Source organism: uncultured Parabacteroides sp., assembly GCF_905196875.1.
GTDB lineage: Bacteria > Bacteroidota > Bacteroidia > Bacteroidales > Tannerellaceae > Parabacteroides.
On record NZ_CAJJWO010000025.1, the window covers coordinates 1 to 57,671 of the forward strand.

Annotated in this window: 36 protein-coding genes (1 of these 36 running past the window's edge); 6 read left to right on the forward strand and 30 right to left on the reverse strand. The window is 41.7% G+C overall.

The features are described from left to right. The first annotated feature begins 14 nt into the window (after positions 1-14). Positions 15-143: a helix-turn-helix domain-containing protein gene (locus QZ076_RS21990; RefSeq protein ID WP_365325338.1), complete on the forward strand. Its 129-nt coding sequence runs from the start codon at positions 15-17 to the stop codon at positions 141-143. Between the two features lie 61 nt (positions 144-204). Here the strand turns inward: QZ076_RS21990 and QZ076_RS10335 are convergent, their stop codons facing one another. Both QZ076_RS10335 and QZ076_RS10340 read right to left on the reverse strand, forming a co-directional pair. Next, entirely contained in the window at positions 205-990 is a 786-nt protein-coding gene (locus QZ076_RS10335; RefSeq protein ID WP_293713105.1) for a porin family protein, read from the reverse strand. 13 nt (positions 991-1,003) lie between these two features. Then, positions 1,004-2,098, reverse strand: coding sequence for a PCMD domain-containing protein (locus tag QZ076_RS10340; RefSeq protein ID WP_293713107.1), 1,095 nt, complete (start codon positions 2,096-2,098; stop codon positions 1,004-1,006). 192 nt (positions 2,099-2,290) lie between these two features. On the opposite strand from QZ076_RS10340, the gene QZ076_RS10345 reads away from it, so the two are divergent. After that, a complete protein-coding gene (locus QZ076_RS10345) occupies positions 2,291-3,604 on the forward strand; it encodes a Gfo/Idh/MocA family oxidoreductase (RefSeq protein ID WP_293713109.1) in 1,314 nt (437 codons plus the stop codon). Between the two features lie 100 nt (positions 3,605-3,704). Here the strand turns inward: QZ076_RS10345 and QZ076_RS10350 are convergent, their stop codons facing one another. Continuing rightward, entirely contained in the window at positions 3,705-5,225 is a 1,521-nt protein-coding gene (locus tag QZ076_RS10350) for a DUF4301 family protein (protein ID WP_293713111.1), read from the reverse strand. A gap of 174 nt (positions 5,226-5,399) precedes the next feature. Between QZ076_RS10350 and QZ076_RS10355 the strand changes: the two genes are divergently transcribed. Further along, positions 5,400-7,613 (forward strand): RelA/SpoT family protein, encoded by a 2,214-nt coding sequence (locus tag QZ076_RS10355; protein ID WP_293713113.1) that lies wholly within the window; start codon positions 5,400-5,402, stop codon positions 7,611-7,613. 228 nt (positions 7,614-7,841) lie between these two features. Here the strand turns inward: QZ076_RS10355 and QZ076_RS10360 are convergent, their stop codons facing one another. Further along, positions 7,842-8,684: a mechanosensitive ion channel domain-containing protein gene (locus QZ076_RS10360; protein WP_293713115.1), complete on the reverse strand. Its 843-nt coding sequence runs from the start codon at positions 8,682-8,684 to the stop codon at positions 7,842-7,844. Between the two features lie 161 nt (positions 8,685-8,845). Here QZ076_RS10360 and QZ076_RS10365 point away from each other — a divergent pair, with 161 nt between their 5' ends. Next, positions 8,846-9,667: a tetratricopeptide repeat protein gene (locus tag QZ076_RS10365; RefSeq protein WP_293713117.1), complete on the forward strand. Its 822-nt coding sequence runs from the start codon at positions 8,846-8,848 to the stop codon at positions 9,665-9,667. A gap of 69 nt (positions 9,668-9,736) precedes the next feature. On the opposite strand, the gene QZ076_RS10370 is transcribed toward QZ076_RS10365, so the two are convergent. The 4 genes from QZ076_RS10370 to QZ076_RS10385 all read right to left on the reverse strand — a co-directional run bounded on the left by QZ076_RS10370 (position 9,737) and on the right by QZ076_RS10385 (position 19,204). Beyond that, on the reverse strand, positions 9,737-13,018 hold the full coding sequence (locus QZ076_RS10370; protein WP_293713119.1) for a glycoside hydrolase family 38 C-terminal domain-containing protein: 3,282 nt from the start codon (positions 13,016-13,018) through the stop codon (positions 9,737-9,739). 11 nt (positions 13,019-13,029) lie between these two features. Then, entirely contained in the window at positions 13,030-14,697 is a 1,668-nt protein-coding gene (locus QZ076_RS10375; RefSeq protein WP_293713122.1) for a RagB/SusD family nutrient uptake outer membrane protein, read from the reverse strand. Between the two features lie 23 nt (positions 14,698-14,720). Continuing rightward, positions 14,721-18,041 carry a TonB-dependent receptor gene (locus QZ076_RS10380; protein WP_293713124.1) on the reverse strand — a complete coding sequence of 1,107 codons (3,321 nt, stop codon included), beginning with the start codon at positions 18,039-18,041 and terminating at the stop codon, positions 14,721-14,723. Between the two features lie 167 nt (positions 18,042-18,208). After that, positions 18,209-19,204 (reverse strand): FecR family protein, encoded by a 996-nt coding sequence (locus QZ076_RS10385; protein ID WP_293713126.1) that lies wholly within the window; start codon positions 19,202-19,204, stop codon positions 18,209-18,211. A 117-nt stretch (positions 19,205-19,321) separates the two neighbouring features. Here QZ076_RS10385 and QZ076_RS10390 point away from each other — a divergent pair, with 117 nt between their 5' ends. Then, complete coding sequence (locus tag QZ076_RS10390) at positions 19,322-19,960, forward strand: RNA polymerase sigma-70 factor (protein WP_293713128.1); 639 nt, start codon at positions 19,322-19,324, stop codon at positions 19,958-19,960. 246 nt (positions 19,961-20,206) lie between these two features. Here the strand turns inward: QZ076_RS10390 and leuB are convergent, their stop codons facing one another. The 22 genes from leuB to QZ076_RS10500 all read right to left on the reverse strand — a co-directional run bounded on the left by leuB (position 20,207) and on the right by QZ076_RS10500 (position 57,081). Beyond that, positions 20,207-21,277: a 3-isopropylmalate dehydrogenase gene (gene leuB / locus QZ076_RS10395; RefSeq protein ID WP_293713130.1), complete on the reverse strand. Its 1,071-nt coding sequence runs from the start codon at positions 21,275-21,277 to the stop codon at positions 20,207-20,209. A 97-nt stretch (positions 21,278-21,374) separates the two neighbouring features. Continuing rightward, the gene (locus QZ076_RS10400) at positions 21,375-21,821 is read right to left on the reverse strand and encodes a methylglyoxal synthase (RefSeq protein WP_075556292.1); all 447 of its coding nucleotides are present in this window, start codon (positions 21,819-21,821) and stop codon (positions 21,375-21,377) included. An 18-nt stretch (positions 21,822-21,839) separates the two neighbouring features. Continuing rightward, a complete protein-coding gene (locus QZ076_RS10405) occupies positions 21,840-23,351 on the reverse strand; it encodes an alpha-isopropylmalate synthase regulatory domain-containing protein (RefSeq protein WP_293713134.1) in 1,512 nt (503 codons plus the stop codon). Between the two features lies 1 nt (position 23,352). After that, the gene (gene leuD / locus QZ076_RS10410; RefSeq protein WP_293713136.1) at positions 23,353-23,943 is read right to left on the reverse strand and encodes a 3-isopropylmalate dehydratase small subunit; all 591 of its coding nucleotides are present in this window, start codon (positions 23,941-23,943) and stop codon (positions 23,353-23,355) included. 33 nt (positions 23,944-23,976) lie between these two features. Further along, positions 23,977-25,374 (reverse strand): 3-isopropylmalate dehydratase large subunit, encoded by a 1,398-nt coding sequence (gene leuC, locus QZ076_RS10415; RefSeq protein WP_293713138.1) that lies wholly within the window; start codon positions 25,372-25,374, stop codon positions 23,977-23,979. Positions 25,375-25,392: 18 nt separating this feature from the next. Further along, positions 25,393-26,889 (reverse strand): 2-isopropylmalate synthase, encoded by a 1,497-nt coding sequence (locus QZ076_RS10420; protein WP_293713140.1) that lies wholly within the window; start codon positions 26,887-26,889, stop codon positions 25,393-25,395. A gap of 357 nt (positions 26,890-27,246) precedes the next feature. Continuing rightward, on the reverse strand, positions 27,247-28,410 hold the full coding sequence (locus QZ076_RS10425) for a metallophosphoesterase family protein (protein WP_293713142.1): 1,164 nt from the start codon (positions 28,408-28,410) through the stop codon (positions 27,247-27,249). Between the two features lie 147 nt (positions 28,411-28,557). Next, positions 28,558-30,213, reverse strand: a complete 1,656-nt coding sequence (locus tag QZ076_RS10430) for a RagB/SusD family nutrient uptake outer membrane protein (protein WP_293713144.1) — start codon at positions 30,211-30,213, stop codon at positions 28,558-28,560. A 15-nt stretch (positions 30,214-30,228) separates the two neighbouring features. After that, positions 30,229-33,558, reverse strand: a complete 3,330-nt coding sequence (locus tag QZ076_RS10435) for a TonB-dependent receptor (protein ID WP_293713146.1) — start codon at positions 33,556-33,558, stop codon at positions 30,229-30,231. A 517-nt stretch (positions 33,559-34,075) separates the two neighbouring features. After that, positions 34,076-35,668: a RagB/SusD family nutrient uptake outer membrane protein gene (locus tag QZ076_RS10440; protein WP_293713148.1), complete on the reverse strand. Its 1,593-nt coding sequence runs from the start codon at positions 35,666-35,668 to the stop codon at positions 34,076-34,078. Between the two features lie 17 nt (positions 35,669-35,685). Continuing rightward, a complete protein-coding gene (locus QZ076_RS10445) occupies positions 35,686-38,970 on the reverse strand; it encodes a TonB-dependent receptor (RefSeq protein WP_293713150.1) in 3,285 nt (1,094 codons plus the stop codon). A gap of 721 nt (positions 38,971-39,691) precedes the next feature. After that, entirely contained in the window at positions 39,692-40,738 is a 1,047-nt protein-coding gene (ilvC, locus tag QZ076_RS10450) for a ketol-acid reductoisomerase (RefSeq protein WP_122357104.1), read from the reverse strand. 37 nt (positions 40,739-40,775) lie between these two features. Continuing rightward, the gene (locus tag QZ076_RS10455; protein WP_293713152.1) at positions 40,776-41,507 is read right to left on the reverse strand and encodes an acyl-ACP thioesterase domain-containing protein; all 732 of its coding nucleotides are present in this window, start codon (positions 41,505-41,507) and stop codon (positions 40,776-40,778) included. A 50-nt stretch (positions 41,508-41,557) separates the two neighbouring features. Continuing rightward, entirely contained in the window at positions 41,558-42,112 is a 555-nt protein-coding gene (gene ilvN, locus QZ076_RS10460; RefSeq protein WP_293713154.1) for an acetolactate synthase small subunit, read from the reverse strand. Between the two features lie 12 nt (positions 42,113-42,124). Further along, positions 42,125-43,825, reverse strand: coding sequence for a biosynthetic-type acetolactate synthase large subunit (ilvB, locus tag QZ076_RS10465; protein ID WP_293713156.1), 1,701 nt, complete (start codon positions 43,823-43,825; stop codon positions 42,125-42,127). 111 nt (positions 43,826-43,936) lie between these two features. Further along, a complete protein-coding gene (gene ilvD / locus QZ076_RS10470; protein ID WP_293713190.1) occupies positions 43,937-45,769 on the reverse strand; it encodes a dihydroxy-acid dehydratase in 1,833 nt (610 codons plus the stop codon). 719 nt (positions 45,770-46,488) lie between these two features. Continuing rightward, positions 46,489-47,961 carry an alpha-L-fucosidase gene (locus QZ076_RS10475; protein WP_293713158.1) on the reverse strand — a complete coding sequence of 491 codons (1,473 nt, stop codon included), beginning with the start codon at positions 47,959-47,961 and terminating at the stop codon, positions 46,489-46,491. Positions 47,962-47,969: 8 nt separating this feature from the next. Beyond that, positions 47,970-50,333 (reverse strand): right-handed parallel beta-helix repeat-containing protein, encoded by a 2,364-nt coding sequence (locus tag QZ076_RS10480; protein WP_293713160.1) that lies wholly within the window; start codon positions 50,331-50,333, stop codon positions 47,970-47,972. A gap of 113 nt (positions 50,334-50,446) precedes the next feature. Then, entirely contained in the window at positions 50,447-51,889 is a 1,443-nt protein-coding gene (locus QZ076_RS10485) for a RagB/SusD family nutrient uptake outer membrane protein (RefSeq protein WP_293713163.1), read from the reverse strand. A gap of 5 nt (positions 51,890-51,894) precedes the next feature. Beyond that, complete coding sequence (locus tag QZ076_RS10490; RefSeq protein ID WP_293713165.1) at positions 51,895-55,197, reverse strand: TonB-dependent receptor; 3,303 nt, start codon at positions 55,195-55,197, stop codon at positions 51,895-51,897. Between the two features lie 159 nt (positions 55,198-55,356). Next, positions 55,357-56,352 carry a FecR family protein gene (locus QZ076_RS10495; protein WP_293713167.1) on the reverse strand — a complete coding sequence of 332 codons (996 nt, stop codon included), beginning with the start codon at positions 56,350-56,352 and terminating at the stop codon, positions 55,357-55,359. A 171-nt stretch (positions 56,353-56,523) separates the two neighbouring features. Beyond that, on the reverse strand, positions 56,524-57,081 hold the full coding sequence (locus tag QZ076_RS10500; protein ID WP_293713169.1) for an RNA polymerase sigma-70 factor: 558 nt from the start codon (positions 57,079-57,081) through the stop codon (positions 56,524-56,526). Positions 57,082-57,203: 122 nt separating this feature from the next. On the opposite strand from QZ076_RS10500, the gene QZ076_RS10505 reads away from it, so the two are divergent. Next, a protein-coding gene (locus QZ076_RS10505) for a PatB family C-S lyase (protein WP_293713170.1) crosses the window boundary here: on the forward strand, positions 57,204-57,671 show its start. The gene runs 708 nt beyond the window's last position; the window shows 468 of its 1,176 coding nt (coding positions 1-468); the start codon lies at positions 57,204-57,206; its stop codon lies beyond the right edge, outside the window.

Here is a 57,671-nt window from a genome sequence, read left to right on the forward strand (position 1 = left end):
TGATCAGTTCCACCATGAACATCACGGAAATATCCGAAGCCGTCGGTTTCGAATATCCCCGTCATTTTAGTACCATGTTTAAACAGATCAAAGGAATGCCGCCATCCCAATACAGGCAGGATGCGAAGAAAGACAATGAGTAAATAAAAAGCGGAGAAGCTTCATTTGAAACTCTCCGCTTATATTATGAATCAGCAACTTCTTTTAAAACGCGTACCCGAAACCTACATTCAGATAAATCGGATACATGGCGAAAGTGATCGTATCGAAGTCTTTCTTAAAGATATCATTCAACCCCCAGGTCAGATCGGCATACACATTCAGGTGTTTGAAAGCTTTCCATTCACCACCGAGCTGCATACCCCACTGGAAGCGGCGCAGGTCTTTCGAGAAATCGTAAGGAGCACTTTTACCCTCCTCAAAGTTTACTTTGTTGCCAGTCGGATCATTCTCACGCAGGTAACCATCATACACGCTTCCGGTGAAGTCACCTTCCAGGCGGTAAGATACGTACGGACCGAGGTTCAGTTTCCAACGGGGAGAGACACGCCAGGCAGCCAATACAGGAACAGTCAGGTAGGAATTGTTGACTTTGGTCTTTACCTGTCCCGTCCAATAGCCTTTCATCAGCTCGCCGCCATCACCGATAATCTCCATCTTATAATTCTTCACACGTGCATCCGTTTTCATCCCCTTCGTTTCAAGACGCAAGGCAACCATAACACCCCAGGTACGGGCAGGGTCGAGCCATTTCGTTACATTCCCTTCGATAGCAACCTGCAAAGTCGGGTTATAACTGTCGATAGAGCGTATCTCTTCAGGCAACGGAATAGGAGCTGTACCACCGATACTCAAACCGGCTTTTACTTCATACTCCAGACCGATCAACGATGACTTGATGATCCCCTGATTCCGGTCTTTCTGAGCCGAAAGAGTGACAGACACTAATAATAACAGACTCAGAATACTTATAAATCGATTGTTTCTCATATTTCTATCAGGTTTATTCTTCCACAGAATGGATCAATTCAACTTCATCTATATATAATGTACTACCTACCGCACCGTTAAACAAATTACCTTCTATACTTGAAGAAAAGACAATGGCAACGTTATACTGTCCGGCTTCCAGCTTCGCTTTATCTACCGTCTTGCCCGGAAGGGTTTTGAAAGGAAGATAGAACTGCGTCCATTCGTCCGTTTCCTTAGCATCTTCGATACGTGCGATCGATACCAGGTTCGGATGCGTGAAATTATTTGTTCCATCGAGCGTCCTCACTGTTTCACTGGTTTCATAGAAGATAGCATATATATCGAACATATCTTTCTTTCCCTGTACGATCTTACCTGACTCGGAAAATTCCGTTCCCGCTTTATATTTATAATATCCTGTTAAGTAAGTCGGCACATGTTCGAACGGCATACCGAATTTAGTCGCCTTCAAAGCATCCGTAATAGCACTAAGCATATCGAATGTACCCATGAATAAGTTTCCGGCAGCAATCGGCATTCCTACATCCGCCCCAAACTTTCCAGTCGAACGAGTCACCAGCATGGCACATTTTCCTTTATAACCGTCATTCGACGACATCGTAGGATAATTTTCACGTGGGGCACTCATATCCGTAAAGGCAAAGCCGGGGTTACCGCTGGCCCAATCCATGATGCTACCGCCGTTACCGTCAGATTCATAGAATATATCATAACCGGCATTACCGCCATGTTTCACATCTTCAAAATGATATTCCGTACCGATACCCGTAACGATATAAATTACTTCATAACGCTTTTTCCATTTCCCGTCCTCGGAAGTAACGGTATAGAACTGGGGGGAATTAAAGTCGAGTGTCGTACCACTGGCCGGGGAAATTGTTGCACCCGGTGTCAGTGTAAACTCAGGAGCCTGCTTCGACAAGTCGGTATTGGCTTTAACCATCAAGGTTATCTTATCGTTGTCAATAATCGGTTCGCGTCGTAATATATCAGCCGGAACCGTGCAAACCACGATATCGGCTTCCGCATTAGGAGCTTCGTCCTGTATACAGGACATCCCCATAACACATAATAAAAGACAAGTTAATAAGCGTGTCAGCTTCATTTTGTTTCATTTTTGGTGGATACTCTTTACATCGCTCTTCGCCGAGAGCAAGTGCAAATTTACTTCGCTTTTTCGGATTTGTACACTACATTATATATTTATTACATATTTTATTGGGGTAAACCAGGCTTTATTCCTACTTTTGACGTCTAGCTAACAAGAGTGTATCTTTACTATTAATTCATATAGACCATGACAACACGCAGAGATTTTATCCGGCAGGCAGCAATCCTGGGAGCCGGACTTTCTATGAATCCTTTCTTTATTAAAGCCGGTGGTAACCCGGTGGGTGCCAACGACAAAATCCGTGTCGGCCTGATCGGTTGCAAAGGGATGGGCTTTTCAGATTTGCAGGCCTTCCTCCGTAATCCGGAAGTAGAATGTATCGCACTAGCCGATATTGATAAAAAAGTGTTAAACGACAGGGCAGCCGAGACGCAAAAGCTGACCGGAAAGAAGGTAAAACACCTCTACAAAGACTGGCGGAAGCTGATCGACAACAAAGATGTAGACGTCGTTATCGTCGGTACGCCCGACCATTGGCACTGCCTTCAGATGGTAGCCGCCTGTGAAGCCGGTAAAGACGTTTATTGCGAGAAACCGCTGGGTAACAGCATCGAAGAATGTAACATTATGGTACGTGCCGCCGAAAAATACAACCGTGTCGTGCAGGTCGGCCAATGGCAACGCAGCGATCCTCACTGGCAGGATGCAATGGCTTTCGTGCATAGTGGACAGCTGGGTAAGATACGTACCGTAAGAGTTTTCTCTTACCAGGGATGGTGCCCGTCGATCCCCGTTGTGGCCGACGAACCCGTTCCGGCAGGTGTCGATTACGACATGTGGCTCGGTCCGGCACCTCAGCGTCCGTTCAACCGTAACCGTTTCCATTTCACTTTCCGCTGGTTCTGGGATTATGCCGGGGGACTGATGACAGACTGGGGCGTTCACCTATTGGATTATGCACTTTACGGCATGAATGTAACGGCTCCGAACTCCATCATGGCTTCGGGCGGCAAATTCGGTTATCCGGATGATGCCTGCGAAACTCCCGACCTGCTCCAAACAATTTATACGTTCGACGACTTCACCGTGATGTGGGATCATGCCATTGGTATAGACGACGGCGCTTACGGACGCAACCACGGACTCGGCTTCGTAGGCGAAAACGGCACACTGGTTATCGACCGCGGCGGCTGGGAAGTGATCCCCGAAAAAGTAAACGGCAAAGCCCGCATGGAAGCCGTAGCCCTGAAGAAAGCCTATGGCGAAGGCGGTCTGAACCTGCATGTAAAGAACCATCTGGAATGCATCAAGTCACGCAACCGTAACTGTAATGCAAGTATCGAGATCGGTGCCCATATCGCTAAATTCTCCCAACTGGGTAACATCGCCTATCGTACCGGAAAGAAACTTTCGTGGGACGGAACGAGCTTCCATGATGCAGAAGCGGATAAATATTTATGTAAGGAATACCGCGCTCCGTGGGAATTACCGAAGATATAATATTGAAAACAACAGATAATCAAAAGATAACAAAAAGGCGGGCCCTCACGAGTCCGCCTTTCTTCTATTAAACCTTATTCTTATTATGGCATCGACCCAATTACTGATGCTCGGGACGTAATAAGTCGTTCACTGTCTTTACCGGGTTGAATGTTTCGATAGGGACTTCTACGAAGATCGTGTTCCAGTCGCTCATTGCGCCGTTCCACAGGCCGGGCAATTCCAACGCTTTCAGATCGCGTCCGTCTTTACTCTTGTAAGAGATAAAGCCGGTATTCTTATCTACATATTCCGGTAAATTATATTTTTCACCTTTATGGTTCTTAAGGGCACATACCAGGTCAACGGGGTTAAAGTGGGTACCTTGTTCGAACATAGCTTTCTTGGCCGGGTCTTTCAGGTCGATCTGGGAACTTTCCAATATCTGCAAAGATACTGTGCCGTCGGGATTGACTGCCAGGAACGGACCACCGCCCGGTTCGCCCACATTCTTCACCATACCGCAAACGCGCAACGGACGCAGCAACTTACCTTTAATATAAAGGATCAGTTCAGCATCTTCCAGCAATTTCATTTCCGGGTTCTTCACACAGAGATCGTTCTGAAGGAACTGGATCATTTCTTCTACCTGGTCGTGTGTGTATTTGCCGGTTTCGATCAGGTCGAGATAGTTGAAGATGCGTTCCTGCAATGTAACCAGTACACCGGCAATTACTTTCTTGAAGATTACGGTCGAACATTTGAAACTGTCGGGAACCACATTGTCGATGTTCTTTACGAATACGACATCAGCATCTATATCGTTCAGGTTTTCGATCAGTGCACCGTGGCCACCGGGACGGAACAACAGTTTGTCGTTCTTGTCGCGGAAAGGATTATTTTCCATATCGGCAGCAACCGTGTCGGTACTCGGTTTCTGTACGCTGAAAGAGATATCGTATGCAACGGAGAATTTTTCTTCGTATTCGTGTTTCTTTTCATTCACCAGTTTCTCGAACAAGGCTTTATGTTCGGGAGATACGGTGAAATGGATATTTACTTCGCCGGCATTGTTCTTAGCATACATGGCACCTTCGGCCAGATGTTCTTCCATAGAAGTGCGTACCTTGTCGGCCGTCTTATGGAACAGAAGTAAACCTTTGGGTAATTGTCCGTAGTTCAATCCCTTTTCATCCAACAGGTTTGATACTACAGCTTTATAATTACCGGATGCGATCAGGGCGGGAATATCTTTTCCGTCGTTAGCCAGACAAGCGGCATTCAATTCATCATAGAAAGCGAAACGGGTGATTTCATTGAAGAACTTCTTTTCAAAGTCAGTCGTCGGCACGTCATAGGCAGCAGACAGGAACTCGTAGAGGTTCTTAAACATACGGCTGGCAGCACCCGACGCCGGAACGAACTTAAGGATCCGTTTATTTTTAGCCAGGTAAGCATCCCAAGCATCCATATAGGTGGCCTGAGCTTCCTGCGAAACAACCATTATTCCTTTTTCTACCGAAGCCGAAGCGGCAATCTCAAGGTAAGGAAAGCCTTTTACGAAACAAGCTAACTGTTCTTCAATCTGCTGTTCGCTGATCCCTTTATCCGCCAGCTGTTTTAAATCGTTTGCGTTTAACATAGCATATCTTTTTAAATTAGTATTCTTATCCATTTCGGCCCCTTCCGGGCCTATGCTTCTCGCAAATGTATAAAAATACCATTAGAATAGCATTGATATTCGGAGAAAAAAGATACTTTTACAGTATGTTTTACGGCCTGTCCTCAAATGGGCAGTAAAAAAAGAGACGCAACTATGGATATACAACCGTTCTTTACTGAGGAGGAGAGAAAAGATTTCTTCTCGAAATACAGACAATTAGTACGTAGCCTTTATTCGTTTTTACAGAAAGAGGATATACGAAAAATGAAAGAGTTGATGCAGCGTGTTGTCGCCCTCGACTGTTACGGAAGAGACAAGAACGGCATCAACGGCTTGATTCGCAATATAAATACCGCCCTGATCGCAACAACGGAGATCGGCCTGAAACGGACATCCGTTATCGCACTCCTGCTCTATCGGCCTGTACTGAAAAAAGTCGTGACGCTGGAGGAAGTCGAGAAAACATTCGATGAGGACGTGACGCTGATCATCCGCCGGCTATTGAAAACATCCGACCTGTATGCACGCAATACGGCTGTCAACTCCGAGAACTTCCATCACCTGCTCTTCTCTTTTGCAGAAGATGTCAGGGTGATCCTGATCATGATTGCCGACCGCCTTTGCCTGATGCGCCTGGGTAAACAGCTGAAAGAAGACGACCGTTTGCGGTTGGCTACCGAAGCATCGTATCTGTATGCCCCGCTGGCCCACCGTCTGGGATTGTACAAAATCAAAAGCGAACTGGAAGACCTGTCGCTGAAATATACCGACCCGAAGCAGTTCGACTTCATCAAGAAAAAGCTGAACGAGACGAAACGTTCGCGCGATATCTATATTGCCGAGTTTATCGCTCCTATCAAGAAGAAGTTGCAGGAAATAGGTCTGAAGTTCGATATCAAAGGACGTACGAAGTCAATCCATTCCATCAACAACAAGTTGAAAAAGCAAAAGATTGAATTTGAAGGGATTTATGATTTGTTCGCTATCCGTGTCGTACTGGATACTCCTTTGGAAAAGGAGCGTTCGGACTGCTGGCAGGTCTACTCGATCATAACTGATATGTACCAGCCTAACCCGAACCGTATGAAAGACTGGATTTCCATCCCGAAGACGAATGGATACGAAAGTCTTCATATCACGGTAATGGGGCCACAGAATAAATGGGTGGAAGTGCAGATTCGTACCCGCCGTATGGACGAGATCGCCGAGCGGGGACTAGCTGCCCACTGGAAATATAAAGGGGTAAAAGCCGAAAGCGGACTGGACGAGTTCCTCAACACTGTCCGTGCAGCCCTTGAAGAGAAAGAGAACAATCCGCTCGATCTGATGCAGGACTTCAAGATGGACCTGTACAAAGACGAGATATATGTCTTCACTCCTACCGGCGAACTGATCAAACTGGCCAAAGGGGCTACTGTGCTCGACTTTGCCTTTGCCATCCACTCGAAGCTGGGTAGTAAATGCGTGTCGGCCAAAGTTAACGAGAAGAACGTACCTATTAAATATGTACTTCATAACGGCGACACGGTGTCGATCGTCACCTCCCCTACGCAGTCGCCGAAACGCGACTGGCTGAATATCGTCGTCACCTCCAAAGCCCGGGTAAAGATCAAGCAGGCACTGAGGGAAGAGACAGCCAAAGCGGTCGACTTTGCCAAGGAAATGCTGCAACGCCGTTTCAAAAACCGGAAGATCGAGATGGACGAACCTTACCTGATGCGTTACATTAAGAAAAAAGGCTTTAAGACCGTCACCGACTTCTATATTGAAATAGCAGAAGAACGGCTGGATGCCAACAATGTGATTGACGAATATCAGGAATATGTACGGAAGGAAACTGAAGCGAACGAACGCTCGGAAGTGCGTAGTGCCGAAGAGTATATCAAGACCACCGAAGTAGAAGAGATATCCACGAACAAGGATGTGCTTGTGATCGATAAGAACCTGACGGGCATAGAATACAAACTAGCCAAATGTTGTAATCCGATCTATGGGGATGATGTTTTCGGATTTGTTTCCACACAGGGTATCAAGATACACCGCCTGGATTGTCCGAATGCACAGGAGATGTTCAGCCGTTTCGGTTATCGTATCATCCGGGCCAAATGGAGTGGAAAAGGAGATAATGGCTACATCGTCACATTGCGGGTGATCGGGCGTGACGACATCACGATCGTAACAAACATTACCTCTGTGATAGGGAAAGAAAACAATGTTACGCTCCGTTCGCTGAATATCGACTCGGTAGACGGTATCTTCCAGGGGAACTTCGCCGTACTGGTAAGGGACACCCATTCGCTGAATATGCTGGTCAAAAAGATAAAAGCCGTCAAAGGAGTTAAAACGGTAGACCGCCTGAACTCATAAGAAAAAAGGCTCGTCCACAAATGGCGAGCCTTTTTCATCTTTTTATAATCAATAAATTAATACTAAAGTAATAAAATAAAGTTCTATATATTTTTATACAAATCCATACTCTTCAATAAATTTTCTGAAAGACAAAGATAAATCTTTTTGTTCTACTTTTTTAAGAATATATCCTCACCGAACCAAATCCAGCGATTATTGAACAAAAAGATTTATTTTAAGGACAAGTTAGTCTTTTGCCTGATGTACGGTAAGTTGCGGGAACGGGAAACCGATACCTTCAGCATTAAATGTTTCATAAATAGCCTTATTGGTATCAAAATAAACACCCCAGTAATCGGAACTTTTCACCCAGGTACGCACTACGATATTTACGCTACTGCCGGCCAGTGCACTCAAAGCGATGAAGGGAGCCGGTTCATTCATTATACGTGTATCCTTTGCCAATACAGACTCGATCACACTTTTAACATGATTAAAATCGCTACCGTAATCTACTCCGAAAGTCCACTCTACGCGGCGGGTTGGTTCATTACCGATGTTGGTAACGACACCGCTGCTCAACGAACCGTTAGGGATAAATATATTTTTATTGTCTGCCGTAAGGAGGATCGTATGGAAAATCTGAATTTCCCTTACTGTACCTCCGACACCTTGCGACTCGATATAATCGCCTACCTTATAAGGCTTGAAAAGTAATATGATCAATCCTCCGGCAAAGTTCGACAGGTTTCCGCTGAGTGCCATACCGATGGCTACACCGGCAGAGGCCAACAGCGCAGCGAACGAAGTTGTCTGTACACCCAGTGCACCGACCACCGAGATGATCAATAGCACCATCAAGGTTACATTGACAAGACTTCCGACAAAGGTCTTCACCGACGGATCGAAATCACGCTTGGTTAGAATACGACGAACGAGTTTGTTTATCATCCGGATAATAAACCGTCCTACAATAAATACGATTACAGCTTTGATTATTGTCCACCCTAAATGACTACCCTGCTCTATCAGGGAATTAATAAAACCTTCCAATCTCGGATTGGACGCCAACACATCTAATAATATCATAAATCTATCATTTTTAATTAAACACTTTTATCTTATAACAATCAAAGTCCCCAAAAGTCTTATAAAATGTGGCAAAGGTATAAAGTTTTTTTAATCCGGCGCCCGAACAATATATTTACGTAGCTTTGCATCCATTCCAAATAACAGATAAAAACAACAGAATGAGACTACTTCCGATATTCATTGTCTTCCTATTGATGGCAGCAAGCAGTTACGCTCAATCTTATGAAGAGTTGATTGAAAAGAGTTACGATTTCCTCGACAAGAAAGATCTGGTATCTGCCGAAGAAAGTCTGCGCTCGGCCATGCGCAAAGAACCTGGTAACCCGATGAACTACGCATTATTAACCAATTTGGGAAGCATACAACGCCGGCAGGGAAAACTAGAAGAGGCCCTGCTCTCCTATACGGCCGCACTAAGCGGACGCCCCAATAACCCGACAATCCTCGAAAACCGTGCTTCGTTATACTCCGAAATGGGTGAAACGGAAAAGGCTTTGAACGATTACAACGCCCTCCTCATCGAAGAACCGACAAACGAAGAGGCTCTTTACTGCCGGGGATTGATCTATATACAAAAGAAGAATTATATCTGGGCCGAACAGGATTTCGACAAGATCATGGAGATCAACGAGAAGTCGGTACGTGCCCGTCTGGGACATGCCATCCTTGAAAAGATGCGTGGCAATTATGATGAAAGCGAAAAGATATTCAACTACCTGATCAGCCAGATGCCCCGCGACTGGCTTTTGTATGAAGGACGTGCAGATGTTTATTTTATGATGGGAAAGAATGCACGGGCCATGGCTGATATCAGCAAAGTTTTTTCTGAAAGCACACCTGGTGCTTCCTTATATGTATTAAGAGGTAAAGTTAAACTGGCCCAATACGAAAAGGAGTCTGCCGCCAACGACTTTCAAAAAGCACTCGAAATGGGATACGACCAAACAGTCATCGAAGAATTGATGAAGATGACAAAATGATAGAAAAGAAAGGGGCTTGTCCAAAAAGTCGGACAAGCCCTTGGAATCTAAATAAGATATTTTAGATATTTATTTGAGAACAAATCCAGCAGGAGAATAAGCCTTCAAATTAAATGTTAGTTTTCCTGCTACAATTGGGATAGGATTACCCACTGTCATTCCCCTTAAATCAATAGGAATAGCCTCTACAAACTTTGAATTTTCAGGCATTGTAATTGTTAAATTTTCAGATTTACCAATTGTTTCCCACAGCTGTAATATATCCTGCCCTTCTGAATCACGTGTGAATGAGATGACTTTTACCCCCAGGCGGGAGAATTGCATTCCAATTCCGATATCTTGCAAAAGTCCGGAACCATTATCGGCATATCCCGTTAAAACCGGAGATAGAGCTTCTGTTGCAGGTATAATCAAGCTCTCTGGCTGTAAATTATCTGTTGCCCATACACGAACTTTAGAACTCAGACTTCCTTGTATCCAATATGGGAAATTAATAGTCCAGATGTTATTATACATATTGATCAACGCTGTGGGTTTGTCAGGAACATAATTATCATCAATCATACAAAGACCTTTATCACCAAAACTCACAATGCCATGATCTAACGGACAAATACCAACTCCTACACCTGTTTTATCTGCAATAAGAGTTCCTGTATTAACATATCCAAAAGTACGATTACTACCACTTACAAAATCCTTAAAAGGATCCACCATTGCTCCTAAGCGTCCTACTCTATACTGCGGAGTTTCAGCTTTTACTGGTAGATAAACCGAACCTGCTTCCGGCCAGTAATCCGGTTTTTTATCGTCCAGCCGTACTTCAATCTCAAACCATGGAAAATCGTTTGGCAATGTAATAGCTACTGTTACTCTCGATCGAATAATACCCTGTGGAGAAGCTTGCAAGGTAACCTCCATACCAACTGGAGTTTCTCGAAAATTCATTTTCTCATATTCCGGTACCGCATGTTGATAAGCCGGTGATGAAGGAAGGTCAGCACGAGTGTTCCATCCCCAATCCCCACTGCCATTTGAACCATAAACTGAATTTAAATGACTCACTGCAATGTGATAATTATAATTCTGAACGCTGTCAAAACGCTGATAATAATATTGTCCAAATGCATAGTCTGCACTTGAATCTATTAATTCACGACCATCTTCCTTATTGATAACAGAAATGATCCCCCCCCGTTTACGATCTACCTCAATCTTAAGAAATCTGTTTTCTATTATTTTATTTTCTAGATCAGAAGAACTTTCAACATTGAATTTATTTTCATCCAATTTATATGTTTTATAACCGCATGGTGGGATATTTTTTGCGACTATTTGCTTACCTCCAGAATTGGGTACTTCAACAATTGCATCTCGTTTATAAGGAAGAGGATTATAAACAACAATATGTTTCCCTTTCGTGCTAACAGCAAGAGCTAATTCTTCCATAGCATTAGTCACAAGTGAATCTGTTATTTTTGCAGCCTCCCTTATATAATTAAAATGATCATCCCAAGTTTTTGTCAGCCAAATACATCTTTCATCTTTTTTTATATAATCTTCGAAATTTTCAAGTGCATACACATTTTTGCCAGATAAGTTTTTTGCCCCTCCAAACGTATGTTCACCATACATTAAACTCTGTTCGTGGGCATGAAACAATTCATTTCGAATATCAAGGTTAGACATTCCCCACTCTTGAGTATGTGAATTTAATATTTCCATTGATACTATTTCTTCACGTACCTTATGTGCAATCGATTCGGCTACCGGCATTGTGGCTAGCCCATGTATCCAACGATCTGGCATATCTGCACGTATAACAGGAATAGTTGCTCCATTCTTCTCTTCTTTAAAAATAGCATCAGCAAAGTCATCCATTTTGCCAAAACGTACTCTTACTCCGGGTAAGTTACGGGCAGCTTCGTCCAATACATTTTGAATATCTTTTATTTGAGGTGGTCCGGCATTATCGGATGTAACCAGCATGGCCAGCCAATGTTTATAGGGCCAATCTACCGGAGGATATAAACCATGCCCAAATTCTGTGTCAGAACCATATCCTTGTGAATGCATTGTAAGCAAACGGCTACTATCAGGACCTTCCCAGTAGTATAATAAAGGTAAATCTGGCCGTTCTTTCGTTGGATTTACTCCGATTTGTAGAAAATCCATTCCGGCGTTCTTGAAGATCGTTGGCCATATCCAAGAATGACTAGGCACATCTGTTAATTTTCCCGAACGCGACAATGGAATTCCTATTTCTCGACTGAGCTTTTTGTTAAAAGAGAGGCCAAATACCAGATCTTGTAAACTCAAACTTTCTGTATGGAGTGTTACAGGTAATCCATGAACAACAATACTTCCATTTTTAATTGCATCTATAATTCTTTTCTTCCTATCCGGCTCTTGTCCTTCCCATAACATCTGAGAAGCGACCCAGGATGGTATTGTCCAGCTGAAACGTTTTTCAGCTGGCATTTTATAAGATTCATCTATGATATCAAGAGCTTTATCAATCATACTGGTTCGATAGATATCTACGATTTCCGGCGCAGGATGTGTGAAGCCTATATCAAAATGTGTTTTATACACGACTATCATTTCTTCTAATTGAGAGCCTGCAGGTATAGCGTCTCCGGCATGAGCTAAAGATGTATCCGTATGTACATCTAATTCTGCATACCAAGTATTTGTCCACTCTGGATGTATATTAGGTTTGCAGGTCGGTTTCACATCCCAGACTATCCATCTGAAATTACCTAGAACCCCATTATTCTTAGCCTTAATATTTACACCATATTGTCCAATCCAATCTTCGTCCGGCAGAGGACGAGTATCTACCTCTGCAATTTTTATCCATTCGGATGTTGTCAGGTTATTTGGATTTGGACTATTAAGAGAACTGCCGTAAACCGTATAAACCTGTGGTCCGCCTTCTCCTTTGAATTCTTCACACCAGGTTGTACCTCCTACTGGTCCTTGAGCAGAATAACTATTGATCATCTTCACTGGAATAATATTTCCTAAGTCCATGACTATCCGTCCTCCTTTTGGATTTTGATTTGTAAAACAAAAGAAATCTCTAACCAGTCTACATTCCTGAGCTAATACCCCATTATGTAATCCTTTTAAGGACAAACAAGATGGTAATGCCTTATTTCCGGCCAATGTTATTGTCGAATGTGAAGCGGCATCACTTTTGGATGGGCAAACAATTTTTGAAAATTGCCATCCGGTGCGAATATGTTCCGTTTCTACAACTTGAGCGACTCCCCAAAAAGTATTAAAAAAGAATACAATCAGGAGAGATATTTTCAATTGTTCCTTCTTTATGAATTTATTCTTCATATGCATACTTTTTACCAATCCTTATTCTGAGTGATCCGCCCTTTATTCAAGTCTATTTCTGACTGAGGAATAGGCCACCAATAGTCTCTGGCGGTTAATGATTCACGTTCTGCAGGTATATATTTTTTCCAGATGGGAGTAGTTCCGGAAAAATCACGATATTCTATTCCTTCAATAGGTTTGTTCATTACATCAAGCAGAATTTTCCAACGACGGATATCAAAAAGTCGAAGTCCTTCTTGGGCCAATTCAATACGTCGTTCATTTCGGACCATATTCAGCAAATTATTATTATAGTTAGTCTTTAATACTTCGTCTATATCATTTGTATTTCCGGCACGGTCACGCAAAATTTTTAATAAGGATTTTACTTCTGATTCATTTCCACCTGTTTCTACTAAAGCTTCTGCCCTTAATAAATAAGCTTCTGCAAAACGAAATACGATATATGAATTATATGTAAACCATGTGTCCGGTTCCGAATTATATTTTTTATAAGTGAATCCAGTAGTAGTTTTATTCCATTCTCCTCCACCAGGTTCTCCCAATACATCACCATACGAAACTTCATATTCCTGAAGCACGCCATAATCCTTGGATGGATCAAAATAAATTTTGCCATCTTTTTCCACCGTATTATCCGGAATTGTATTATAATATTTATCACGAAGAAGCATTCCGGGAGCATAGATCGTAGAATAGAAACGAGGATCTTTACCGACATAAGGCATTGTTGGATTTTTAGGGATTATATACTCATATGCATCAACTAATGCTTTAACTGGAGTTGTCACACAATATCCACCAATCGAATTATTATACCAATCTCCCCATCTATGTCTGGCGTCCGGAGAATAACTCTTTACTAATATAACCTCCTCGATATTTTCATTACCTAATTTAAACAGACTATCATAATCACCCAGTTTAGGAGCTGATTTTAATAATTCGGCAGTTTCAGCCAATGTTATTTTAAAATACGATTTATCATTCAAATATCCGGCAGCATAAGCCGCAGCCCTAGCCCGCAATAATCGGGCTGCAGCTTGTCCTATTTTTGATTTATTTTCAGATTTTTCAGGTAGTCCAATAATTGCTTCCTCCAGTTCCTTCAAAATAAAATCAAAAACAATTTTTGGATCTTCTATTTGTGGAATATTTTCACTTTCGAGAACTGTTGCCGGATTTATTTCATAAAACATGATCCGTCCAAATAAACAAACTTGGTCCAGATAGAAAAAAGCTCTTAATGTACGTGCTTCTCCCAGTATCTTATTTCTTGTTATATCACTCGCTTCATCTGGCCATTTATAAGTATCAATATTATTTATTATATTATTAGCCCTTTGAATTGCAACATAATTTTGTGACCATTTATTAGCCGGGAAAGGGGAAGTGGAATTTGCGATGCCTCTTCCCAGTTGGTAACCTGCATTCCAGCTATGTGTCACCAAAGCATCATCTGTCGTTGCATCTAACCATTGGTAGCAGCTACCGGTATTAATCCGTGTATAAACTCCATTCAATGCCTTTTCAAAATCTTCGGGAGATGCAAAAAAACCATCTGCAGTTATTATCCCTTTAGGTTCAAGATCAATATTGCTATTGCAAGCACTCATTAAACAGGCAAAGCATATCATCAAAAGATGAAAAATATTATTTCTATTATATGTTTCCATAATTATTTTTTCTGTTAGTTTAATCAAAATATGATGTTAACTCCAAAATTAACAATCTTCGTGGGTGGAAAATTTGTAGGTAAACCTGTCGACATTTCCGGATCTTCACCTTGAAATAAACCACTAAAAGTCAATAAATTTGACCCTGATAAGTACACGCGTAAATTATCTACCATTAATTTATCTACAATACTTTTAGGTAATGTATATCCTATTTGCAAATTCTTCAAACGCAAATAGGTAATATTTTTGAGGTAAAATGAATTATAAGCACCTCTTATATTCTTATTATCAGCTGATTCTAGTCTAGGAATAGACGCTTTTCCATTTTGATTCTCCTCTGTCCAGCGATCTCTAAAATGAATACCAGTAAAATCTTCAAAAGCCGGACCTTCATATAAATTGCCAAAAAGGAAACGGTTTGCTCCCGCAATACCCTGTAACAAGATACTTAAATCAAAATTTTTATATTCAGCATTTAAATTAAGACCAAATGTAAATTTAGGGAAATTGCCTGTAAATATTTGTCTGTCTTCAGGGTCAATCGTTCCATCATTATTTACATCGACTAATTTTACATCTCCCGGTTTTAATATAGCCAATCCGCGAGGATCAGATTTATACTTTGTTTTATAATCAGCGAGTTCCTTTTCATTAGCAATTAATCCATCTGCTTGATATATGTAAAATGAATTTAGACCATATCCAACTTTTTCAATATTCCATTCATCAATATTTGCTTCATCTCCGCCTCGGTCAATCCAACGATTTTTATTATACGCAATATTCAAAATCGTAGAAAACTGAAATTCACCTGCATTTTTTCTATACCCTAGCATTGCTTCAAACCCTGAATTACGCACGATACCTGCATTTTGTGGAGGAGCACTTAATCCGATAAATTGTGGAATAGCCAAATTAATAAGAATATCTTTTGTATCCTTTGAATAAATGTCAAGCTCACCAAATAGTCTGTTATCAAAAAATGCAAAATCTAATCCTATATTGGATTGCTCGACGGTTTCCCAAGTAACTTCAGGATTTGCCATTTGTGACTGACGGACAGCTGTAACTAAACTTCCATTCATTACAACATCTTCTGTTCCGAATTGTGGAATGTATAGGAATTCACCTATATTTTCATTACCAGTTCTTCCCCACGAAGCTCTCAATTTAAGGTTACTTATAAAATCAATTGATTTCATAAATGATTCTTCCGAAAGCCTCCACGCCCCTGATATTGAAGGGAAAACTCCCCATTTACTACCTTTAGCAAACCTGGAAGAACCATCGGTACGTAAATTGGCCTCAAAGAGATATTTTTCCTTATACCCATAATTGATACGTCCGAAAAATGAATTTATTCCTCTTAATGTAGGATATCCGTATGAAAATTGATTATTTGCAGACCCTAAAGAAACATCCGGTAAAGCATCAGAAACTAAATCTCTTCGTTCTGCATGAGAATAGTAATTACGAAAAGATATTTGTTCCATACCATATAAGAAATACAGACTGTGTTTTTTGCGGATAGTAGTATTGTAATTAGCCAGAAAACGCAATGTCAGTTCATATTTGTTATTTCGTGTATCACTAACTGAATTTTGAGGATTCCATTGATTAATATACTCATTATTAGCATTATAAAATTTGTAATTCTTATTATGTATTTTATTTCTATCCCAATAACCATTCAACGCGACAACTCCCGTAAATATGAGATTTTTTAAAGGTTCGAATTCAGCTTTCGCCTGTCCTAAGATATTATCTGTCTGAAAATCATTTCTACCAGCAACATCAATATCACTGTTCGCTACAGGATTTTGTAATTGATCATCTATGGTATATCGTCCATCTTCATAACGAACAGGTGTAGTAGGCTTCATTGAAAAAGCATGATATTGTGCATCACCCAATTGACTGGACCATAGACGATTTGAATGCCGGTATGATATGTCACTACTTAATCTCAACATATTTCCAATTTTTAAATCAGCATTCATCCGAAAATTATAACGTTTAAACTCTGTGTTTTTTATTAATCCGGGTTGATCTAAATAGTCAAATGAAGTGAAAAGACGACCATTTTCATTTCCTCCCGAAACCGTAACCGTATGTTGGGTTATGTACGTTTTTTTATAGACTTCATCTACATAATTTACATATGGATAATTAAATGGATCATCACCTCTTTCGGTAGCAGCAATAACATCCTCCGAATACAAAGGTGATTTTCCCGCATTTTTACTTGCTTCATTCACCAAATTCATATATTCACGAGCACCCACCTGTTTAGGTCTTATTGCTAAATCCTGAAAACCGATATATCCATTATATGATAATTTCATTTTGCCAACTTTGCCTCTTTTGGTTGTTACAAGAATTACTCCATGAGCTGCTCGTGAACCATAAATAGAAGCGGAAGCTGCATCTTTCAATACAGAGATACTTTCTATCTCTTGGCTAGGAACCTGACTCAAACTCATCTCAACACCATCAACTAGAATTAGTGGAGTAGAAGATCCGGTTGTTCCTATACCTCTTAAGAATATCTGTGGGTCATCGCTTCCCGGTGCCCCTCCACGATCGATGACTGTAAGCCCGGAAGATAGCCCCTGGAGTGTTTTTGATGTATTTACAGAATTCATTTTGCTGAGCTCTTTACCTTCAACTTTACCAACTGAACCTGTTGCTGTTACTTTTTTCTGAATACCATACCCAACAACCACTACTTCTTCAATTGCTTTTACATCCTCTTTTAATACAATATTTAAGTTCGATTGTCCCAATACACGAACTTCCAAAGGGAGATATCCTATGTAGGTCACTACTAAGATCGAATTTGCAGGGACTTCCAGAGAAAAGTGTCCGTCCATATCTGTAATGACACCATTTGTGGTACCTTTTTGTACAATGTTTGCCCCAATGAGCGGAAGACCAGTAATATCTGCTACCACTCCTGATATCTGATTAGTTTTTTGATTTGCTTTGAGTGTCAATAAAATTTTTTTATTTTCTATCTGATACGAATAATCACTGAATGTTTTATTTAATACTTCAACTATGTTCCCATTATGAATATTAAGATTTACTGTTTTAGTAACATCCAGCTCTTCTGTCCGGTAGAAAAATACAAATTCAGTTTGTTTCTCGATAGCTTTAATCGCTTCTTTTAAAGACACATTTGAAAGTTGCAAATTAATAGTTGCACTTTGAGCATAAGTATTTACTGCTGACAATTGAGAGAAGGTAACAAAGATCAAAAACAGCATCAGTTTCATTTTTCTGAACAAATTTTTGTTAAGAAAGGATACAGTGTTCCTTTCCTTAGATTTTTTTTTCATACGTTTGTATTGCTTTAAATTAATATGAGACTCTCTGTTGCTATATTAGAGAGTTGATTTTTAACCAAGAAAGTTGTCAGGCGGATGTTACCAGCATCTGCCTGATTTTCGAATAATTTTTTACTATATCATAGGCTTTATCAGATTTAAAAGGTTACTACTTAACTTTACTTCTCGAAAACATTTATTACATTTCCATTTATCGTGTAATTAAAATGTGCTAAAATGGATAACATTCTGAGTATCTCTTCTTTTGATTCATTTCGAATAGTTAGAGAATAACGAGTATTTAACGGAACATTGTTCTGGATAAATATCTTAATATTATACCAATACTCGATTTTTTTTAATATGTCGATTAACCTCTCATCTTCGAAAACTAGTTTCTCTGCCGTCCATAATGCATAATCAGTAGCATCCACTTTGATTAAACTTATTTTATTACTTTGTTTATCAAAAGATAGCTTTTCGTTTGGAGACAAAACATGTGTATCATTATTACATTTTAATTGAACTTCAACTTTTCCTGAAAGCAATATTGCCTCTGAAATATCTCTTTCCGAATAACACTGAACATCGAAATGTGTGCCTAATACTTTTACAGACATGTTGGATGTCTCCACATAGAAAGGAGAATTTTTATCATGCTTTACTTCAAAGTATCCTTCACCATCCAAAATCACCTTTCTGCTATTTCTTTCAAATTTATCCGGATACATCAGTTTACTGTTACTATTTAACCAAGCAAATGAACCGTCTGGAAGAATTATTTTTTCTTTGTGTCCAACTCCTGTAAGAACTTGATTCGTCTTGATCGTAACAATTTGAGGCTTAACAGGAAAGGAGTACTTTCCTGTTAAGAAGCTTATAAGTGAACAACTAATCAGTATAACTATTGATGCTGCAATTTTGAATAAAAACATTTTATTATTTTTTTGTTTTTTTCTGGACTCAAATGCTAACGCTCTATTCTTGAATGTAGTAAATGCGTTCGTATTTTTCCCATATAAAGAAGCTAAGGCAGCCTCAGAAGTAAACCAAACATCCCTTATAGCCGCAAAATATTTCTGATTATCAATATCAGACTCTAACCATGCATACAGAAGTTTCATTTCTTCTTCTGTTGCTGTCTGATTTAAATATTTTATAATGATGTCATCCATTTTGTATAGTATTTATATCTAACACACAAAATGAACTTTTACCCCTCGTTATATACATAGAAATAAATATTATTTAACACAGCCACATAACAAACGATTGATATTTCTGTGTGAGTAATGTTATCTTTGCGTCAAAAAACTACAATTAGAGAGAGTGAGATTATGCATAATAATAGCAACATAGCAAATAGAGACTTTGTAAAACAAGACTTTATATTTTTTGAAGACCTATTCCATGTGTATTATTATCCATTACTTGCTTTTGCTAATAAGTATACAAATGATAAGTTCGCTTCCGAAGATATTGTACAGGATGTATTTCTTGCTTTATGGATGAAACGGGAAACTATCAATTTTAGTGAGTCTATAAAACCATATTTATATAAAGCGACTTATAATAGATCAATAAGTTATCTTAATTCACAAGTAGAAAGCCTTAATCTTAACGAACAAAATATCAAATTACAGCTACAACAAAAAATAATTAGCTATGATTTACAAGAATCATTGTTACTAAAAGAGGTATCGGATGAGATAATTTCTTGTGTGGAGACATTCCCGGAACAATGCCGAAAAGTTTTTCTATTAAGTCGTGGTCAAGGATTAAAGAACAAAGAGATTGCTAAATTATTGAATATTAGCGAAAAAACAGTAGAAGGTCATATTAGCAAAGCGTTGTCAATACTTCGTACCCATTTACAAAAGCTAGATTTGATGCCCTTTCTTTGTTATACTATTTATAAATATTTATTTTGAGGGTTATAAAAGTGGCGAAGTTCCATTATTAATGACAATTCTCATTATTAGAAAGATGCATAATCATGTATTGTTATGCATAAAGAAAATAAGACTTATAATAAACAGTTACTATCTCAGAATAAGAAAAACACGTACATAGGAATAAAACACTATACAAGATAGTCGCAGTAAAAAATAAGATTATATCAAACAAAACGCCCGATGGGACGAAAAATGTTTCGCTCCACCGGATGTTATAAACAATTATTTCTTTGCAATATATTCAGCAATCCAATCTCCGACTTCGCTGGTCTTATAGGCCTTGTCGTTTTCAGCAATGTCTTCTGTAACGACGTTTGCATCCATAGAGGCGGCAACCGCTTCGCGAATCAAAGCACCTTCTTCCATCAGGTTGAAAGCATATTCGAACATCAAGGCTGCACTCAGGATAGTAGCCAACGGATTCGCTATATTCTTCCCGGCAGCTTGCGGATAAGAACCATGGATCGGTTCGAATACAGAAGTATGTACACCGATAGAGGCCGAAGGTAACATTCCGAGTGAACCTGTGATCACAGACGCTTCATCTGTCAGGATATCACCAAACATATTTTCAGTCACCATCACATCAAAACTCTTCGGCCACTGAACCAGACGCATCGCAGCATTGTCCACAAACATATATTCAGTTTCCACATCCGGATATTCTTTTTCGATTTCCTGTGCAACCTGACGCCACAGGCGGGAAGTAGCCAATACGTTCGCCTTATCGACAACGGTTACTTTCTTGCGGCGTTTTTGTGCATATTGGTAAGCCAGGCGAACGATGCGTTCGATCTCTTCGCGGGTATAAACACAGGTATCGTAGGCCGTATTACCATCTTCGCTTCTACCTTGCGGACGACCGAAATACATACCACCTGTCAATTCCCGGATACACATGAAGTCGGCCCCTTCGATCAATTCAGCACGAAGCGGCGACTTATGCAGCAACGACGGAAAAGTAGTCACCGGACGGATATTGGCAAAAAGCCCCAGTTTCTTGCGCATACCGAGCAGTCCCTGTTCGGGACGAACTTTGGCTGACGGGTTATTATCGTATTTCGGAGAACCAATCGCACCAAAATAAACGGCATCGCTCTGCATACAGAGCTCGTGCGTTTCGTCCGGATACGGGTTGCCTGTTTCATCGATGGCAACGGCTCCCACTAAAGCATGTTTGTAACTTAATTCATGGCCATATTTCTCACATATAGCTTTTACGGCTTTCATACCTTGTTCTACAATCTCGGGACCGATACCGTCGCCGGGAAGGACTGCGATGTTTAATTTCATATAAATAATTGTTCAATGTGCCAATATGCCAATGCTAATACCAACAGATTATATCTTAATCAGCATATTGGCACATTGTTATATTGGCACATTATTTTTAGTCTCTTTTAAATAATACATATTTGGGTTCCGTGGGGACATAACTGTCATCGTCCCACAGAGTGCTCGTAATCATCAGGTCTGCACTATAACGGTTACAAGCAATGGGCACATTATGAACACGACACTGGCGAAGCAACATCTGGATGTCGGCTTCGTGAGGCTGTGGATTCAAGTCGTCGATCAGAAAGATCGCCAGATCCACTTCCTTCCGTACTACCATTGCTGCTATTTCGGCATCTCCGCCCAACGGACCGGAATGCATACAAGTAATTTCAGCACCTACGCCTTTCTCGTCGAAAGCGTTACGTATCAGTCCACCGGTGGTTCCGGTACACACCAAATGATGATGAGAAAGAAATTCTGCATTGTGTACAGCCCATTCTACCATGTCTGCTTTACGGTTATCGTGCGCTACGAGCGCAATGGTCAATCTTTTGTTCATAACTAATACCTCCTATAATTATTGTTCAATCTTGTTCAGCATCTTCAGCGTTGCCTTGATGGCGGCTTCTGTCTGGTCGGCATCAAGACCGCGTGTCTTAAAGTCTACTCCGGCAAAATTCCAGCTGATGATCGTCTGTACGAAAGCATCGGTACGACCGCCGGGAGGAATAGATACGGAATAGTTGGTCAACATCGGGAACGGACGCCCCAGATCGGAATAGATCTTACGAAGAGCACGAACAAATGCGTCATACTGTCCGTCGCCACAAGCCGATTCCTGATAAGCCTCGCCGTTGATCTCGATCTTCAGTGTTGCTACAGGCCTCAGTCCCTGTGCCAAAGATAATGAATAATTTAATATACGGATACGTTGATCCGTCATAGTATCATGGTGAAGGACATCACTGATAATATAAGGCAGATCTTCAGTTGTTACCATTTCTTTCTTATCACCTAACTCGATTATGCGCTCGGTGATCTTACGCATGGATTCATCGTCTACATCTATTCCGAGCGATTCCAGGTTCATACGGATATTGGCTTTACCGGATGTTTTTCCGAGTGCATATTCGCGTACACGCCCGAAGCGTTCGGGGATCAGGTCATTGCAATACAGATTATTTTTGCTATCGCCATCCGCATGCACCCCGGCACATTGCGTAAAGACATGTTCGCCGATGATCGGACGGTTCGGGGCAATATGGATGCCTGAATAAGTCTCTACCAACCGGCTGGCTGCATTGATCTTTTCCTCCCGCACACTGGTCTGACCGTTCAGATGGTCTTTGATTACTGCGATCACACTGCTGAGCGGGGCATTCCCTGCCCGTTCGCCCAACCCGTTGATCGTGGTATGCACACCATGTACCCCAGCCCTGACAGCCGAGTAGACATTAGCAACCGCCAGGTCATAATCGTTATGGGCATGAAAATCGAAATGCAGGTCGGGATAACGGTCGAGCATCTGCTTACAGAACTCGTACGTATTGCCCGGATTCAGGATGCCCAGTGTATCAGGCAGCATGAAACGACGGATCGGCAGGTCTTTCAACGCATCGATCAGTTGGAATACATAATCGGGGGAGTTTTTGATTCCGTTCGACCAGTCTTCCAGATAAATATTTACATCAATACCTTTTTCGGTAGCCAGCGATACAACAGAACGGATATCTGCAATATGCTGTTCAGGCAATTTGCGGAGTTGTTCGGTTACGTGTTTATACGAACCTTTACAGAGTAGGTTTACCACACGACAACCGGCCGATTCGATCCAGTTGAGCGAGGCGTCGCCATCTACAAAACCCAAGACTTCGAGCTTATGCAGATTTCCGGTACGTTCGGCCCAGGTAGCCACACGTTTCACGGCTTCGAACTCTCCGTCCGATACACGTGCCGAGGCTACCTCTACGCGGTTCACTCCCAAATCGCTCAACAACATCTGTGCGATGCTGAGCTTTTCATGAGCCGCAAAGGAGACACCCGATGTCTGTTCCCCATCCCGAAGGGTTGTATCCATTATTTCTAACATCTTACTTTCTGTTTGCTTCGTACGATTCAATTTTCGACTTATTAGCCAAGAGGTAATCGATATCGTCCAGACCGTTTACCAGACAGTCTTTCTTATATGCGTTGATGTCAAAGGATTCGCTTTTACCGGTTGCATTGTTGGTTATCGTCTGCGAAGGGAGATCGATCGTCAACGTTACTTTGGGATCGGCCTCGACAGATGCGAATATCTCTGCCAGGAACTCAGGAGAAACAACAACCGGAACAAGGCCGTTGTTCATCGAATTGTTCTTGAAGATGTCGGCAAAGAAACTGCTGACAACGGCCCGGAAACCATATCCGGCAATCGCCCAAGCTGCATGCTCGCGGCTCGAACCGCTACCGAAGTTCTTTCCGGCTACCAGGATCTCGCCTTCATACGTATTCTGATTCAGTACAAAGTCAGGATTAGGGTTACCCGCCTTGTCATAACGCCAGTCGCGGAAAAGATTATCGCCGAAGCCCTCACGTGTGGTGGCTTTCAGGAAGCGGGCAGGGATGATCTGGTCTGTGTCTACATTTTCCAGAGGAAGAGGTACACAGGTGGATGTTACTATCGTGAATTTCTCTTTCATTTCGTTCTTTTGATTTTTCAGTTCGTAATCTTATTACATTAAATCTCTCGGATCAGTGATCTTACCTGTCACCGCAGCAGCTGCTGCAACCAGAGGACCGGCCAGGATGGTACGTGCACCGGGGCCTTGACGACCTTCGAAGTTACGATTGGATGTCGATACGGAATATTTACCTGCCGGAACCTTATCGTCATTCATGGCCAGACAAGCCGAACAACCCGGTTGACGCAGTTCGAAACCGGCCTCATTCAATATTTTGTCGATACCTTCGGCACGAATCTGACGCTCTACCTGCCAGCTTCCGGGTACGAGCCATACGATTACATCGTCCGCTTTTTTCTTTCCTTTCACCAAAGATGCGAAATCGCGGAAGTCTTCGATACGTCCGTTCGTACAACTACCCAGGAATACATAGTCGATCTTCTTACCCATGATCGGTTCACCGGCTGTGAAGCCCATGTAGTCAAGAGATTTTTTATAAGAGATACGGCCTGCTTCATCTACACTCTCCATCGTCGGAATGCTTTCACGGATACCCATTCCCATTCCCGGATTGGTACCATAAGTAACCATCGGGTCGATATCTTCAGCATGGAAAACGATTTCTTTGTCGTATCGGGCATCCGGATCGCTATATAGTTCGCGCCATTCAGCCAGACTCTTTTCCCAGGCTTCGGCACGGGGAGCAAATTCACGATCTTTCAGATAATCGAAAGTCACCTGGTCGGGAGCAATCATACCACCACGGGCACCCATTTCGATGGACAAGTTACAGATAGTAAGGCGTTCTTCCATCGTTGTATTGCGAATAGCTTCGCCGGCATACTCGACGAAATAACCGGTGGCACCGCCTGTCGTCATCTTACTTATAATGTACAAGGCAAAGTCTTTAGCTGTTACGCCGGGTTTACGTTTGCCGTCGATGGTGATACGCATCGTTTTCGGCTTACGCTGCATAATACATTGGGTAGCCAGAGTCATCTCTACTTCACTGGTACCGATACCAAAAGCGATGGCCCCCATGGCCCCGTGGGTAGAAGTGTGAGAGTCGCCGCAAACGATTGTCATCCCCGGCTGAGTCAGACCTGTTTCCGGGCCTACCACATGGATGATACCGTTCTTCGGATGTTGCAATCCGTAATAAGTCAGATTGAAATCCTTGGCATTCTTTTCCAACGTATCTACCTGGTTCTTAGACACAGGGTCTTCGATCGGCTTCTCCTGGTTCAATGTCGGAATATTATGGTCCGGCATACAAGTGATCTGTTCCGGACGGAAAGGCTTCAAGCCACGGGTACGTAACCCTGCGAAAGCCTGCGGACTGGTCACTTCATGGCAATACAGACGGTCGATATAAAACTGGATCGTTCCGTCGGGAAGGGTATCCACCACATGTTTTTCCCAAATCTTCTCAAATAATGTCTTGCTCATTGCTAATTATGTATTATGTTATTTTACGAACTTATTGATTGCATCGATAAAGGCTTCTACCGAAGCTGCGATAATATCGGTGTTGGCTGCAAAACCGTAATAGTTATTTCCATCATACTCGACCTGCATATGTACTTTACCCATATCGTCGCTCCCTTTATTAATCGCCTGAATGAGAAACTCCTGAATAGTCATCGTGCGGTGAATGATCGATTTGACGGCTTTAATGGCTGCATCGACAGGACCGTTTCCGGATGCGGCAGCTTCAAACTTCTCACCGGCAATATCCAGACAAACACTAGCAACAGACTGCAGGCCGACACCGGAAGTAACCTGCAGGTAATCCAGTTTGATACGGTGCATGGCGGTACGGTCTTTACCGGCCAGCATCAATACATCGTCGTCGTTGATATCTTTCTTACGGTCGGCCAGTTTCAGGAACTCTTCATATACCTTATCCAGCTTTTCCTGGCTCAGTTCCACACCTAAAACGCTCAAACGATGTTTCAGGGCAGCACGTCCGCTACGGGCGGTCAGTACTATTGCGTTATCGTCGATACCGACATCTTTCGGGTCGATGATCTCATAGCTTTCGCGGTTCTTCAATACGCCATCCTGGTGGATACCGGAAGAATGAGCAAACGCATTGCGTCCGACAATGGCTTTATTCGGCTGGATAGGCATATTCATCAGGCTTGAAACCATACGGCTGATACCGTAGATCTTAGTGGTATTGATATTGGTTTCGATTTCACGTTCCTTGTGGCTACGGAAAATCATTGCGACTTCTTCAAGGGATGTATTTCCAGCACGTTCACCGATACCATTGATAGTTACTTCGACCTGACGTGCACCATTCAAAACACCCTGTACGGTATTAGCGGTAGCCATTCCCAGGTCATTATGGCAGTGAGTTGAAATAATTGCATTCTGTATGCCGTCTACATGTTCCATCAGGTATTTAATCTTTGCACCATATTCGTCAGGCAGACAATAACCGGTCGTATCAGGAATATTTACAACTGTGGCACCCGCTTTGATCACGGCCTCAACAACACGTGCCAGATAAGCATTGTCCGTACGTCCGGCATCTTCGCAATAAAACTCGATATCTTCCACATATCGTTTAGCGTATTTCGTAGCTGCGATAGCACGTTCCAGAATTTCATCCTGGTTGGAATTGAATTTATAACGGATATGGTAATCGGAAGTACCGATACCGGTATGGATACGTCCACGTTTAGCGTACTTCAATGCTTCGGCAGCCACGTCGATGTCTTTTTCGACAGCACGGGTCAACGCACAGATAGTTGGCCAGGTGACAGCTTTCGATATCTCAACAACACTATTGAAGTCCCCCGGGCTCGATACCGGAAATCCTGCCTCAATCACATCCACACCAAGTTCTTCAAGCGCTCTGGCTACCTGAATCTTTTCAATACTGTTTAACTGGCATCCCGGAACTTGTTCACCATCTCTCAACGTGGTGTCGAAAATAAATAATCTGTCTGACATAATCTTATACTCTTAAATTTGTTTATATTCTTGTTTGTATCCATAAAAAAAGCCCTTCTCACAAGGAAGTGAGAAAGGCTCTTTTAATATCTTCATGCATCAGAAAAGCACGTACAGTCTCACTTCCTATCCCGTTCCCAGAGTAGAATAATGTTTAGAGAAATAATGAGACTATTTGCTATATTCTGTTTCATTGTCTTTTTTTATTTAACGTTGCAAAGATACAGCCTTTTTTTAAACCACCAAATATAAAACGATATTTTTCACACCTGTTTCCTTATAAAATGTAAGAGAAGGCAGAATGTAACCTATAAATCATCACACAAGAGCACATTTTATGACAGGATAGGTATGCTCTCACTTATTTATATCCAGCTTATCTACCTCTTTTCCATCCTGGTCGAGTATCTTTATGCTAAGTTTATTATTTTGGGCTTCAGCTTTTAAGACCGTATTATTAGAGTTTACAATAACCGGGAACTTAACGCCATCTTTCGCTTCATTGCGGATATATTGGTGAAGGTGTCCACAAAGCATAATATCGACATTCGCATTATTGAGCAGGGGGATAAACTTCTCTTTCACCTCCTGGTCGCCGTGCCATCCTCCGAATGGTGGTATGTGGCAAACAACCACTTTAAAAGGAGCTTCCTTATACTCCTTGCTTTCCAATACCTTTGCCAGCCATTCAGCCTGCTCCGTACGATACTGGTCGTAGACCGTGATTCCGGCATACTCGAGATCGGTATCCGGTTTATCCTCCCCGCTATCCAGTATGACAAAACAAACCGGTCCCTGGCGAAACATATAATAGATATGATCTTGTCCGGGTGAAAAATAATTCTGGAAAGCCGTAGCAAAAGAACCTCGTGTTTCATGATTTCCGCGAGTATAATACATTGGCAACTCTGAAGCAAAAAGTTCCGTTGCCTTACTCATAAATCCGTCAAAGATCTCTTTCTCGCTGTTGAAAATAGAAACCATATCGCCGTTAAACAAGAACAAGTCGGTCGCTTTCAGATCGCAATGAGACACCAACTTCTCCAGCATATCGCTTTTACCATGTATATCGTTGACCATGGCAAAGTTCACCGTTTGCTTACCGTGATCGCTGGTTTTAAATACGAGCGGCTTTTTCATATATACGTCTGTCGCCGCCACATTTCCATATATAACCCGCCAACCCTGATGACTCAAAACTTCTTGCGAATACACACGATAACTGTAACGCGTTCCGGGCTCCAGTCCTTTCAGGTGGACGGCATGAACCGTAGAAGTCAGTTTTATTCCGTTCTTCGCATTAAACACCTTGGGCCGTTCAGTCTGATAGAAATGTGTACCGTCGTCGGGAGCAAGTTCCACCCAACCTATCGAGGGTTTATTGACAGTCCAAACAATAGTAACTTCGTTCTCACCCAGATTTTGCAGATACGGGGCATGAGTGATCCGGATGTCTTCCTGGGCAAAGAGAGAGAGATTGATCAATAAAGATAGAAAGAATAGGAGACTGATTTTCTTCATGGCATATTGTTATTTAGTTTTTTCCTTATCTGCAAAGATAATTGCTTCTGTTGGGCCGGCAAATACCATACCGGTTTATTCGCAAAAAAGGTCGTTTCCTCATTCGGAAACGACCTTTACTTCTATTTTCTTATTAAATATAACCTATCATTGTCCGCTGAAAGGATTCTGATCTGAACTACTGATTGCTTCATTGTTTGCCATTTCCAGCTCAGGGATCTGGCATAAGAAACGATAGTCGTTAGAATTAAGGAAGCCTTTCGGTTGTGCATCCGAAGCATTATAACCATCCAAATACATCAATCCTGAGGCAAAATGACCGGCAAGATTAGCGGATGTAGATCCATAGCGGTATAACGGTTTCTGCAAACGAAGCAAATCATACATACCGGTAACACCTTCACCCAGCAGTTCTTTACGACGTTCCACATAGATAGCTTCCAGCAGTTCGTCTTTAGCTGTTGCTGTTGTCGGTTTTGCTACGTTACGTGCATTCTGCAAAGTTGTCAGGTAGGATAAAGCAGAAGCGCTGTTATTCAGGTTAGCTTCAGCTTCGGCCATGATCAACAACATTTCGGATGCACGCATCAATGATAACTCAGGATATGTATTACCCATTGGAGCACCGTTGGCGTCACCATAGTATTTAAACTTATTATAAGCCCATTTTGCCTTAATTTCCTTATCACCGTTAGCTGTACGATGCCAGAACATGACAGGTTTTTCATCGGCATCCGTTACACCTTCTGTCTTTGTACATTTGGCTCCACGATAATCGCTTTCGTCAAACATATCTACATACTTCTGATCGACCAAGATGTTGATAAAGCTATAAATAGGACCTACCGTCATTGTTTCACCATAACTGGGATCCTGATTATACATATAGTTGAAAATACTGTTGGTGCTGACATTTGAAACGTTGGTAAATTTAACACCCCAAATAACTTCTTTACAACCATCAGTCAGCAGGTTATCGAAGCCACTATACCATTCATCTTTTGTCATCAATGTGTTATATTTTTCATACACACCTTTTGCTTCATTCAGTGCATTCTGCCAATCGCCCATCACTTGATAAACACGTGCCAACTGAGCAGATACAACATCAGCATTGATACGCCACATATCCGTTCTCTCATAAGAAGCCAACAGACTTTTTGCTTCCTTCAAATCAGAAACGACCTGCTGATAACATTCTTCAACAGTAGAAAAAGCCTTAGAATCCGGGTCTTCAGAAGAAAGACGTAAGATAACGCCACGTTTATCCTTTGCTATAGCATAAGTCTGTTGATAGCAAATCAACAAATTAAAATAGCTAATACCACGCATTGCCAGACTTTGTCCTTTCAATATAGTCTTTTCAGTGTCTGTTCCGGTAGCCTCAGGCAGTGCATCGATAATTATATTTGCCTGGTTGATGATCTTATACATATTACTCCAGATACGCTTGGAATAATCACCGGTAGATTGTGCACGTTCCGGAGCAAAGTTATAACTGTTTTCAACCGAGCCACCATAGTTCTTCGTACTAAGGAAATCGGCACCAGCCAAATCATAAAACATCGCTAAACCGGCCATACCCGTATAACAAGCATCATTCTGACTACCCGTTTCCGGTCCCATCAAAATAAAGCGGTAAGCTGAATTCAATGCCATATTCAAACCAGTAGTACTGGATGTTATGGTTTCTTCATCCACATTGGTAGATGAATTCGTCGTCAAATCATCGTTACAATTGCTCAAAGAGAATGCGAGAAGAGCAACTGCTGCAAATTTTACGGTTCTATATAATCTTTTCATACAGATCTATCTTATTTAAAATGAAACTTGAATACCACACATATACACTCTTCTTGATCCCTGGATACCATTATCCGTATCCGTATTACCATTATAGTTGTTACCCAGAACACCTGTTTCAGGTTCTGTATGACGTTTTGCAGCCGGACCGAAAGTCAGCAGGTTATCGCCTGTCAGATAAACACGAACATTAGAAAGACCAGCCTTTGCAGTCAGGTTACGCGGCAATGTATATCCCAATGTCACGTTCCTCAAACGGATATAGTCGTTATCGAACAGATAGAAATCAGAGTTCTTACGTGTTGCAGAATAATTGGAAGCCGACCAGCGCGGGAATTCAGCATTGTCACCCGGTTGCATCCATACTTTTCCGTCTACCAGATCCTGAATAACACCAACACCGTCACGAACCGTAGTACGCTCCAGATAAACATAGTCCCACATTCTGGCACCGAAAGAGGCATACCACATAAATGAGAAGTCGAAATCTTTCAGTTTAAACGTATTTGTGATAGAACCAAAAGCCTTAGGTATTGCGGAACCACAATATTGATAATCCTTGGAAGACACATCTGAATAGTTTTCTGTTGTTTTCCAACCATTTTCACCATCGCGAACCCAGAAACGCATATTACCGTTTTCAGGATTTACACCAGCATTCTTCACCATGTAGAATTCAAAGATCGAATGTCCTTCTTCCAGTTTATAGCCGGCACCACGGTTTTCATAGATATATGCTCCGTCCGGCAGATAAGTTACTTCATTCTTTACTGTAGACATGTTGAAATCGATATTCCAGCGGAAATTCTTTTGCTGAATAGCAGTAGCTCCCAACGTGATTTCAACACCACGGTTACGGATATTACCTAAGTTGGTATTGTATCCTTCAGCATCACCTACCTGTGCAGACAGAGGCAAAGCCTTGTAGTACAACAAATCTTTCGAATTACGGGTATAAAATTCAACCGTACCGTTCAAACGGTTCAGGAAGGCGAAATCCAATGCTATATTATACTGTTCGTTACGCTCCCATTTCAATTTCGGAGTAGCGACAGTCTTCGGTTTGTAACCTGCCAGATCATATAAGTTAGCAGATGTATAATATCCCTGATAGCCATAGAAAATTTCATCATCCAATTTAGAAGAACCGTTACCTGTATTACGCGGGATCAGTTTGTCATTACCTGATGTACCATAACTACCACGCAAAGATAAGTTATCGATCCATTTGATATCTTCCATGAATTTCTCTTTTGAGATACGCCAGGAAGCACCTACGGAGAAGAAGTTACCCCAACGGCTGTCTTTACTAAAACGGGAAGAACCGTCACGACGAATAGAACCCGACAGGTAATACTTATTCATCCAGTTATAATCGACTTTTCCGAAGAAAGATAATAATGAATAACAATCTCTTTTTGAATCGATGGCCCAGTTCTTTGTAGTAGAATTCAATTCATACATACCCATCTGCATGATACCTTCACCATAACCATATTCATAATGTCTGTCGGTTGAGTAGAACTCCTGTCCCAACATTACATTGAAATTATGATCATTGACCGACTTATCCCAAGTCAGAATATTATTCCAGGTAACAGATTGTGTTTTCCATGATTCATGAGTAGCAGAACCACCACTGGTCTTTACTGTTACACCATAAGGCTTCAACTGTCCATCACCATGAATAGCAGAAGAATATTGATATCTGTTTTTCGTTATATCATCCAGATTAACGGCTGTCTTGAAGTTAATATTAAATGGTAATTTGAAATCTGCAAAATAGTGAGCAGTGATCATATTACCTGCGTAGTTGTCAAAATCTTCATCGTTCGGATTGTTCCAATAGTCACCACCATTCTGCAAAACATGAGAACCGAAGAAGTTTGCACTGTTCTCTCCGAAATCATAAATACGCTTTCCGGTTTTTTGAGAATAATACCAATCTGTATTATCTTCATTTCTCAAATAAGGAGAGTTTAACGAATTAGAGAATACCAAAGCACGGTTTGCACCGGATACGTTCTGGCGATACTGGCTATATGCCAGGCTTCCACCCATGCTTAACCACTTTGTCAATTCAGTTGTTACACTGGCACGGAATGAATAACGTTTATAATACTGGTTATTAGCAAATCCCTTATCATTCAGATAAGACATAGAGGTGAAATAGTTAGTCTTACCGTCGGCAGTAGCACCACTCAGGTCGATACCGTAATCCTGGCGCAACTTGCGGGAGAATACGGAACCATACCAGTCGTAATCGCTTTCATCCCAAACCATTTCGAGATCCGGATTTACGTAACCATTACCGTTGCCGTCATGCAATACATAATTGGAAGCATCGCCGGTCCATTTAAACGGAGTTACATAAACAGTTTGTCCCTGAGAGTTGACACGCGGATTAACCATGTGACCCAGTACTGTCTGTGAAGCATAATCTCCGGCAGCCTGTTTGTCCAGACCTTCCACATAATATTTATCATTATAGATAGCACGCCATGTGTTTGTCAACTGCTCATACGGGTTGGCTTTTGTCGGGTTCTTTACCGCATTGTCGGAAGTACCCCAGGCACCACGGAAATTAATCTGAGGTTTACCAATTTTACCTTTCTTTGTCGTGATCACAACGACACCGTTTGCAGCACGTGAACCATACAAAGAAGCTGCAGCAGCATCCTTCAATACAGTCATAGATTCAATATCGGACGGAGCCAATGTAGAAATGCTGCCATCATAAGGCATACCGTCCACAATATACAACGGGGTTGTCTGTCCTGACATAGAACTGATACCACGTATCTGGATACGAGTTTCTCCACCCGGGTTACCTTCATTGTTAGAAACATTTACACCGGCGCTCATACCCTGCAATGCCTCCGTGAAGCTGGTTGCTGAAATCTTTTCCAGTTGATCGGACTTTACTACGGAAGCAGAACCTGTAAATGAGGACTTTTTTGCTGTACCATAAGCAACAACTACGACCTCATCCAAATCCTGAGTATCGCTTGTCAACTTTACTTTTATTGAACTTTGTCCATTCCAAACAACCTCCTGTGTCTGTAATCCGACAAAAGAAACAACAAGAACATTTCCTTTTTGAATACCATCTAATACGAAATTACCATCCATATCCGTAATAGTACCATAGGAAGTTCCTTTGATAGAGATAGAGGCACCGGCAACCGGTCCCATTTCATCCTCAACAAAACCTGTAACTTTGTTTTTCTGCTGCGTGATCGTAGCACCTAATGAGGTCGGAATCACAACGGCATTAATAGTCCCGGCTGAACCAAATACAGTAGCCAGAAGCAATGCCTTAACCAGTCTCGAGTTTGTCAACATAAGCTAAAATTACAATTAAACGATTAAACCTATTTTAACTACGCGATAGTGTTCACAAATACTCCGATTTGATTTAAAATAAGAGACTGACTTTCTGAACATTTAATACTAACGCGAAAATACTTGGCTCTCAGAAAAGCATTCAAACACTCTAATTAAATGCCATAGTCTCTATAGAACTATTGTATTATTTTTAGGAGAAAACAGGTTTTGTTAAATTCTTGAAATATGCATAAATATGCGAAAATATTTATTTTGTTTCTGTTTGTGTTGATATGTTCATGATAATAAACAGTTTGAGTTTGTTTTTTATATAATACACTTCTTATATCTTCTTTGTATTGTTTGTGTTAAAATTCTTAACTGGTAACATTTTAACGGTATAATTAAACTCAAATTAAATAATATTGCTATATTTGCCCTCTGGAATACAATAGTTCTATAGAGACTATGGTATTCATGACAAAAAAAAGGAGCTCCTAAAAGCTCCTTCTTACTATAAATAGCAATCTAGTTCTTACTGCCCGCTCCAGGGATTCTGATCAGCCTCTGAGATTGCATCGTTATTAAGGATTTCCATTTGAGGAATCTGACAGAAAAAACGGTAATCATTCGATTCAAGAATTCCCATCGGTTGAGGATCACTGACATTATATCCATTCAAGTATTGCATACCCCATACATAATGCCCGGCAGGATTTGCTGTCGTTTCACCATAACGAACCAGTCTCTTCTGCAAACGAACCAGATCATAAAAACCAGCCTGTCCTTCACAAATCAATTCTTTACGACGTTCTTTGTAGATATCTTCTAATAATGCATCCCCACCACTATTGGTTGTCGGAGTCGCATTACGTGCTACCTGTAAACGATTCAATAAAGTAAGAGCCTCTCCTGTACTACCTTTCTGTGCAGCAGCCTCTGCCATGATCAGCAGCATTTCAGCTCCACGCATCAAGCACACTTCAGGACGGGTAGCACTTTGGATCACACTTCCTCCATCTTCTCCATAATGTTTATACTTATCAAAGGCCCATTTTGTATTGATTTCTTTGTTTGCATTCTTGGTTCGTTTCCAGAACTGATAGCGGTCTTCCTTTTCTTCAAACAATTTCACAAACTGCTCATCCACAAAATAATCCAGGAAAGAATAAATCGGTCCATCCGCATAACCTTCACCATAACTTTCGTCCTGATTGTACCAGAAGTTAAACTGCGTACTACCTCCCAGGTTGTTATCGGCTGTATACTTCATCGCCCAAACCACTTCCTGATAATTACCACTGATCATATCGTCGAAACCTGAACGATATTGTTCACGCGTCATCAGTTGACTATGATTATCATAGACTATTTTAGCTTCATTGTAAGCACCTTCCCAATTTTGCATCACCAGATACACACGAGCCAAAATACCGGAGCAGATCTCCGAATTAATCAACCACATATCTGTCGGAGCGTAATCAGAAAGTAATGACTTTGCAGTAGTCAGATCAGATACGATCTGGGTGTATATTTCTTCTACGGTTGAAAAGCCTTTATGAGCCTCATCAGTGGAAGATGTACGCAAAATCACCCCCCGTTTGTTTTTTGCAATAACATACGTTTGCTGATAATTTTGGATCAAATGAAAATATTGAAGCCCGCGCATAGCCAACGCTTGTCCTTTGATATGCTTCTTTTGTGTTTCATCACCGCTGGCATTATCCACATTGGTCAGGATAATATTAGCACGGTTGATCACGTTATAGCACATCGACCATATCTTGGATGCATTCCCATCCGCCTGAGTCTTTGAGTTCGAATATTGATAAGCCGTTACCTGGTCGCCACCCATATTAGTATGGCTCACGATATCCGCACCTCCTGCATCGACATACATCTGGAAGCCCGGAAGCCCGGCATATACACGATCGCCTTTATCCGTATTAAAATACAACTGTTTATACGCCGAGGTCAATACTTTTTCCAGCTGGGATATATTCTCGAGCACATCCGTATCATTCACTTTCACATACGAACTGGTTGTCAGATCGTCATCACATCCTGTTAGGGTAAAACCTACAAAAGCGAGGGACAGGAAGGATATGTTTATAAATAATCTTTTCATAAATATCTTTTTTGCATTTATAATGTGATTTGAATACCGACCATATACAGTCTTCTTGAACCCTGAATACCGTTATCCGTTTCAGCGTTACCATTATAACTGTTACCCATTACACCTGTTTCGGGATCTGTAAAGCGCTTCTTTGCCGGTCCGAAAGTCAACAGGTTATTACCTGTCACATACACACGCAGATTTTCCACCAATGCCTTACGGCTGATATTCTTTGGCAAAGTATAACCTAAAGTCAGGTTTCTCAGACGCCAGTAATGGTTGTCGAACACAAAGTTATCGGCATATTTAACTGTTGCGCCATATTGAGTATACGACCAACGAGGGATAAGTGTTCCCGCATCACCCGGCTGTCTCCAGCGGTCTTCTACCAATTCCTGTACGACACCTACACCCGGACGGTTCATAATACGTTCTTTATAGGTATAGTCGGAAATCTTTGATCCATAAGAATAATAAAACATAAACGACAGGTCGATCCCTTTAAACTGGAAGTTGTTGGTGATAGAACCAAATACTTTAGGAATAGCGGAACCACAATATACAAAATCATCAGTAGTTACTTTCGCCTGATCTTCCGTACGCACCCAACCGCCATTACCATCACGGATCAACCAACCCGGCAGACCTGTTTCAGGATTCACACCGTCATATTGAGGAGCGATAAACTCGTAGATAGACTTACCTTCTTCCATTTTATAGGTACAAGCCGTACCGGCATAGGTATAAGCACCTGTCGGCAGATAAGTAACCTCATTCTTCAGTGTACTCATATTGGCGTCGATATCCCATCTGAAATCTTTTGAAGTAAAGATGTTGGCATTGATCGTTATTTCAACACCGCTATTACGAAGGTCACCGATATTCATATTATATCCGGAAGCTGCACCGACCTGGGCCGATAGAGGCAATTCCTTATAATACAACAGATCATTGGACGTACGGGAGTAATATTCCACCGTACCGCTCAGACGGCTGAGGAAAGAAAAGTCCAAACCAATATTCCATTGTTTATTGCTCTCCCATTTCAAATCCGGAGTCGGAGTAGTAGAAGGCTTCAGACCAGACTTCAGATAGAGGTCATCACTTTCGTAAGTTCCCTGATAACCATATAATACTTCATCCCCTGCTTTACCGTTACTAGCATTACGTACAATCAACTTATCATTACCGGTTGTACCGTAACTGGCACGAAGTACCAGATTGTCAATCCATTTTGCATCTTCCAGGAAACCCTCTTTCGATATTCTCCAGGAAGCACCGGTCGACCAGAATGTACCCCAACGGTTATCGGAACTGAAGCGGGAAGAACCGTCCTCACGAATCGAGGCAGAGAGATAATACTTATTCAGGAAATTATAATCCAACTTTCCGAAGAATGACAACAGAGAATATTTATCACGGCCTCCCCATACACCAAAATTCTTGGTCGTATTCGATAACTCGTATTTACCTAATTCCATGATTCCTTCACCCCAACCTTGCTCATAGTGGGAATCCCAGGTATACCACTCGTGACCAGCCATAGCAGATATATTATGATCGCCGATCGACCAGTCGCCCGACAACACATTATTCCAGGTAGTAGAGCGCTTATTGAAATCATAACGGCTGGCATAACCGCCATCCGCCAGGATAGAAATTCCATAAGGAGCAGTCTGACCACTACCATGCACAGCAGATGTATACACCATTGAACGACTCCAGTAATCATCGATATTCAAAGCAGAACGGAACTTCAGGTTATATGGCAACTTAAACTCTGTATTAAACTGAGCCGAGAGAATATGCCCCATATTATTATCGAAACTATCGTCATTCTCATTATCCCAATAGTCACCCGAATTGTTCAGGACATGTGCTCCAAAGAAGTTGTTGACATATTTACCATAGTCATACATTCTTTTTCCGGTCTTTTCCGAAACCACCCATCCCGTATTATCCTCGTTACGCAACCAGGGAGACGACAGTGTTGTCGTAAAGTTTGCAGCACGGCTGGCACCTCCCGATACATTTTGGCGATGACGGGAATATGACAAGCTACCTGCAACTTTCCACCAGTCGAACAGTTCCGTACTTAAATTCGTACGGAAAGAATAACGTTTGTAATACTGGCGATTTCCATACCCCTGATCATCCAGGTAACCACCGGAGAAGAAATATGAAGTCTTACCATTTCCTGTTTGTCCACTTATATCCACACTATAATCCTGACGTAGTTTTCGGGAGAAGATGGCTTTATAAACATCCCAGTCGTCTTCATCCCATACATATTCCAGATTAGGATTCATGTAAGGATTACCGTTACCGTCATGCAAAACATAATCTTCGTTGATGTATCTAAACGGGGTCACATAAATAGTTTCACCCTTCGAATTTCTCGTTGCTTTTACCTGTTTGGTCAATGCCTGGGAAGATGCATAATCGCCGGCTGCCTTGGCATCCATGCCGTCGTAAAGCAATGCATCGTAATACAATGCATACCAGGTATTTTCCAACTGTTGATAAGGATTAGCCTTTTTAGGGTTCTTTACCGCATTGTCGGAAGTACCCCACGCCCCGCGAAAATTAATCTGAGGCTTAGCTGATTTCCCCCTCTTGGTAGTAATCATCACAACACCATTCGCTGCACGCGAACCATACAAAGAGGTTGCCGCAGCATCCTTCAACACCGTCATCGATTCGATATCCGTCGGATTGATCTGGTTAAGACCACCATCGTAAGGCATACCATCCACAATATACAAAGGATCTGCCTTTCCGGACATAGAAGCGATACCACGAATTTCGACACGAGCTTCAGCACCGGGGTTACCTTGTACGTTCACAACATTCACACCGGCCGACATACCTTGCAATGCTTCAGTAAAACCGGTACCCATTACCTTTTCCAGTTTCTCTGCTTTCACAACAGAGGCCGACCCGGTAAAGGTCGATTTCTTAGCTGTACCATAAGCTACAACTACAACTTCATCCAAATCCTGTGTCGCATCACTCAACTTAACATTTAAGTTAGCTTGCCCGTTCCACGTAATCTCCTGCGTAGCCAGGCCGACAAAAGATATTACAATTACCGATCCCCGCCGGACATTATCCAGGGTAAATCGACCGTCGGTATCGGTAATCGTACCGACAGAAGTTCCTTTTACTACGACAGAAGCACCGGCTACGGGCCCCATATCGTCAGAGACAAGGCCTGAGACCTTATTTCCCTGTTGCACTACCATCGTTTCGGGACTTGTTGGAATAGCTGCAACTACAGTACCCGCAGCTCCAAACAATACAGAAAACATTAGTGATTTAATTAGTTTTGAGTCTGTCCACATAGTTAAATTCAAGACTTTAATTAAATAATTTTAATCATAATAGCATTCATTTCATTAGAGGTTACGCTTCTCTCCTCAAAAAGCGCCCAGGTCCATACGCTCTAAAATAAAGTTCATAGAATCAAGACACACAACCTTTTACTCACAAACATTAATCCATCAATCTTGATTAAACACACCGTACTTTCTTCAACAAATATAATATAACATAAATAGGCACAAGTATAAAAATATATATTTAATACTTTATTCCTCACTATTTAACATTCATCTATTAAGAAAAGCAACTCCATAAAAACTCCTAACCTATCAAATACAATAAGCATATGAGATCAATAAACCAGCTTCACCAATCACGGGTTTTAACATATAAAACTGTAATGTTCCATACCGGTGACAGATGACAGATTCAGTTGCAAATGACAGATAAATTCAGATAAATTCAGAAAACTTCATGATAGAGAACTTACTTAGCTAAAATTCGTCACACAGGTAACCACTATATCCCTTCCCGGCATCTTTTATTGTATAGCCAGGGAGTTTTGTATTAATAAGTCATGAGGAAAGACTTAGTTAGTCATAGGTTTATGCTTAACTGGTAGCGGGAAAGAAAAAACGGCAACCCGGAACATACCGGATTACCGCTTTATATCGCAAGATGTTTAATACTTATTTATCGTACCAACTGTTAGTTGTTTTCAGGACGCAGTTTGCGAACAACGGCACCTGCACGCCACATTTCGCTTTCACGAAGTGCTTTCAGTTCTTTTTCTAAACCTTCGCGATAGTCGGGTTTGCTGTTGGTATCGATAGAACGCTGTGCTTCGTTACCACAGGCAACTTCGCTATACAGCTTCTGGAAGACCGGTTTTGTAGCATCGTGGAACGGGCCCATCCAGTCCAAAGCACCACGCTGTGCAGTGGTCGAACAGTTTGCATACATCCAGTCCATACCGTTTTCTGCGAACAACGGCATCAACGACTGTGTCAACTCTTCTACTGTTTCATTGAATGCTTCAGAAGGTTCGTGACCATTTTCACGCAGTGTTTCGTACTGAGCAAGCAGCAATCCCTGGATTGCACCCATCAAAGTACCACGTTCGCCAGTCAGGTCGGAATATACTTCTTTCTTGAAAGTTGTTTCGAACAAGTAACCTGAACCTACACCGATACCCAATGCAATTACGCGATCCCAAGCTTTGCCTGTTGCATCCTGGAAGATTGCGTAGCTTGAGTTCAAGCCACGACCTTGCAGGAACATACGACGCAATGAAGTTCCCGAGCCCTTCGGAGCTACCAGGATTACGTCTACATCAGCAGGAGGGATGATGTTTGTACGTTCTTTATAAGTAATACCGAAACCGTGAGAGAAATACAAAGCCTTACCCGGAGTCAGGTATTTTTTGATACGCGGCCATACTTCAATCTGTGCGGCATCTGAAAGCAGATACTGTATGATTGTTGCTTTTTCGCAAGCTTCTTCGATATCGAACAGTGTTTCGCCCGGTACCCAACCGTCAGCAACGGCCTTTTCCCAGGTCTTACCACCTTTACGTTGTCCTACAATTACGTTAAAACCGTTGTCGCGCAAGTTCAGGCTCTGGCCGGGACCTTGTACGCCATAACCTATCACGGCGATAGTTTCATCTTTCAATACTTCTCTTGCCTTTTCCAACGGAAATTCTTCGCGGGTTACTACGTTTTCGTCAACACCGCCAAAATTCATTACTGCCATTTTCTTTTTACTATTAAAATGTATATAAAATAATTTGTTATTTCCAGGTAACGGCGGCACGGCTGATCGCTTTGCCGTCGTTGCATATTACCATATTGTATTTGTCTTCGGATACTTCCTGATGATGGAGAGTCAACTCCATACCGTATTTACCTTCAGACTGATAAGCTATTTCGAAGCGGCTTATCTCTTTTTCACGGAACATGCTGATATCGAACAGGTCGAGCAGGTGTTCCATGTATTTGATACTATTCAGATGTCCGTTCACATCAAGATCGCTGTATTTCACACGATAGGGCTCACCGGGTACATTGTTTTCCACCGGGGCGATCTTACCGGGTTTCTCGATCGGACAGGGACGGTCGGTGACATAAGCACTCAAGCCTTCTACATCAAGCAAGGTCGGACGACGGGTTTCCACATCGATAGCCGCCCAGATAGAACGGGCAAACCCGAAGGTTTTGCCTTCACCGTTCACCAGTTCGAAACAGCGGCTGGTAAATAGCTTGCCGACTTCATCGACCCAGGTATATAAGGTTACGGACTCGGACATAGCTGGATAGGAAGTCATTTCGATTGCCAGGCGGGAAAGCACCCATGCAGTATGCCTTTCGGTCATATCGTTATAACCGAACCCACGGTCGGCGGCATGACAGGAAGCGGCGTGCAGCAAATAAGTTCCGATCATCGGAATAGTGATGCGACCCCGGAAGTCCATTAGATAGGACTCGGTTACGAAATGAAATTCTCCTACTTTGTTCTTCTCCATAATCTTCTTTTTAAGGAAGGGCGGATTTGGAACCCGCCCTACATTTATTGTTAATCGTGTTTATCCTGCAACTTCTTTTCCATCGAGGACAGCATATCGCTCAGACGCTCCACCTTGCTCTTCGTAATCGCAACGCGACCGGAACGGATGAATTGCAGCACTCCGATCGTTTCGCTCAACTCTTTGAACAAAGCTTGTGTCTCATCATAATGTCCGCTCTTTTCAAGTACGACGCATGTCTCATTCACTTCGAGGATACGGGCATTGTACTTACGGATCAGATCCTCGACCGTACCCATCTTGATAAAGAGCTCGGTACTTAATTTATAGAGGGCTATTTCCTGATAAACCAGGTCTTCATCCGTATTGTAATAGGCTTTCAGAATATCCACACGCTTGTCGATCTGCTTAACGACCTTATCGATCATATCTTCGTCGGCAAAGGTAGTAATTGTAAACTTATGTATCCCCTTTATTGCCGAGGGAGAAACAGAAAGCGTCTCGATGTTCAGTTGCCGACGCGTAAAGATAACGGTTATCTGGTTCAGAAGACCAACGGTGTTCTCTGAAAAGATAATAACGGTATATAATTTTTTCGTATTCATAATTGTTCCTCCTTACTTAGCACCTAAGATCATATTTGTAACGCTTCCTCCGGCCGGAACCATCGGATATACCATTCCACAGGTTTCCACGTTGGCAACCAACAGGTAAGCGCCGTCATGGCGGAGCATTTCTTCTATTGCACCGTCCAGTTCTTCACGGCTGTCGACAGCTCGGGAAGCAATACCGAATGCCTTGGCTATCGCGACAAAGTCCGGATTTTTCATGATAGTGTTCGAATAACGTTCCTGGAAGAACAATTCCTGCCACTGGCGTACCATACCCAGGAAGTTATTATTAAGAACGATGATCTTCACATTCAGTTCCTCCTGCATAATGGTTCCCAGTTCCTGGATAGTCATCTGGATACCGCCGTCGCCAGTAAAGAAACAAACAGTACGTTCGGGAGCACCCAGCTTGGCACCGATAGCTGCGGGAAGGCCGAAGCCCATTGTTCCCAAACCACCTGAAGTTACCACGCTACGGGTTTGTTTGTATTTAAAGTAACGGACACCCATCATCTGGTTTTGACCTACATCGGTCACCAGGATCGCATCGTTGCCGGTTGCTTCGGATACTTTACGCACTACTTCGCCCATCTTCAACTGGCCTTCGGTAGGGAAAAGCTCCTTACGGATTACTTTTTCGTCCTCTTCCTTTTCGTCCGGTTCAAACTCGGCATTCCATTCTGTGCGTTTCCGTTCTTCCAGCAAAGAGGTAATCATCGGGATGGTGTGTTTGGCATTACCCAACACTTTTACATCAACGGGAACGTTTTTGCCGATTTCCGAGTTGTCGATATCCAGATGGATTATTTTTGCTTGTTTGGCATATGTCTTCAAATCGCCGGTTACACGGTCGTCGAAACGCATACCGATAGCGATCAACACATCACATTCGTTTGTCTTCCGGTTAGGTCCTACATTTCCATGCATACCGAGCATACCTTTATGTAGAGGGAAGTCGGAAGGAAGTGCTGACAATCCTAACACGGTCGAACCGGCAGGTATATCGTTTTTCTCCAGAAAGGCTTTCAATTCCTCTTCTGCCCCACCCAGGATAACTCCCTGGCCTACCAGACAGAAGGGTTTCTTTGCACTATTGATCAGAGCGGCTGCGGCTTCAATACGTTCTTGCTTGATATCCGGCTCCGGCTGATAGCTGCGTATATAATCTACCTTTTCGTATTCATAATCCACCAAACCGACTTGTGCATCTTTAGCCAGGTCGAGTACTACCGGACCGGGACGTCCCGTCGATGCGATATAGAAAGCACGGGATACAGCCCAGGCTATTTCTTCCGGTTTACGGATTTGATAGGCCCATTTAGTTATTGGTTGTGTAATACCGATTACGTCGACTTCCTGAAAAGCGTCGGTACCCAGCAGTGGAGACGGAACTTGTCCGGCAATTACTACCATCGGTGTACTGTCCATCAATGCATCGGCAATACCGGTAATGGTATTTGTTGCTCCTGGTCCGGAAGTAACCAACGTTACCCCCACTTTACCGGAAACGCGGGCATATCCCTGAGCCGCATGTGTTGCGCCTTGTTCGTGGCGTACCAGAACATGTTTCAATTGATCTTTATAGTCGTATAAACTATCGTATATAGGAATTGCCTGTCCGCCCGGATAACCGAAGATAGTATCTACTCCTTCAGCGATCAGCGCTTTCAGCAAAGCTTCCGAACCGGTTATCTTTTGTTTATCCATTTTAATAATGTGCTAATTTGCTAATATGTCAATATGCCAATTCCTAGACACTGTTGTATCACATAAATCTCTTTATTGGCACATTGGCATATTGTCCTATTGAATTATTATTTAATCTTCTACTATTCGTACACCGCCTTTATCGGCCGAAGCAACCATCTTAGCGTATGCCTTCAGTGCTTTCGATACCGTACGCTGGCGGAAAGGAGGTGTAAAGGCTTTCGGTCCGCGGGCTTCTTCTGCCTGGCGACGTGCGGCGAGTTCTTCATCGCTTACCTTTACATTTATAGTTCTTTCGGGAATATTGATTTCGATAATATCCCCGTCTTTCACGAGGCCAATCGCTCCCCCTGCTGCTGCTTCAGGAGAGATATGTCCGATTGACAAACCAGATGTTCCACCGCTGAAGCGTCCGTCTGTGATCAGCGCACATTCTTTACCCAGGTGTTTACTCTTTATATAAGAGGTTGGGTACAACATTTCCTGCATACCCGGACCACCCTTAGGACCTTCATAGGTGATAACGACGACATCGCCGGAGACGACTTTGTTTTTAAGGATACCTTCGCAAGCTGCATCCTGTGAGTCAAATACTTTAGAAGGACCGGCAAAGCGGAAGATACTTTCATCTACCCCGGCCGTCTTAACGACACAACCGTCCTGCGCTATATTTCCGTAAAGGACAGCCAGACCGCCGTCTTTTACATAGGCATGTTCCACATCGCGGATACAACCATTGGTACGGTCGGTATCCAGTTCTTTATAATAGCTTTCCTGTGATCCGAGCACCAGATTGAAACGGTGGGCCGGAGCACTCTTATAAATATTGATTGCTTCCTCCGTTACATTGACAGAAGTGATACTGTATTGGTCGATAGCCTCATTCAAAGTCAGACCATCCACACGTTTTACGGTTCCGTCTACCAGACCACCTTTTACCAGTTCATTCATAATGCCCATGATACCGCCTGCACGGTTTACATCTTCCACATGATACGAGCAGCTGGGAGCTACTTTACAGATAACCGGAGTTTTACGTGAAAGCATATCGATGTCTTTCATTGTAAAATCAGCTTCCGCTTCGTGAGCAACTGCCAACAGGTGAAGTACCGTATTGGTTGATCCTCCCATCGCAATATCGAGCGACATCGCATTCAGGAAAGCCTGACGGGTTGCAATGCTACGCGGCAATACGGAATCGTCACCATCGCGATAATATTTAAAAGCATTGTCTACAATCATTTTGGCTGCTTTCTTAAACAAACGGGTACGGTTGGCATGAGTAGCAACAACTGTTCCATTACCCGGAAGAGCCATACCCAAAGCTTCGTTCAGACAGTTCATCGAATTGGCAGTGAACATGCCAGAACAACAACCGCAAGTCGGACAAGCAGAGCGTTCCACCTTTTCTACTTGCTCATCGCTGACAGAATCGTCGGCCGCTTCGATCATAGCATCGATCAGGTCGAGTGCACGACCATCCAGATTGCCGGCTTCCATGGGGCCACCGGATACAAATATGGTTGGAATGTTCAAGCGCATACTGGCCATCAGCATACCCGGAGTGATTTTGTCGCAGTTGCTGATACATACCATAGCGTCTGCCTTATGGGCATTCACCATATATTCCACACTGTCTGCGATGATATCGCGGGAAGGAAGAGAATAAAGCATTCCGTCATGTCCCATAGCAATACCGTCGTCGATAGCGATCGTATTGAATTCGGCCGCAAAGCAACCTAGCTTTTCGATCTCCGCTTTCACCTGCTGTCCGATTTCGTGCAGATGCACATGTCCCGGCACGAACTGGGTAAATGAATTCACAATAGCAATAATCGGTTTGCCGAACTGTTCTTCTTTCATGCCGTTGGCACGCCATAGTGCACGGGCTCCGGCCATGCGTCTGCCCTCTGTACTATATGAACTTCTTAACGGATTCTTCATCATATCTTTTATTATCTTTTAGTCAATAAAAAAGCCCTTCTCTATAGGGAGAAAGGCTTAAGAAATATCATTAACGACTTCACAACTTCTTACACACCTTTCTCCTTACCTACTAATGACTAGAAGGACCACCACGAGAATAATATGCAATACATTGTTCATCATCTTTTTTATCGTCTTTAATTTGTTTGACGCTGCAAATGTAGAACAATAATTCATATGAGCAAAGGATTTAAAAGAAAAATCATCACTTTTATTTAGAAATGAAAGATAAAAGAACGATTCCACTTGCATTTTAACAGACTCTCGACCTTCTAACAATATAACACTACAAAAATACGACAGTCAGAAAATGCCTTGTCCGCCGTTGTCGTCGGTTGTCGGTATTTGTCCGTATTTACCCATAATCTACGTGGGACAGCCAGTGGGACAGACCTGGGACAATTTCACCCATTCATAATATACTAATCACCAATAGCTTAACCCACTTCTTAAAAACTCTTTGGGACAAACTTGGGACAATCAGTGGGACGCTCTTATTAATATATAAAGAATATATATAAAGAGAACTATAACTTTTTTCATTTTTCTACTAAAAGCAGTATTAATACTATATGCCGACAGGGGGCACACAGTAGTGCTGATACAGGCAGGACTATAGTGCTGATAAGAGTTACACTATAGTCCTGTTTTCAAAAAAGTGCGATTTCATCGAGGATTTAATCGTTTATCACCTTTTTAAGTTCCTTCAACAAAGCTTCCGACTTCGACGAGATTGTCCCATCTTGATAAATTCGAACATTAATCATCGGAAGATTTTTCCGCTTGTCGGATTCTTTCACCACATTGACTAATTGATCAATTGTTAATAAGGGGTCGTCTATTTCTGAATCTTTATATCTATGCGTCCAATCTCCGGATTCCAGCAATCCGCAATATGTGGCCTGTAGCCCTTCTTGCGGGCCTCCAATGAATACACCACTTCCATCAACCGGCAAATAAAGGTTATTCATACCCGCACTTTCTTCTGATAATCCCAACTCGCCGGCATAATAATCCTGAAAATCTGTAAGTCTGGGAAATATCCATGAATTATAGCAAATCAAAAAATCTTTATTATTTCTTTTGGCTGCTCGAGTCAGCTTTTCAAAATTAGCACCACCCGGGTAGTACCCCATTCCATCATCCAACCATATACCAGCTATTTTACTCCCGTAACGGTCACTTATCTCTCCCAATATGTTTTCTAAATTGGTATACAATGTTTGAGGATTATCTGAGTAAGATTGCAAAGTCCTCCAGTGAGTATCTGCTAATACATTATAATATAGTATCAGTTTTATACCATATTTACCTAATGCATTAGCCATATCAGAGACCAAATCACGAGATGTTGTACGCCCTGGTAAGATATTGTCAATGGCCCTTAATGGACCAGGAAAATACATTTCCGCCCAGGCTGTCGTGAAAAAAACAAGTCCACCGCCACATTCATATACCATCTTTGCAAAACCTTCTGTGTCAAAATCATTCACAGCCTCTTCATATGTCTTTGGATCACCAAACCGAGGCATACTACTTGAATTCCAATGAAAAAAGAACCCGTACTTCAAATCTCCTATCCAATGTGCATCAGAGCGTAATTCATTCGCATGCTGCTTTAACTGTGCATAAAGCTTTGACTCCGTCAGTTCCAATGAAAAAAGATGAACATTGAAATCCGGAGACTTTCCCGGAGACAAAATACGCAATGTAACTGTCGATGTACCAGCCAACAATTGGATTGGGTTTTCAAAAACACATCTTTGCCAATCACTGCCAGTCACAATGCACTGACAGCTTTTATGTCCGTCAGACAATTCTAAAATAACATTCTCTTCCCCACCTATATTATTCAGTTTTATTAGAACTTCTGCCAAATAACTTCCTGATTCAGCTTTAACATTCCATTGGATAGATTGAGAGGGGTGATTCCACTTTTCTACCCAAAAAGATTTATACGGATCATCTGGCATGTATATATTTATGCCTCCATTCAATTGAGCTTTACTCGGTAGCAAACGTGTAGACTGGTCAGGCTCCATCGATATTGCAGGTCGGTCAATTGTTCGTTTTGCTCTTTCACATCCAAAAAGGACAGTCATAAATAAAGACAAAAGCAATAAACTAATAATAGATTTTTTTTTAATCATAATGTCAATCATTTTAATTTTAATAAAACCTCCTCTTCCTTCTGATTTCGGAATATTTTCAACTTCAATCTACCCAACCATCGATTCTGCTCCGTCGAAGCAAAGACTTCTTCTATCGAAGATATTTCATTCTCACTCATATCGCGTATCACATCATTTTTCAGTAATCCAGACTTGGCTATCAGGCTCTCTTCTTCCATATCCACGATTACAACCCCACGCTGGTCCGGTAAACCGAAAGCGGACTGATCTCCCAATCCTTTTATTATTCGGATCTTAGCTCCTAACCATTCATATATCTTTGAATCATCGTCATCGTCTATTTGCTGTACATCCGGAAACAATGGAGTTTCAGCTATCGCTTTCAGCTTGACTGGTCTAACACCAAATCTATCCATAGGAATATTTTCAAAAGAAACTATATTCGCTTCACTCCCATCCAATAATGTGTAATCACCTCTTTGAGGATTGGCAAATATCAATTCACCGGTCACACTATGCACATCTGTTCCATCTTTTCTAACTTTGTCTAAAGCTTTCCGACCGGAAAAGAAATTAAAATCAATCTTTTCTCCCCAATATTCAACCGAAATAGGAAAATAAGGCTGCATAAACACATTTCTCTGTACAACATCTCCACTTTCAGGAAACCACAAATGAGGATGCAATGAGCTATTTATAACCAAATTATTTTCTACGCGCCGAAAAAAACCTTCACGAAGTTTTATACCACCCCGAAGACAAAGATTATTATAAATATGATAATTAGATGAACCATCATCGAGATCTATATCCCAACCATGATCACAACGGAATCTGTTATTACGAATTACAGTCGTATAAAGAGCATCCAGCAGAATTACCCCCCGATGTTTCTGCGTCAAAGTATCCATCGTCTTGAAATCCGGATGCCAGAAACGATCACGTCCCCAAGAATTAAAAGATCCATGATCACTTGTCTCTAACACTGTATCAAACACATCATTATATTCCAGAACATGTCCCCCAAAAGCACCGTCTCCAATATTGATACCAGCACGTGGACTCCGGTATATACTATTATGACTCACATTTATCTGGGCCGCTATCTGAATTTGAATACCTGCGATTTGTTTTTCAACCATTCCTATATCATGAATCAAATTATCTTCAACTATGCATTGACGAGGATAATGATCATTTTTAGCTCCTGGAGTTAAATCCATTTTTTCATAAGGAACATAATCATAATAACCAAAGGATGGAGAACGTAAAGCAGCCGTATCCCCAACAAGACAAATACCGCTGGCACCTATATGGTGGATATGATTTGCTATTACTTTCGAATTATAATTATATCGACTCAGGAATACAGCATTGCCCCCCAGATCATAAAACTCACACCCGATAATAACACAATCTTCCGTATTTTCAAGAAAAACAGCTCCTCCACGATATATTCCCCAATCGCTTCTCATCAAACTTTCGTAGGGATACATAAATGTTCGTAACGTACGGGTAAAACACAAATTCCGGATAGTTACACCAATAAGTTTATTATTCGGATATTCCCCACGTAACTCTATAAGATGAGGCGAGGTGACTACCTCTACCTTTGCAGAACTCAAATCTTCACCGGGAAAAGGATAATAATATAATGTACTTTCTTTTTTATCCAAATACCATTCCCCTGCTTCATCTAGCTCTTCACGTATATTTTCCACATACCGGAGTGATTTATGTAATGGCGATTCCCGGATTAATTGATATCCTCCTTCATAAACAAGTTCCTCTTTTACTTTGCCCATTATCTGATAATGCTGACTTCCCCAACGTCCCTGGTGCATAGAATGAATAAAACCACCCGAAGGATCCTTCCATTTTTTTATGCGAGAAACAGATAGTGCATCTTCAGAAGTTCCATTGAACAGTTCTCCTTCTTTATAATTAGGATATCGAGCCAGAATACGTTTATTTCCGTTTATATACATCTGATCAAAAGTATCTGCCACGAAGGCTTTATACAATCCCTTTTGTGCCTTTTGCCATTTCAATGAAAGTGTTTTACTACCAGATAAAATAACGTTTTCATCTTTGTAGCCGGAAATGAGTAATCTTTTACCCACAAAATCGTCAGATGTTATAATTACGGGATTTGGGAACTCATATACCCCTGTCCGGAAATAAATGTTCACATCTTTTTCCGCAGAAGACTTCGCCACCCGAAGAGCCTCATCCAAAGTCAAAACCGGATTATCCATTGTACCGTCACCCAATAAACTACCAGTAGAAGATATATAAATATCACGGTGAGCATAAGCTTCACAAACAAATAAAAATACATAACAGAGGATGACTAAAGAGAATTTTATTCCTTTATTTTTCAATCTCATAATGACTTCACATTAAATTTTCATTTAAACAAGACTAGAATATAAAAAAAGCAGAGTATAAAAAGGGCCAATCCAATAATGATTCAGACCGGCCCTTCCTAAATTCTAATTAATTATCTGTAATCCGGATTCTGAGAAATATTATTATTCAGAATTTCGGTATCAGGAATCAACCAGGTGTTGTTGTAGGCCCCAACAGGAACATTCAACCTGTCGCCACGCGCTTTCTGTACCTTATCGAACGTTTGGGTACGTTTCAGATCATACCAAGCAAAGCCTTCTTCATACAATTCGTGCTGACGTTCCAGGAGGACTGCTTCGCGGAACTGCTCCTGAGAAAGTCCGCTCAAATCAGGCACGTTTGTCGGATCATTCTGGTCAACACGGGCACGTTTACGGATAGCATTGATATATTGATAAGCTCCGGCCGGGCCATTCACTTCATTTTCAGCTTCAGCGGCAATCAGATACATTTCGGCCAAACGGATCAATTGGGTCTGCCAGGTCAGAATATTGGTATTAGAAGCCGGAAGCTCCTGCTCCAGATATTCTTCATTAATATACTTGTTATAATATGTACGTGAGATAACTTTATTACCTTTCGCATTTACATATTCAGGCTTGATACCCCATTCTTTACGCATATCACCTTTTGCAAAACTGGCGATAAAAGCATTTGTCGGAAGATATAAGGCTGTCTGGCTACCGATCGGTGAAGATTCATTATGCATACCGCTATATTTATCCGGAGCAGAAAACAACTCAGCCCAAATAGTTTCTGCCGTATAACGTTCCGTCTTAAATACCTTATCGTACGTAGGCATCAAAGAATACTGGCCACTATTAATCACTTCCAGTGCTTTTTCTTTGGCTTTTGTATAATTTTCTTTCTGATTCATCGGAAAACCGGCAGAAGTCAGATAGATACGTGCCATAATCGCTTTTACAACCCATTTATTTACGCGTCCCATTTCCTGTGCTTCTTCCGGAAGCTTTTGTTCTGCATCCAGAATATCATCAAAAATAAATTTATAGACATCAGCCTGTGGTGTACGGTCTATCGCCACATCCGCATCGCTAGTCACAACTTTATCCCGCAAAGGAACATCGCCGAAAAACTGAACCAAGGTGAAATAAGACCAGGCACGTAAACACTTCGCTTCACCGATGATACGATTCTTGGTTTCAGCAGCAAAGTCCTTATCTTCTATCGATTCCAATATCATATTTGCATTCTTTATTGTACTGTATGGTCCGGACCACGCATCTCTAAATGCATAAAAACCAAATCCCGGGTTATTTGCCCAAATATCACCAACCTGTTCGGCTGATTCCGGTTTATCGTTATAGTCGGCAAACACCTCTGTCAGGTTCAGGTTTTGTCCCTGAGGATACAAACCTTTCAAAGCACCGTCAAAATCTTCTACCGTTTTATAAAAGGAAGAAGGAGAAATAAACGTTTTCGGATCTTCTTCCAGCCAATCGGAACAAGAGACAGACAGAATAACCGGTACAGCCAGCAATATATTTTTAATCAGTGTTTTCATTCTTGTCATAAGTATTAAAATTTAACCTGTAAACCCAAAGTAAATGATTTTGCAGATGGATAAACACCTCTGTCCCATCCGTTCACGGCAGAAGAAGTCCAGGATGCTTCGGGATCATAATGAGAATAACTTGTTATCGTGATCAGATTCTGTCCGCTCAAATAAACCGAGATATTGGGTTTCCGTGAACCAGCAAACCATTGCGAAGGCAAAGTATAAGCGAGTTTGATATCTTTGAAACGCAGATAAGAACCGTTTTCTACCCAAACAGAACTCGGATCGCCGAAGGCCAGATAATCTTTGGTAGCAACAGATGCACGTGCATATTTAGCATTCGGATTTTCAGGTGTCCAATGGTTTTGCCAAACATCTTTGCGGATATTCCATGTTCCACCGATATTAGTGATACTCTTATTAAACTCATTGACAATATCACCACCTATGCTACCGATTACCAGAAACGACAATTCAAAATTGTTCCAATTAATAATGTTTGTCATACCAAACGTAAACTTTGGCTGTGTATTTGCAATAATAGTCTTGTCACCTGTTGTTATACCGGCTTTTCCGTCTGTATCTTTATAGCGGTAATCTCCGGCTTTCTTTGTTGCTTCACCATTCAGACGAGCCTCTTCATCAGTCTGATAAATGCCTTCAATCTCATAACCATACAATTGGAACGGGGCTTTGTCAACAAACAGAGGGAACCAGTTTCCCCCACCGATAGGAGCATCTATCCTCATGATCTTATTTCCATATACATCTGTTCCCAAGTCTTTTACGACCGATTTATTAGCAGTTATGTTCAAATTGGTTGTCCAGTTCACTTTGCCTCTCACGTTAATCGTATTGATAGCAATTTCAAAACCCTTATTGTCAATACGGCCTAAATTCCTTAACATGGAAGAATACCCAGAGGAAGGGGGAAGTGTGGCTTTATACAACAAATCACGCGTTTGTTTCCAATAATAATCAAAACTTACATTCAAGCGATTACCAAAGAACCCCATATCAACACCTATATCTGTCTGTGTAGTTGTTTCCCATTTCAAATCATCATTCGCCATAGAAGATAAACCAAAACCAACATCTTTACCACCTCCGAAAATAGGGCTGGAGGTTCCTAATTGAGCAAAGGTTTGATAAGGATCAATAGATTGGTTACCTGTTTGTCCGATACTTGCACGCAGTTTCAGATTACCCATCCAATCGATATCCTTCATAAAATCTTCTTCCGAAACACGCCATGCTAATGCAGCCGAAGGGAAAAAAGCAAACTTATGATTCTTGCTGAATTTAGAAGAGCCATCATAACGAGCTGTAACAGTCAGCAAATATCTTTCCATTAAATTATAATTGGCACGTCCCAGAAAAGATACCATCCGGTAATCATTAAAACCTGAAGAAGGGGTTCCGGGAGTCGATGCAGCCCCCAGATTATTGGTTTCATATACATCCCGTAAAAAGCCTGTTCCACTACCTTTCAGCTGATTCCATTGATATGTCTGGAAAGTGACACCACCCATCAGATTCAAGGCATGACTTTTGTTAAATTTCTTGTCGTAGGTCAGGATATTTTCATTGATAATAGTATAATAATTTGCCTTTTCTTTGGAAGCGTCCCCATCCAGCTTTCCACCGGCAGATAAACCTATCGGAATATAACGGTCTTTACTTGCTGCATTTACCTCTGCACCTGCATTCACACGGAAAGTCAATCCGTCAATAATATCATAGACAAGTGACATATTCGCTAATAAACGTGAATTGACCGTTTTATCTTTATACAATTCAGCCATACCAACCGGATTTGTTCCTCCCCAGGGAGTTCCCGAGAAGTTTGTATATTTACCATCGGCATCCTTTATTTCCTGTATCGGTGCCATAACCATTGCCGTATAAGCAATAGCTCCCCAACCATCAGCACTGCTGTTGGCCGTATTCTGGGTTCCGTACGAATAAGCGATGCTGGCATTTAAAGACAAGTTCTTCGCCAGTTTCTGATCGCCATTGATACGTAAAGCAAAACGATTATAATTAGATCCTTTAATAATACCTTCCTGGTTCATATAGTTCAGAGAAGAATACAACTTCGTCTTATCGGTACCTCCCGAAACAGATACCTGGTGACTATGTGTCAATGCAGTTTGATAAGCCAGGTCCTGCCAATCATTATTTGGTAGCAAAGCAGCCTGCTCCGGCGTAATAGCGATCCCATTTCCATCATTTTGGGATACTTCGTTTACCATTGCTATATAGTCGTTTTTTCCCAATAAATCCAGTTTCTTTCTTAATGAAGAAACACCGACATAACCGTTGTATTCCAATACTGTATCACCCGTACTACCTCTTTTAGTAGTAATCATAACGACACCATTCGCACCACGCGAACCGTAGATAGCAGTAGAAGATGCGTCTTTGAGCACTTCCATCGATAAGATATCTTCCGGGTTAATATCCGAATTCATCTTTTCTACCGGCATTCCGTCAATAACATAAAGCGGCTCATTACCACCTGCCAAAGAGTTACTACCACGAACACGAATCATCATCGCTTCACCCGGTTGACCGGTTCTGGCATTTACCTGTACACCGGCAATTTGTCCTTGCAACGCACGATCGGCACTGGTAATACCGACCTGGCTCACATCTTTCATTTGCACTGAACCGACAGCCCCTGTCAAGTCGCTTTTCTTCACTGTACCGTAGCCTATAACCACAACCTCTTCCAATGCTTCTGAATCCTCACGAAGTGAAACATTTACAACATTTCCTCCACCGACTTTCACTTCCTGCGCATTATAACCGATATAGGAAATCTGTAACACACTACCTTCGGGAACGTTCAAACTATACCGTCCGTTCATATCCGTCACCGTTCCGTTGGTCGTACCTTTTACGACTATGTTGGCACCAATCACGGGTTCACCTCTCTCATCTTTTACAATGCCTGATACATTTTTTGTTGTAGATGCAGCCTGAGTTTGCTTATTAATGATCACGTGTCCATTACTAAATGTTATCGAACAACCGGAACCTTCCAACAGCTGCTCCATAACCTCTTTCACATTACTGTTTTTAGGCAATTTTGTCAGAACCCGGGAGTCATTTACATCTTGAGTATTATAATCCACAAACAGTTTTGTCTGTTGTTCGATCTGTTTAAAAGCAGTCTTCAACGTTAGATTACTTCCGGTCAGACGCACCTGTTGTTGTTGCGCATAAGACAATAAGCTATAGGAAGATAAAGCTGTTATAAATAACAGTCTGAATATACTTTTTCCGTTATTTATACGTATTAGATTAGTTAATTTCATATATTTGTATGTTTGAAAAATTGAATATTAATAAAACCTGACGATCCATATCGTCAATCCAATGATGTTCAAGATTCGATTTCGAATTCCGGAAAGAGGGATTTTCGCACTTTCTGTCTTTCCGGTTTTCTTTTGTTCATATCTGTTTCCTCCTATATTTTAGTTAATAAAGACTACATTTCCCTTTATTTTATAATGAATACCCACCAATTGCTGCAAGATTTTCAACACATCTTCTAATTTCTCATCAGGTGAAAATTTGACATTATAATACTCTCCTGCAAACTTCTGGGAATTATAATGGATCGTCACATTAAATTTACGTTCCAGAGAAGCCATCAAACGGTTGAATGATGTATTTTCAAATATCAGATAACCATTTCTTTCCATATTGTATAAAGAAGCATCGATAGAATGAATCATCACTGTATGTTCCGAATGCGAATAGACTAATTGCTGGTCAGGTTTTAGTACGGTTGGCTGAATGTTTTCATCCCTTACTGACACCAACACACTACCCTCTTCTAATGTAGCCATGGAACAGGAATCATTCGGATAAGCCTCTACAGTAAACACAGTGCCTAACGCCTGGACATCCAGGCAGGCTGTCTTTACGATAAACGGTTGTTCCGGATTCTTTCGGACAAAGAATGAAGCTTGTCCGGTCAGATAAACCGTACGTGTATCGGTATCGGTAAAATCTTTCGGATAAACCAGTAACGTACCTGCATCAACCCAAACCTTCGACCCATCAGGTAATACCACTTGTTCACTTTCTCCATAGGGTACAAATAGTTGTGCCATTTCTACATGACGGGCAGGTTTAAAATTGTCGGTTGCCCAGTATGTTATTCCGGCGGTCATAATCAGTAAGACAATAACAGCCGCGTATTTCAACCAGTGGCGATATAATGGTATCGAACGCTCCCGGGCTGGAACTTCGAAAAGACGCCCTTGCAAGATTTCCCAGTCACGATAGGTCGAAGCCGTCACTTCCGGATGCGATTCCTCCCACAACTCCTGTAACACTTCTTCCTTCTCTTTTTTTACATCGTCCGCCTTCAACCAACGTCCAAACAAGATACGTCCATATCGGGAAAAATGTTTCCCGAAGTATAGCCGCATGAGTTGTTTTGTCTTGTTGTTTTCTTCCATACAATATCCGTCTTTATAAAGGTGTAGGTTAACCAGACGGATACACACAATCCAATTGAAGTTTTTTTTAAAAGTTTCAGTTGTTTCCTGTGGATGAAACATTTGTTTCACTACTATGAAACAGTTGTTCCACTTAGGAGAAACACTTGTTTCACTACTATGAAACAGTTTTCATTTTAAATAAATTAAAAAGAAAAGATAAAGTACCTTACGAAGAATTGCCAGTGCAGCCGTCAGATGATTCTCGACTGTTCGCTTACTGATGTTCAAGCGGGATGCAATCTCATCATTAGATAAACCCTGCTCACGGCTCATTTGGTAGATCAATTTCCGCTGGGGGGACATTTGTTCGACTACATGGTTGATTATCGTTTGTAATTCATGGGCGAACAAAGCCTCTTCTTCCGACTGGGAAACGGAAGTTTCCAGCAAAAACTCATTGGTATACTTTTCTGAAACTGCCAGACGGTCAAAATAATCATAAACGGTAAAACGTGCCATCTGAAAGAGGTAAGAGGAAAAAGAACGGACATCTTTCAGTTTTTCCCGATCTTTCCACAAGGACAAAAACAAGTCCTGGGCCATATCGCGACTGACTTCCTTGTCGTGCGTCAGGCCGACAAGGAAGTACACCAACCTAGGTTGGTAGCAGAAAAAAAGCTGTTCGAAAGCTTTTATATTTCCTTTTGCGATCTCCTTCAAGATATGTTGTTCCTCTGGTAATTCCATAACTAACGCGAAGTAGCGAAAAATATCAGAATTATCAAAATAAAAAGATTCAGATAAAATAATTTGTATCTTTGACCCCAATCAATCGACAAACTAAGAAAAACAGACTGAACTAAGATAAAATGAAACAATACAACTTTGACGAAGTTATTGAACGCCGCGGAACCAATTGCGTCAAATACGATGCGATCAAAGAGCGGTACGGCAATGAGAACCTGACTCCTCTATGGGTTGCCGATATGGATTTCCGGACACCGGACTTTATTGTCAATGCAATAAAAAAGCGTTGCGAACACGAAATATTCGGCTATACATTCGGATCAGACTCTTACTATCAAAGTATTATCGAGTGGGTAGACTATAAACAAAAATGGAAGATCAAACGGGAATGGCTCAGCTATATTCCGGGAATCGTGAAAGGAATCGGCTTTGTGATCCAGTGCTTCACCAAACCTGGCGATAAAGTGATCATACAACCTCCTGTATATCACCCTTTCCGTATCGTTCCTGAAAGTATGAAACGGGAAGTCGTCAATAATCCGTTAAGACTGATTGATGGCGTCTACGAAATGGATTTCGAGCACCTCGAA

Coding starts and splice junctions, on each gene's coding strand:
- QZ076_RS10420 (WP_293713140.1), bottom strand. CDS start 26,889: ATGTCAGACAGATTATTTATTTTCGACACCACGTTGAGAGATGGTGAA.
- QZ076_RS10390 (WP_293713128.1), top strand. CDS start 19,322: ATGTTATCTTTGCGTCAAAAAACTACAATTAGAGAGAGTGAGATTATG.
- QZ076_RS10370 (WP_293713119.1), bottom strand. CDS start 13,018: ATGAAGAATAAATTCATAAAGAAGGAACAATTGAAAATATCTCTCCTG.
- QZ076_RS10485 (WP_293713163.1), bottom strand. CDS start 51,889: ATGACAAGAATGAAAACACTGATTAAAAATATATTGCTGGCTGTACCG.
- QZ076_RS10425 (WP_293713142.1), bottom strand. CDS start 28,410: ATGAAGAAAATCAGTCTCCTATTCTTTCTATCTTTATTGATCAATCTC.
- QZ076_RS10430 (WP_293713144.1), bottom strand. CDS start 30,213: ATGAAAAGATTATATAGAACCGTAAAATTTGCAGCAGTTGCTCTTCTC.
- QZ076_RS10490 (WP_293713165.1), bottom strand. CDS start 55,197: ATGAAATTAACTAATCTAATACGTATAAATAACGGAAAAAGTATATTC.
- QZ076_RS10405 (WP_293713134.1), bottom strand. CDS start 23,351: ATGTTAGAAATAATGGATACAACCCTTCGGGATGGGGAACAGACATCG.
- ilvN (WP_293713154.1), bottom strand. CDS start 42,112: ATGAATACGAAAAAATTATATACCGTTATTATCTTTTCAGAGAACACC.
- QZ076_RS10475 (WP_293713158.1), bottom strand. CDS start 47,961: ATGATTAAAAAAAAATCTATTATTAGTTTATTGCTTTTGTCTTTATTT.
- QZ076_RS10340 (WP_293713107.1), bottom strand. CDS start 2,098: ATGAAGCTGACACGCTTATTAACTTGTCTTTTATTATGTGTTATGGGG.
- QZ076_RS10400 (WP_075556292.1), bottom strand. CDS start 21,821: ATGAACAAAAGATTGACCATTGCGCTCGTAGCGCACGATAACCGTAAA.
- QZ076_RS10435 (WP_293713146.1), bottom strand. CDS start 33,558: ATGTTGACAAACTCGAGACTGGTTAAGGCATTGCTTCTGGCTACTGTA.
- QZ076_RS21990 (WP_365325338.1), top strand. CDS start 15: ATGAACATCACGGAAATATCCGAAGCCGTCGGTTTCGAATATCCCCGT.
- QZ076_RS10365 (WP_293713117.1), top strand. CDS start 8,846: ATGAGACTACTTCCGATATTCATTGTCTTCCTATTGATGGCAGCAAGC.
- leuC (WP_293713138.1), bottom strand. CDS start 25,374: ATGAGCAAGACATTATTTGAGAAGATTTGGGAAAAACATGTGGTGGAT.
- QZ076_RS10355 (WP_293713113.1), top strand. CDS start 5,400: ATGGATATACAACCGTTCTTTACTGAGGAGGAGAGAAAAGATTTCTTC.
- QZ076_RS10445 (WP_293713150.1), bottom strand. CDS start 38,970: ATGTTTTCTGTATTGTTTGGAGCTGCGGGTACTGTAGTTGCAGCTATT.
- QZ076_RS10360 (WP_293713115.1), bottom strand. CDS start 8,684: ATGATATTATTAGATGTGTTGGCGTCCAATCCGAGATTGGAAGGTTTT.
- QZ076_RS10350 (WP_293713111.1), bottom strand. CDS start 5,225: ATGTTAAACGCAAACGATTTAAAACAGCTGGCGGATAAAGGGATCAGC.
- QZ076_RS10480 (WP_293713160.1), bottom strand. CDS start 50,333: ATGAGATTGAAAAATAAAGGAATAAAATTCTCTTTAGTCATCCTCTGT.
- QZ076_RS10345 (WP_293713109.1), top strand. CDS start 2,291: ATGACAACACGCAGAGATTTTATCCGGCAGGCAGCAATCCTGGGAGCC.
- QZ076_RS10455 (WP_293713152.1), bottom strand. CDS start 41,507: ATGGAGAAGAACAAAGTAGGAGAATTTCATTTCGTAACCGAGTCCTAT.
- QZ076_RS10375 (WP_293713122.1), bottom strand. CDS start 14,697: ATGGAAACATATAATAGAAATAATATTTTTCATCTTTTGATGATATGC.
- QZ076_RS10500 (WP_293713169.1), bottom strand. CDS start 57,081: ATGGAATTACCAGAGGAACAACATATCTTGAAGGAGATCGCAAAAGGA.
- QZ076_RS10335 (WP_293713105.1), bottom strand. CDS start 990: ATGAGAAACAATCGATTTATAAGTATTCTGAGTCTGTTATTATTAGTG.
- ilvC (WP_122357104.1), bottom strand. CDS start 40,738: ATGGCAGTAATGAATTTTGGCGGTGTTGACGAAAACGTAGTAACCCGC.
- QZ076_RS10385 (WP_293713126.1), bottom strand. CDS start 19,204: ATGGATGACATCATTATAAAATATTTAAATCAGACAGCAACAGAAGAA.
- ilvD (WP_293713190.1), bottom strand. CDS start 45,769: ATGAAGAATCCGTTAAGAAGTTCATATAGTACAGAGGGCAGACGCATG.
- QZ076_RS10380 (WP_293713124.1), bottom strand. CDS start 18,041: ATGAAAAAAAAATCTAAGGAAAGGAACACTGTATCCTTTCTTAACAAA.
- QZ076_RS10440 (WP_293713148.1), bottom strand. CDS start 35,668: ATGAAAAGATTATTTATAAACATATCCTTCCTGTCCCTCGCTTTTGTA.
- ilvB (WP_293713156.1), bottom strand. CDS start 43,825: ATGGATAAACAAAAGATAACCGGTTCGGAAGCTTTGCTGAAAGCGCTG.
- QZ076_RS10495 (WP_293713167.1), bottom strand. CDS start 56,352: ATGGAAGAAAACAACAAGACAAAACAACTCATGCGGCTATACTTCGGG.
- leuB (WP_293713130.1), bottom strand. CDS start 21,277: ATGAAATTAAACATCGCAGTCCTTCCCGGCGACGGTATCGGTCCCGAG.
- leuD (WP_293713136.1), bottom strand. CDS start 23,943: ATGAAAGAGAAATTCACGATAGTAACATCCACCTGTGTACCTCTTCCT.